Source organism: Streptomyces sp. NPDC031418, from assembly GCF_055581605.1.
On the sequence record NZ_JBVIJC010000013.1, the window covers coordinates 55,414 to 111,421 of the forward strand.

Annotated in this window: 46 protein-coding genes and 2 pseudogenes (1 of these 48 cut by a window edge); 22 read left to right on the forward strand and 26 right to left on the reverse strand. The window is 73.5% G+C overall.

Annotated features, from left to right (window positions below; all coding sequences use genetic code 11):
• Positions 1-145 carry the 5' portion of an FAD-dependent monooxygenase gene (locus ACZ5CZ_RS20800; protein ID WP_385841063.1) on the reverse strand. 1,061 nt of this gene lie to the left of the window's left edge, so 145 of the gene's 1,206 nt are visible here — the first part of the coding sequence; the start codon lies at positions 143-145; the stop codon falls past the left edge of the window.
• 335 nt (positions 146-480) lie between these two features.
• Here ACZ5CZ_RS20800 and melC1 point away from each other — a divergent pair, with 335 nt between their 5' ends.
• Complete coding sequence (gene melC1 / locus ACZ5CZ_RS20805) at positions 481-873, forward strand: apotyrosinase chaperone MelC1 (protein ID WP_385841064.1); 393 nt, start codon at positions 481-483, stop codon at positions 871-873.
• A 35-nt stretch (positions 874-908) separates the two neighbouring features.
• On the forward strand, positions 909-1,730 hold the full coding sequence (gene melC2 / locus ACZ5CZ_RS20810) for a tyrosinase MelC2 (RefSeq protein WP_385841065.1): 822 nt from the start codon (positions 909-911) through the stop codon (positions 1,728-1,730).
• Between the two features lie 16 nt (positions 1,731-1,746).
• On the opposite strand, the gene ACZ5CZ_RS20815 is transcribed toward melC2, so the two are convergent.
• Positions 1,747-2,442, reverse strand: coding sequence for a ribonuclease H family protein (locus ACZ5CZ_RS20815; RefSeq protein ID WP_468944749.1), 696 nt, complete (start codon positions 2,440-2,442; stop codon positions 1,747-1,749).
• 34 nt (positions 2,443-2,476) lie between these two features.
• Positions 2,477-3,271: a VOC family protein gene (locus tag ACZ5CZ_RS20820; RefSeq protein WP_468944752.1), complete on the reverse strand. Its 795-nt coding sequence runs from the start codon at positions 3,269-3,271 to the stop codon at positions 2,477-2,479.
• Between the two features lie 377 nt (positions 3,272-3,648).
• On the opposite strand from ACZ5CZ_RS20820, the gene ACZ5CZ_RS20825 reads away from it, so the two are divergent.
• Genes ACZ5CZ_RS20825 through ACZ5CZ_RS20835 form a run of 3 tightly spaced genes read left to right on the forward strand, consistent with a single transcriptional unit; the run spans position 3,649 to position 7,102 of the window.
• Positions 3,649-5,091, forward strand: a complete 1,443-nt coding sequence (locus ACZ5CZ_RS20825; protein ID WP_385841068.1) for a family 2B encapsulin nanocompartment shell protein — start codon at positions 3,649-3,651, stop codon at positions 5,089-5,091.
• A gap of 40 nt (positions 5,092-5,131) precedes the next feature.
• On the forward strand, positions 5,132-6,181 hold the full coding sequence (locus ACZ5CZ_RS20830) for a family 2 encapsulin nanocompartment cargo protein terpene cyclase (RefSeq protein WP_468944755.1): 1,050 nt from the start codon (positions 5,132-5,134) through the stop codon (positions 6,179-6,181).
• Positions 6,182-6,223: 42 nt separating this feature from the next.
• Positions 6,224-7,102 (forward strand): geranyl diphosphate 2-C-methyltransferase, encoded by an 879-nt coding sequence (locus ACZ5CZ_RS20835; RefSeq protein WP_385841070.1) that lies wholly within the window; start codon positions 6,224-6,226, stop codon positions 7,100-7,102.
• An 88-nt stretch (positions 7,103-7,190) separates the two neighbouring features.
• Here the strand turns inward: ACZ5CZ_RS20835 and ACZ5CZ_RS20840 are convergent, their stop codons facing one another.
• Together ACZ5CZ_RS20840 and ACZ5CZ_RS20845 are read right to left on the reverse strand one after the other, a co-directional pair.
• On the reverse strand, positions 7,191-7,673 hold the full coding sequence (locus tag ACZ5CZ_RS20840; protein ID WP_385841071.1) for a VOC family protein: 483 nt from the start codon (positions 7,671-7,673) through the stop codon (positions 7,191-7,193).
• Between the two features lie 108 nt (positions 7,674-7,781).
• Positions 7,782-8,165: a helix-turn-helix domain-containing protein gene (locus ACZ5CZ_RS20845; protein ID WP_468944760.1), complete on the reverse strand. Its 384-nt coding sequence runs from the start codon at positions 8,163-8,165 to the stop codon at positions 7,782-7,784.
• A gap of 204 nt (positions 8,166-8,369) precedes the next feature.
• Here ACZ5CZ_RS20845 and ACZ5CZ_RS20850 point away from each other — a divergent pair, with 204 nt between their 5' ends.
• Positions 8,370-9,257, forward strand: a complete 888-nt coding sequence (locus tag ACZ5CZ_RS20850; protein ID WP_385841073.1) for an RNA polymerase sigma factor SigF — start codon at positions 8,370-8,372, stop codon at positions 9,255-9,257.
• Between the two features lie 113 nt (positions 9,258-9,370).
• On the opposite strand, the gene ACZ5CZ_RS20855 is transcribed toward ACZ5CZ_RS20850, so the two are convergent.
• On the reverse strand, positions 9,371-9,823 hold the full coding sequence (locus tag ACZ5CZ_RS20855) for an ATP-binding protein (RefSeq protein WP_385841074.1): 453 nt from the start codon (positions 9,821-9,823) through the stop codon (positions 9,371-9,373).
• A gap of 434 nt (positions 9,824-10,257) precedes the next feature.
• Positions 10,258-11,484, reverse strand: a pseudogene (locus ACZ5CZ_RS20860) (DUF6777 domain-containing protein); the annotation flags it as partial.
• 177 nt (positions 11,485-11,661) lie between these two features.
• On the opposite strand from ACZ5CZ_RS20860, the gene ACZ5CZ_RS20865 reads away from it, so the two are divergent.
• A complete protein-coding gene (locus tag ACZ5CZ_RS20865; RefSeq protein WP_468944763.1) occupies positions 11,662-12,939 on the forward strand; it encodes a streptophobe family protein in 1,278 nt (425 codons plus the stop codon).
• Positions 12,940-12,970: 31 nt separating this feature from the next.
• Here the strand turns inward: ACZ5CZ_RS20865 and ACZ5CZ_RS20870 are convergent, their stop codons facing one another.
• The 4 genes from ACZ5CZ_RS20870 to ACZ5CZ_RS20885 all read right to left on the reverse strand — a co-directional run bounded on the left by ACZ5CZ_RS20870 (position 12,971) and on the right by ACZ5CZ_RS20885 (position 17,328).
• Positions 12,971-13,957 carry a serine/threonine-protein kinase gene (locus ACZ5CZ_RS20870; RefSeq protein WP_385841076.1) on the reverse strand — a complete coding sequence of 329 codons (987 nt, stop codon included), beginning with the start codon at positions 13,955-13,957 and terminating at the stop codon, positions 12,971-12,973.
• On the reverse strand, positions 13,957-14,499 hold the full coding sequence (locus tag ACZ5CZ_RS20875) for a hypothetical protein (RefSeq protein ID WP_468944767.1): 543 nt from the start codon (positions 14,497-14,499) through the stop codon (positions 13,957-13,959). Before ACZ5CZ_RS20875 ends, ACZ5CZ_RS20870 begins: the two co-directional genes overlap by 1 nt.
• Before the next feature lie 6 nt (positions 14,500-14,505).
• A complete protein-coding gene (locus ACZ5CZ_RS20880; protein ID WP_468944770.1) occupies positions 14,506-16,848 on the reverse strand; it encodes an FHA domain-containing protein in 2,343 nt (780 codons plus the stop codon).
• 72 nt (positions 16,849-16,920) lie between these two features.
• The gene (locus ACZ5CZ_RS20885) at positions 16,921-17,328 is read right to left on the reverse strand and encodes a hypothetical protein (RefSeq protein WP_385841079.1); all 408 of its coding nucleotides are present in this window, start codon (positions 17,326-17,328) and stop codon (positions 16,921-16,923) included.
• A gap of 314 nt (positions 17,329-17,642) precedes the next feature.
• On the opposite strand from ACZ5CZ_RS20885, the gene ACZ5CZ_RS20890 reads away from it, so the two are divergent.
• On the forward strand, positions 17,643-18,026 hold the full coding sequence (locus ACZ5CZ_RS20890; protein WP_385841080.1) for a nuclear transport factor 2 family protein: 384 nt from the start codon (positions 17,643-17,645) through the stop codon (positions 18,024-18,026).
• A 10-nt stretch (positions 18,027-18,036) separates the two neighbouring features.
• Here ACZ5CZ_RS20890 and ACZ5CZ_RS20895 read toward each other — a convergent pair whose 3' ends face one another.
• Positions 18,037-18,474, reverse strand: coding sequence for a PPOX class F420-dependent oxidoreductase (locus ACZ5CZ_RS20895; protein ID WP_468944774.1), 438 nt, complete (start codon positions 18,472-18,474; stop codon positions 18,037-18,039).
• Positions 18,475-18,657: 183 nt separating this feature from the next.
• On the opposite strand from ACZ5CZ_RS20895, the gene ACZ5CZ_RS20900 reads away from it, so the two are divergent.
• The 10 genes from ACZ5CZ_RS20900 to ACZ5CZ_RS20945 all read left to right on the forward strand — a co-directional run bounded on the left by ACZ5CZ_RS20900 (position 18,658) and on the right by ACZ5CZ_RS20945 (position 34,987).
• Positions 18,658-25,875 (forward strand): amino acid adenylation domain-containing protein, encoded by a 7,218-nt coding sequence (locus ACZ5CZ_RS20900; protein WP_468944777.1) that lies wholly within the window; start codon positions 18,658-18,660, stop codon positions 25,873-25,875.
• The gene (locus tag ACZ5CZ_RS20905; RefSeq protein ID WP_468944779.1) at positions 25,872-27,074 is read left to right on the forward strand and encodes an FAD-dependent monooxygenase; all 1,203 of its coding nucleotides are present in this window, start codon (positions 25,872-25,874) and stop codon (positions 27,072-27,074) included. The genes ACZ5CZ_RS20900 and ACZ5CZ_RS20905 overlap by 4 nt, the downstream gene beginning before the upstream one ends.
• A gap of 124 nt (positions 27,075-27,198) precedes the next feature.
• Positions 27,199-28,227: a 3-oxoacyl-ACP synthase III family protein gene (locus ACZ5CZ_RS20910; RefSeq protein ID WP_468944781.1), complete on the forward strand. Its 1,029-nt coding sequence runs from the start codon at positions 27,199-27,201 to the stop codon at positions 28,225-28,227.
• Positions 28,224-28,964 (forward strand): glycosyltransferase family A protein, encoded by a 741-nt coding sequence (locus tag ACZ5CZ_RS20915; RefSeq protein WP_385841086.1) that lies wholly within the window; start codon positions 28,224-28,226, stop codon positions 28,962-28,964. The genes ACZ5CZ_RS20910 and ACZ5CZ_RS20915 overlap by 4 nt, the downstream gene beginning before the upstream one ends.
• Positions 28,964-30,460 carry a class I adenylate-forming enzyme family protein gene (locus ACZ5CZ_RS20920; protein WP_385841087.1) on the forward strand — a complete coding sequence of 499 codons (1,497 nt, stop codon included), beginning with the start codon at positions 28,964-28,966 and terminating at the stop codon, positions 30,458-30,460. The genes ACZ5CZ_RS20915 and ACZ5CZ_RS20920 overlap by 1 nt, the downstream gene beginning before the upstream one ends.
• A 140-nt stretch (positions 30,461-30,600) precedes the next feature.
• Positions 30,601-31,698 (forward strand): cytochrome P450 family protein, encoded by a 1,098-nt coding sequence (locus tag ACZ5CZ_RS20925; RefSeq protein WP_468944785.1) that lies wholly within the window; start codon positions 30,601-30,603, stop codon positions 31,696-31,698.
• Entirely contained in the window at positions 31,695-32,585 is an 891-nt protein-coding gene (locus tag ACZ5CZ_RS20930; RefSeq protein WP_468944788.1) for an NAD-dependent epimerase/dehydratase family protein, read from the forward strand. Before ACZ5CZ_RS20925 ends, ACZ5CZ_RS20930 begins: the two co-directional genes overlap by 4 nt.
• Positions 32,586-32,698: 113 nt before the next feature.
• A complete protein-coding gene (locus ACZ5CZ_RS20935; RefSeq protein ID WP_468944790.1) occupies positions 32,699-33,682 on the forward strand; it encodes an urea transporter in 984 nt (327 codons plus the stop codon).
• 45 nt (positions 33,683-33,727) lie between these two features.
• Complete coding sequence (locus ACZ5CZ_RS20940) at positions 33,728-34,156, forward strand: hypothetical protein (RefSeq protein ID WP_467540122.1); 429 nt, start codon at positions 33,728-33,730, stop codon at positions 34,154-34,156.
• Positions 34,157-34,189: 33 nt separating this feature from the next.
• Positions 34,190-34,987: an IclR family transcriptional regulator gene (locus ACZ5CZ_RS20945; protein ID WP_468944793.1), complete on the forward strand. Its 798-nt coding sequence runs from the start codon at positions 34,190-34,192 to the stop codon at positions 34,985-34,987.
• A gap of 22 nt (positions 34,988-35,009) precedes the next feature.
• On the opposite strand, the gene ACZ5CZ_RS20950 is transcribed toward ACZ5CZ_RS20945, so the two are convergent.
• The 6 genes from ACZ5CZ_RS20950 to betA form a co-directional block, all read right to left on the reverse strand.
• A complete protein-coding gene (locus ACZ5CZ_RS20950) occupies positions 35,010-37,448 on the reverse strand; it encodes a GcvT family protein (protein ID WP_468944796.1) in 2,439 nt (812 codons plus the stop codon).
• A gap of 212 nt (positions 37,449-37,660) precedes the next feature.
• Positions 37,661-38,626 (reverse strand): ABC transporter substrate-binding protein, encoded by a 966-nt coding sequence (locus tag ACZ5CZ_RS20955; protein ID WP_468944799.1) that lies wholly within the window; start codon positions 38,624-38,626, stop codon positions 37,661-37,663.
• A 13-nt stretch (positions 38,627-38,639) separates the two neighbouring features.
• Positions 38,640-40,640 carry an ABC transporter permease subunit gene (locus ACZ5CZ_RS20960; RefSeq protein ID WP_468944801.1) on the reverse strand — a complete coding sequence of 667 codons (2,001 nt, stop codon included), beginning with the start codon at positions 40,638-40,640 and terminating at the stop codon, positions 38,640-38,642.
• Positions 40,637-41,731 carry a quaternary amine ABC transporter ATP-binding protein gene (locus tag ACZ5CZ_RS20965; protein ID WP_468944803.1) on the reverse strand — a complete coding sequence of 365 codons (1,095 nt, stop codon included), beginning with the start codon at positions 41,729-41,731 and terminating at the stop codon, positions 40,637-40,639. Before ACZ5CZ_RS20965 ends, ACZ5CZ_RS20960 begins: the two co-directional genes overlap by 4 nt.
• Positions 41,732-41,751: 20 nt before the next feature.
• The gene (locus ACZ5CZ_RS20970) at positions 41,752-43,221 is read right to left on the reverse strand and encodes an aldehyde dehydrogenase family protein (RefSeq protein ID WP_468944805.1); all 1,470 of its coding nucleotides are present in this window, start codon (positions 43,219-43,221) and stop codon (positions 41,752-41,754) included.
• An 86-nt stretch (positions 43,222-43,307) separates the two neighbouring features.
• On the reverse strand, positions 43,308-44,999 hold the full coding sequence (gene betA / locus ACZ5CZ_RS20975; protein WP_468944808.1) for a choline dehydrogenase: 1,692 nt from the start codon (positions 44,997-44,999) through the stop codon (positions 43,308-43,310).
• A 150-nt stretch (positions 45,000-45,149) separates the two neighbouring features.
• On the opposite strand from betA, the gene ACZ5CZ_RS20980 reads away from it, so the two are divergent.
• A complete protein-coding gene (locus ACZ5CZ_RS20980) occupies positions 45,150-45,947 on the forward strand; it encodes an IclR family transcriptional regulator (RefSeq protein ID WP_385841099.1) in 798 nt (265 codons plus the stop codon).
• A 58-nt stretch (positions 45,948-46,005) separates the two neighbouring features.
• Here the strand turns inward: ACZ5CZ_RS20980 and ACZ5CZ_RS20985 are convergent, their stop codons facing one another.
• The 4 genes from ACZ5CZ_RS20985 to ACZ5CZ_RS21000 all read right to left on the reverse strand — a co-directional run bounded on the left by ACZ5CZ_RS20985 (position 46,006) and on the right by ACZ5CZ_RS21000 (position 50,064).
• Positions 46,006-47,139, reverse strand: a complete 1,134-nt coding sequence (locus tag ACZ5CZ_RS20985; RefSeq protein ID WP_468944812.1) for an aromatic ring-hydroxylating oxygenase subunit alpha — start codon at positions 47,137-47,139, stop codon at positions 46,006-46,008.
• Positions 47,140-47,174: 35 nt separating this feature from the next.
• The gene (locus ACZ5CZ_RS20990) at positions 47,175-48,353 is read right to left on the reverse strand and encodes an NAD(P)/FAD-dependent oxidoreductase (RefSeq protein WP_468944815.1); all 1,179 of its coding nucleotides are present in this window, start codon (positions 48,351-48,353) and stop codon (positions 47,175-47,177) included.
• Entirely contained in the window at positions 48,350-48,712 is a 363-nt protein-coding gene (locus ACZ5CZ_RS20995) for a bifunctional 3-phenylpropionate/cinnamic acid dioxygenase ferredoxin subunit (protein WP_385841102.1), read from the reverse strand. Before ACZ5CZ_RS20995 ends, ACZ5CZ_RS20990 begins: the two co-directional genes overlap by 4 nt.
• Before the next feature lie 266 nt (positions 48,713-48,978).
• Positions 48,979-50,064, reverse strand: a complete 1,086-nt coding sequence (locus ACZ5CZ_RS21000) for an S-(hydroxymethyl)mycothiol dehydrogenase (protein WP_468944818.1) — start codon at positions 50,062-50,064, stop codon at positions 48,979-48,981.
• A gap of 147 nt (positions 50,065-50,211) precedes the next feature.
• Here ACZ5CZ_RS21000 and ACZ5CZ_RS21005 point away from each other — a divergent pair, with 147 nt between their 5' ends.
• Complete coding sequence (locus ACZ5CZ_RS21005) at positions 50,212-51,117, forward strand: hypothetical protein (protein WP_468944820.1); 906 nt, start codon at positions 50,212-50,214, stop codon at positions 51,115-51,117.
• A gap of 218 nt (positions 51,118-51,335) precedes the next feature.
• Here the strand turns inward: ACZ5CZ_RS21005 and mgrA are convergent, their stop codons facing one another.
• Positions 51,336-52,328, reverse strand: coding sequence for an L-glyceraldehyde 3-phosphate reductase (gene mgrA / locus ACZ5CZ_RS21010; protein ID WP_467540145.1), 993 nt, complete (start codon positions 52,326-52,328; stop codon positions 51,336-51,338).
• A gap of 143 nt (positions 52,329-52,471) precedes the next feature.
• Here mgrA and ACZ5CZ_RS21015 point away from each other — a divergent pair, with 143 nt between their 5' ends.
• Complete coding sequence (locus ACZ5CZ_RS21015) at positions 52,472-53,419, forward strand: LysR family transcriptional regulator (RefSeq protein WP_468944823.1); 948 nt, start codon at positions 52,472-52,474, stop codon at positions 53,417-53,419.
• Positions 53,420-53,483: 64 nt separating this feature from the next.
• A complete protein-coding gene (locus tag ACZ5CZ_RS21020; protein WP_385841107.1) occupies positions 53,484-53,999 on the forward strand; it encodes a mycothiol transferase in 516 nt (171 codons plus the stop codon).
• On the opposite strand, the gene ACZ5CZ_RS21025 is transcribed toward ACZ5CZ_RS21020, so the two are convergent.
• From ACZ5CZ_RS21025 to ACZ5CZ_RS21035, 3 genes and pseudogenes are all read right to left on the reverse strand, one after another.
• The gene (locus ACZ5CZ_RS21025) at positions 53,981-55,051 is read right to left on the reverse strand and encodes an adenosine deaminase (RefSeq protein WP_468944828.1); all 1,071 of its coding nucleotides are present in this window, start codon (positions 55,049-55,051) and stop codon (positions 53,981-53,983) included. The genes ACZ5CZ_RS21020 and ACZ5CZ_RS21025 overlap by 19 nt on opposite strands.
• 31 nt (positions 55,052-55,082) lie before the next feature.
• Positions 55,083-55,475, reverse strand: a complete 393-nt coding sequence (locus ACZ5CZ_RS21030) for a VOC family protein (protein ID WP_385841109.1) — start codon at positions 55,473-55,475, stop codon at positions 55,083-55,085.
• 260 nt (positions 55,476-55,735) lie between these two features.
• Positions 55,736-56,008 (reverse strand): annotated as a pseudogene (locus tag ACZ5CZ_RS21035) (M56 family peptidase); the annotation flags it as partial.

The window sequence follows — 56,008 nt, forward strand, 5'->3', positions numbered from 1 at the left end:
AGTAGGTGACGCCCCAGCCGTAGGTCGAACCCTCCGGGTCGCGCTCGTGGACGGTGATGTCCCGGGACGGGTCCTGCCGTTTCAGCAGGATGGCGAGATACAGGCCCGCGGGCCCGCCTCCGACGCAGACGACCTTCACGTGCACACCCCTGACAGTCACTCGATGTGGTCGATCGGCACCGCACAGTAGCAGGGGAAGGAGGGTCGTCCGATCGCGCCAGTTTGACGTCGTGAGCCACGCCACTCGGACGGGCCGTCCGCGCGAAAGATCACCGGAAAGCCGGGCGGACGGGCAAGGAATTCCCCGTTCCGGAGCAGATCGGCAGATCGGCACAGCAAGATCAACTTGGTTCAACACTGTACGACATGTGGTTAATTGTCCGGATCACAGCCAACCCGTTCCGGGGGATTTCTCCGTTTCGCCGACCTCCCGATAGGCATGCGACGTCACCACCGCACCACCCGTTGAGGAGGATCCGCATGCCACAGATCACCCGCCGCCGCGCGCTCACCGCCGCGGCCGCACTCGCCGCGACGGCCTCGGCCGCCGCCGTCCTCGCCCCCGCCGCCACGGCCGCGGCCGGCCACGAGCACCCCCGCTCGGACACGTTCGACGAGGTCTACCGGGGCCGCCGGATACAGGGCCGGCCGATGGCGATGGACGGCGGCCACCACCACGAACACGGCGGCGGATACGAGGTGTTGATCGACGGCATGCCGCTGCACGTGATGCGCAACGCCGACGGCACCTGGATCAGTGTCGTCAGCCACTACGACCCGGTGCCCACCCCGCGCGCCGCCGCCCGCGCCGCGGTGGACGAGCTCCAGGGTGCCCCGCTGGTGCCCATGCAGATGTCGATGCCCACCAACTGACCGCCCCCGCAAGGACTTCCGGAGCACCACGCACCATGACCGTACGCAAGAACCAGGCCGCCCTGACCGCCGACGAGAAGCGCCGGTTCGTCGCCGCCGTCCTCGAGCTCAAGCGCAGCGGACGCTACGACGAGTTCGTCCGCACGCACAACGCCTTCATCATGTCGGACACCGACTCCGGGGAGCGCACCGGCCACCGCTCCCCCTCCTTCCTGCCCTGGCACCGCAGATTCCTGCTCGACTTCGAGCAGGCCCTTCAGTCGGTGGACTCCTCGGTGGCGCTGCCGTACTGGGACTGGAGCACCGACCGCACGGTGCGTGCCTCGCTGTGGGCGCCGGACTTCCTGGGCGGCACCGGGCGCAGCACGGACGGCCGGGTGATGGACGGCCCGTTCGCCGCGACCTCCGGGAACTGGCCGATGAACATACGCGTCGACGGCCGTACGTTCCTGCGCCGCTCGCTCGGCACGGCCGTGCGCGAGCTGCCGACGCCCGCCGAGGTGGAGTCGGTGCTGTCGATGGCGACGTACGACATGGCGCCGTACAACAGTGCCTCGGACGGCTTCCGCAACCATCTCGAGGGCTGGCGCGGGGTCAATCTGCACAACCGGGTGCATGTCTGGGTCGGCGGGCAGATGGCCACCGGGGTCTCCCCCAACGACCCGGTGTTCTGGCTGCACCACGCCTTCATCGACAAGCTGTGGGCCGAGTGGCAGCGGCGGCACCCGGACGCGGGCTATGTGCCCACGGGCGGCACACCGGACGTGGTGGACCTGGAGGACACCATGAAGCCGTGGAACGACGTGCGCCCGGCGGACCTGCTGGACCACACGAAGTTCTACACCTTCGACCGCTGACCGGTCCCCGGGCCGGTCAGGCCTGCGCGGTACGGCACTCCGGGTGACCCCAGCCCTGCGCATTCTTGGCGATCTTCTCGCCCGCCGCGTAGGAGCGGCCGCACGGACAGCGGCCGGGGAACTTCGCCTTGATGGTGCGCGAGGAGGCCGCGCCGCCGGTGCGCCGGGGCGCCTTCGCCCGCGGGGCGGACGCCTTCGGGGTGTCGGGCGAGGGCGGCGGCACCGCCGAGCCGAGCGCGCTGCCGGCCGCCTCCTGCACGGAGGCGGCCTGGCTGGCCGCGCGGTCGGCGAAGTCGTTCAGCGGGTCGCCGTCGACCTGGTGGGCCGGGACATAGCGGAACTCGACCGAGCGGCCGTCGAGCAGGGTGTCGATGCGGACCACCAGGTCCTGGTTGGCGACCGGCTTGCCGGCGGACGTCTTCCAGCCGTTGCGCTTCCAGCCGGGCAGCCAGGTGGTGACGGCCTTCATCGCGTACTGGGAGTCCATCCGGATCTCCAGCGGCACATCCGGGTCGACGGCGGCGAGCAGCCGCTCCAGGGCGGTCAGCTCGGCGACGTTGTTGGTGGCCCGGCCGAGCGGGCCGGACTCCCAGCGGGCGGGGGTCCGCTCGTCGGAGTCCGCGACCACCCACGCCCATCCGGCCGGTCCCGGGTTTCCCTTCGAAGCCCCGTCGCACGCGGCCACCACACGTTCACGCATACGCCCGATCATGCCATGACCGCGCCGCCCGCCGGTCCGGGCCCGGTCAGACCTCCACGACCTCGGGCCGCTCGCCCTCGGTGGTGGTGATGTCGATCACCGAGAAGTTCGCGCCCTGCGGGTCGGTGAGCGCGGCGAACCGGCCGAACGGGCTGCTCATCGGGCCGAAGCGGAGAATGCCGCCCAGCTCGCGGGCGCGCGCCACGGCCGCGTCGCAGTCGGCCACGGTGAAGTAGACGTTGATGTACGACGGCACCTCGGGCGGGAAGTCGTCGGTCATCCGCATCCGGCCGAGGACGGTGTCCTCGCCGACGTCGAAGAGGCGGAAGTCGACCGTCTCGTCGCGCATGTCCTTCATCCGGTAGCGGAAGACGCCGGCCAGGAAGCCGTCGGTCTTCTCGGGTTCCCGGGTGAAGACCTCCGCCCAGCAGTAGGCCCCCGGTGTCCCGGTCGCCTCGAAGCCCTCGTGGGTGCCCGCCTGCCACACGCCGAAGACGGCTCCGCTGGGCTCCCGGGCCAGGCACATGGTGCCGAAGTCGCCGACCTTCATCGGCTCCATCAGCACCTCGCCGCCGTTGTCCCGGATCTTCGCGGCGGTGGCGGCCGCGTCCGGCGAGGCGAAGTACAGGCACCACGCCGACTGGCCCTCCTGGCCGGGCATGGGCGGGACGACCGCGGCGACCGCCTTGCCGTCGGCGTAGGCCTGTGTGTAGTTGCCGTACTCCGACGAGGACTCGCCGAAGGTCCAGCCGAGGACGTCGCCGTAGAACCGCTTGGCTCCCTCGACGTCGCTGAACATCGCATCCGCCCAGCAGGGCGTTCCTTCGGGTGGTACGGCCATGCTCCCGGCCCTCCTGGTCGGTCCCGGGCGGAAGACCCGCCGACGGCGCGGATCGTCCCCCCTGAGGCGTTTCATCCCGCTCTTCACGCTAGTCACCCCTCGGACGGGGCGCTCGGCGAACGTGTGCGCGAGGGGGTGGCCGGGGTCCTGAGGCGGCCCGAAACCCGGGTCCGAGGGCCGCGGACCGGCGCATGGCGGCACCCGGCCGGACCCGGTGCCACCGTCGGTGGTTCTGCGCCGTCCGGAAGCGAAAGCGCCCCTTTCGCGCCGTACCGGGAGATCATCGGGCCTGTTTGGCTGATCCCGGAGCGCACACCGCCATCCGGCATCCCATCGACCGATCCAGTCACGCCTCTTCCTTCACTGCTGGAGGGAATGTGTCCACACCGGACAGCGCCATCGGGTCCACCGTCGACGAACCCGCCCCCGGCCCGCCCGGCGCCGAGCGGGCCACGAGTCTGAGCACCCATGCGGCACGCCAGCTCGCCACGACCACCAAGTCCGCACCGCAGATGCAGGCCATCACCTCCCGTTGGCTGCTGAAGAGCCTGCCCTGGGTGGACGTCAGGGGCGGCACCTACCGGGTCAACCGGCGGCTGCAACTGCGCACCGGCCGCGGCCGGGTGCACTTCGAGCAGAACGGCGCCGACGACATCCGGGTCATCCCGGAGACGCTGACCGAACTGCCGATCCTTCGCGGCTATCCCGACACCGACGTGCTGCGGGAGCTGGCCGGCCGGTTCCAGCCCCGTGAGGTGCGCGCCGGGCAGGTGCTCTTCGAGGCCGGGCAGCCGGTCACCGAGGCCTACCTGGTCGTGCACGGCCGGTTCACCCGCTACACCACCGGCAAGTACGGCGACGAGGAGATCACCGGGGTCGTCACCGACGGCGACCAGATGGGCGACGAGGCGGTCGGCCAGCCCGACCCGCTGTGGCTCGGCTCGGTGCGGGCCGAGACGGCGGGCGTGGTGCTCGCCCTGCCCTGGGGCGTGGTCCAGGAGTTCATCGAGCGGGTGCCGTCGCTGGCCGCGCATCTGCGGGCCTATGTCGAGCAGCAGCGCCGGCCCATGAACCGCAAGGGTGAGGCCGAGGTGCCGGTGCAGGCCGGCCATGTCGGCGAGCAGACCCTGCCCGGCGGCTTCGTGGACTACGAACTCGCCCCGCGCGAGTACGAGTTGTCCCTCACCCAGACCGTGCTGCGGGTGCACACCCGGGTCGCCGACCTCTACAACGACCCCATGGACCAGACCGCGCAGCAGCTGCGGCTGACGGTCGAGGAGATCCGCGAGCGCCAGGAGTGGGAGCTGGTCAACAACCGGGAGTTCGGGCTGCTGCACAACGTCGACTACGGGCAGCGGATCAGCACCTTCACCGGGCCGCCGACCCCGGACGACATGGACGAGCTGCTGTCCATGCGGCGCAAGACCAAGGTGTTCCTCGCCCATCCCAAGGCGATCGCCGCGTTCTTCCGGCAGTGCAACCGGCGCGGGCTGGTGCCCGGCACGGCGAGCGTCGACGGGCACGAGGTGCCGGCCTGGCGCGGTGTGCCGATCTTCCCGTGCAGCAAGATCCCGGTCAGCGACGACCACACCAGCAGCATCATCGCGCTGCGCACCGGCGAGGCCGACCAGGGCGTGATCGGCCTGTACCAGACGGGCATCCCGGAGGAGTACCAGCCGGGGCTGAACGTGCGGTTCATGGGCATCGACACGGCCGCGATCATCAACTACCTGGTGACGGCGTACTACTCGCTGGCCATCCTCGTGCCCGACGCGGCCGGGATCCTGGAGAACGTCCAGATCGGCAGGGTGCCCGAGTGACGATTCCGACCACTTCCCGCGTGACGGCACGGAGCACCGTATGAGCACTTCTGTCACCGCCTCCGCACTGCCGGGACCGCCCAACCTCGCCCGCAGTCTGCGCTCCCGGCGCGGGGGCGCGATCCCCGGGCTGCTGTACCGGCCCCCGGTCCCCGCCGACCCGGAGAAGGTGCGCGAGATCGACCGGCGGCTGGAGGCCTGGGCCCGCGCGGAGGACCTGTTCCCGGCGGCCTGGCAGGGGGACTTCAGCGGCTTCCAGTTCGGCCGGGCGGTGGTGCTCCAGCATCCGGGCGCCGCCGACCTCGAGCGCCTCACCGTGGCGGGCAAGCTGCTGCTCGCCGAGAACATCGTGGACAACTGCTACTGCGAGGAGGACGAGGACCGCGGGGGGTCGCACCGTGGGCTCGGTGCCCGGCTGATCATGGCCCAGTCGGCGCTCGATCCGTATCACGGCATCCCCGAACTGGAGGAGGAATGGCGCCGCGGGGTGCGGGCGGACGGTCCGCTGCGCTCGTACCACCTCGCCCTGCGGGACTTCGCGGTGTTCGCCACGCCCAGCCAGACGGACCGGTTCGTGCACGACATCGCCCGGCTGCACCTGGGCTATCTGGCCGAGGCCGCCTGGGCGGAGACCCGGTACGCGCCGCGCGTCTGGGAGTACCTGGTGATGCGGCAGTTCAACAACTTCCGTCCGTGTCTGTCGATCGTCGACGCCGTGGACGGCTACGAGCTGCCCGAGCAGGTCTACGCCCGCCCGGAGATCCAGCGGATCACCGCCCTGGCCTGCAACGCGACGACGATCGTCAACGACCTGTACTCCTTCACCAAGGAACTCGCGAGCGACCCGACGCATCTGAACCTGCCGCAGGTCGTCGCCGCCGCCGAGCGGTGCGGGCTGAAGGCCGCCTATCTGCGGTCGGTCGAGATCCACAACCGGATCATGTCGGCCTTCGAGGAGGAGTCGGCCCTGCTGTCGGCGACCTCACCGCTCGTGGAGCGCTATGTCCAGGGGCTCGCGGCCTGGGTGGCGGGCAACCACGAGTGGCACGCGACCAACACCCACCGCTACCACCTGCCCGACTACTGGTAACCGCCGCCGGAACGCCGTCACATGTGCGAGAAGGAGCCACCCTTGACCACCGTCCCCGCCGCCCGGACCACGCCGGTTCCGGTCCCCGCCCAGTCCACCTACCAGAGCCGGGTCGCCGAGTACTGGAACGCCGAGGAGAACCCGGTCAACCTGGAACTCGGCAGGATCGACGACCTGTACCACCATCACTACGGCATCGGCGAGGCCGACCTCTCGGTGCTCGACGAGCCCGATCCCGACCGGCGCAGCCGGCGCATCACCGCCGAGCTGCACCGCCTGGAACACGCCCAGGCCGAGCTGCTCGCCTCCCATCTCGGACCGCTCTCCGCCGCCGACCGGGTCTTCGACGCCGGCTGCGGCCGGGGCGGCGGCAGTGTCGTGGCGCATCTGCGGTACGGCTGTCATGCCGACGGCGTGACGATCTCCGCCAAGCAGGCCGGGTTCGCCAATGACCAGGCGCGTGCGCGCGGCATCGACGACAAGGTGCGCTACCACCACCGCAACATGCTCGACACCGGCCTGCCGACGGGCGCCTACGCGGCCTCCTGGAACAACGAGTCGACCATGTACGTCGAGCTGGACCTGCTCTTCGCCGAGCATGCGCGGCTGCTGCGCCGGGGCGGCCGGTATGTGGTGATCACCGGGTGCTACAACGACACCTACGGGCAGGCCTCCCGCGAGGTGTCCCTGATCAACGCCCACTACATCTGCGACATCCACCCGCGCTCGGCGTACTTCCGGGCGCTGGCCGCCAACCGTCTGGTGCCGGTCCACGTGGAGGACCTGACCGCAGCCGCCATCCCCTACTGGGAGCTGCGCAAAAAGGCCGACCATCTGGTCACGGGCATCGAGGACACCTTCCTCGACGCCTATCGCAACGGCAGCTTCCAGTACCTGCTGATCGCGGCCGACCGGGTCTGAGCCGGGGCCGGCCGCCGGCGCGGGTGCCGGGGCAGGAGCGCGAGGCTCGGGATGGAGCCGCACCCCGCGGGGTGCGGCTCCATCCGTCCTACTCGCCCGCGTACGCCCGCTCCAGGGCGGCCACGTCGAGCTTCCCCATGGCCATCATGGCGCGCATGGTGCGGGCGGCCTTCTCCTGGTCCGGGTCGCTGATGAGGTCGATCAGACGGCCGTAGACGACCTGCCAGGAGACGCCGTAGCGGTCCTTGAGCCAGCCGCACGGGCCGCCCTCGCCGCCGTTCTCGGTGAGCCTGTTCCAGTAGTGGTCGATCTCCTGCTGGTCGGCGCAGTGGATCTGGAACGAGATCGACTCGTTGAAGGTGAACTGCGGGCCGCCGTTGAGGGCCACGAACTTCTGGCCGTTGGCGGTGAACTCCACGGCGAGCACGGAGCCGGCCGGGCCGGGGCCGGCCTCCGTGTGGCGGCCCACCCGTTCGATGCGGGAGTTCTTGAAGACCGACACGTAGTAGTGCGCGGCCTCCTCCGCCTGGCCGTCGAACCAGAGACATGTGGTGAAACCGTCGGTGGTCATGAGCGCTCCCGGATGTCGTCGTACGGTCACCAGTGTCGACCGGTCCTCGCCGGGAAACTCATCGGCCGGGCCGCCGGACAGTCCGTCCGGGTGACCCGGCCGGGCCGGTCAGGCGGCCAGGCAGAGTCCCTGGTACGACCGCTGCGGGGCCCTCGTGGCACGGCGGGCCGGCGTCGTGCGCCGGGTCAGCTCGCCCTGCGTGAGCGACAGCAGGTCACCGAGGCCCAGGCCGAGGGCCTGCGCGGCGGCCGCGAGGACCTCGGACGAGGCCTCCTTGCGGCCGCGCTCCACCTCGGACAGATAGGGCAGCGAGATCCGGGCGGCGTCCGCCACCTCCTTGAGCGTGCGCTGCTGCGCCAGCCGCTCGCGGCGCAGCACCTCGCCGACAAGATCACGCCACAGGGGCTCGCGGGGCGCGGGCGCCGGCTCCTCCGGGCGGGCGGCCGGGCGCAGGGGGACCACTCGGGCTGAGGTGCTCGTCTGGTTGCTCACCCGGTCAGCGTAGGAGCCGGGCCGGGCGCGGTGCAGACGTACGGATTGCGCCGTGAGGGAAATCCACCCGCATGCGGACCGTCACAGCGGGTACCCGCCCTGTGCGAGAGCCCGCGGACCGGCGTGAATCGCCGGGTTGCGGGTACTCGGGGTAATCGCCGAACCATGACTTTCGTGGGAAACGTGACTTTTGTGGGAGAGGTAATGAACACCGCCGCGATCCGGCCGGCAGCAGAGGTCGTCGAGGAGACCGAGCGGGACGGGACGGGTGCGGGGTCACTGCCTGGCATCGCCGACCCCGCTTCCGTGGCCCCCCGTGACGCCCGCGAGCTGTCCCGCCAGTTCTTCCGCCGTCTGACCGAGCTGGAGGAGGGGACGCCGGAGTACCAGTACGCGCGCAACACCCTCATCGAGATGAACATGTCGCTGGTGCGGTTCGCCGCCGGGCGGTTCCGGGGCCGGGGCGACGACATGGAGGACATCGTCCAGACCGGCATGATCGGTCTGATCAAGGCCATCGACCGGTTCGAGCTGGCCCGCGAGGTCGAGTTCACCTCTTTCGCGCTGCCGTACATCGTCGGCGAGATCAAGCGGTTCTTCCGGGACACCACCTGGGCGGTGCACGTCCCGCGCCGGCTCCAGGAACTGCGGGTGGAGCTGGCCAAGGCCCGCGAGGAGCTGTCCAGCCGGCTGGACCGGGACCCGACGGTCACCGAGCTGGCCACGCTGATGAACCTCTCCGAGAAGGAGGTCGTCGAGGCCCAGCTCGCCTCCAACGGCTACCACTCCGCCTCCCTGGACGCCGCGCTCACCGGTGACGGACCCGAGGGCGGCGAGGCCGTGCTCGCCGACTTCATCGGCGTGGAGGAGGAGGGGCTGCGGCTGGTCGAGGACTTCCACGCACTGGCGCCGCTGATGGCCGAGCTGAGCGAACGGGACCGGCAGATCATCCATATGCGGTTCGTCGAGGAGGCCACCCAGGCGGAGATCGGCGAACGGCTGGGCTGCTCCCAGATGCATGTGTCGCGGCTGATCAAGCGGATCATCACACGGCTGCGCGAGGGCATGCTCGGCGAACTCGGCTGCGCCTGACGGGCCGGCTGGATCTGACTGGATTTGATGTGAGGGGCCCGCTGCGCCTGACGGGGCGGCGGGCCCTGAGAGGCGCGGGCCGCGGCGGCGCCCCGCAGCCGGCGGCCGGGCGCTCAGCGCGTCAGCTCGAAGCGGGCGCGCACGCGCTTGCCCACGGGGACCCGCTCCACGGTGACCTCGGAGGCGAGCGCGTGCACGATCTCCAGACCGTGCCGCCCGACGCGCCGGGGGTCCTTGGGGTAGCGGCGGGGCAGGGTGCTGCTGCTGTCGTACACGTACACCGTGACGGCGCGGTCGGTGCCTTCCAGCTCCAGGATGTACGGGCCGTTGCTGTGCCGGTCGGCGTTGGTCACCAGCTCGCTCACGACCAGGAGCAGCTCGCCGTCGGCCCGTGAGCCGACGTGGGCACACCATTCGGTGCGCAGCTGCTCCAGAAACCGGGCGGCGAAGGCCCGGGCCTCGGCGATGCAACCGGGTTCACCGGTGTAATGCGCCGCTCGCCGCAGCGGCTCCACGGGTACGTCGAAACCAGTCGGTATCACTGTCCCGCCCAGGTCCTTGGTCATGCTGTCTCTCTCGGAACTCCCGGTACGGCCGATCGCCATTGCAGCAGTCCTTGTACCCCGAGCCGGGCCCGGCAGTCCCCTGAGGCGTTCGCCCACCGCGCACAGTGCGGCGGCTCACACCGCCGGACCGCTCAGCCGCCCGGCGCCGAGCCGCCCTGGGACTCGCCGGGTGCCTCGCCGCCGGGCGAAGCGGGGGCCTGCTCCGACCCCGGCGCGCTCTGCGACTCCGGCGCGCTCTCCGAGGCCGGCAGGCTCCGCGAGGCCGGTGCGCCCGACGAGGTCTCCGCACTGGAGGAGGGCGCGGGCGCGGAGCCCGAGCCGGAGCTGGAGGACTCCTTCGACGGGGATTCCTTCGACGGCGAACCGGACGAGGGTGCGGACGACGACTCCGACGGCGACGTCAGCCCCTCGTGCGACTTCGGCTTCGAGGACGAGGGCGACGGCGAAGAGGACGACGACGAGGACGACGGCGACGTCAGCTCCTGGGGCGGCTTCTTCGAGGCGGAGGACGAAGAGGACGAAGGGGATGAAGAGGACGACGACGAGGAGGACGAGGAAGAGGAAGAGGAAGAGGAAGACGACGAGGACGGGCGGGACGAGGAGGAGGACGAGGGAGACGAACCCGACGGGCGGGGCTTGCCCGACGAGGGCCTCGGGACGCACGGCGTCGACGGGACGCCCGGCGCCCCGGTCGCACCCGGCGAGGGCGGACACGGCACCCGCGGGATCCACGGGTGCGGGATCACCGGCGGCTTGGCGTGCTGGTCGTGCCGGCAGTGCTGGTCGGCGCGGCGCCGGTGGATCCAGTCGTGGTGGTGGGAGTCGTACAGCACGAAGACATTGACGACGACCGGTGCGGGGGTCACGACCACCACGTTCGAGGGCCGGTACGTCGGCCAGCGCTGCCCCACGAAGTGGGGGGCGGTGCGCTGCGGGACCGGCGAGGTCAGCGGGTTGCCGCAGGCGCAGCGCACCCGGGGCACGCCGTGCGCGTCCACCAGTACGGCGGTGCCCGCCTGGAGGACGGACTGATAGCTGGTCGCGGCGCCGTCGCGGAAGCCGTGGTTGGTGACGCGGGTGTCGACGCGCAGCTGGACCGGGGTGAGCGAGCGCAGGAAGGCGGGCACGCCGGACGGCTGGACGCCGGCCACGGAGGCGAACGCGCGGTTCTTGGCGGGGTCGGCCCTAAGGGCCTTGATCTGGGCCTCCACATCGCAGGAGGCGACCTTCTCGGTGCCGCCGTACAGGCCCGGCGCGCCGCCCTCCACTCCCTGGACCGCGTTCGCCGCGCCGGACGGCGCGGCGGAGGCGGGTGCGGAGGGTGCGGGCGGTGCGGAACTCTGCTTCGCGGTCGACGTGGTGAACGGGTCCTGGCCGGTGCTGCCGGCGGGCTGGAGGAAGACCTCGCCGCCCTTGGCGGAGGAACCGCCGCCGCCCGGACGGGTGAAGACCAGACCGAGAACGACGGCGGCGACGAGGGCGGCGGTGAGCGCCGCGACGCGCGGTACGGACTTCCACCACGGCCGGCGCGGTCCGTGCGGACCGGTGGCGCCGCTCGGCGGTCCGGCGGGCGGCGGTCCGGCGGGCGGCCGGGAAGAGCCCGACAGCGGGCCGGAGGGCGGCCCGGTGGGGCGGCCGGAGGACGGAGGTTCGACGCTCACGAGCACTTCTTCCCGTCGCGATCGTCCCGATGCGCGGCTTTTCCCAGTCACGTTCGGATTAGTTCTAATAGCTGCACGTTGCTCCCATTGTGTGCCGCAGAGCCGTCCGGCTCGCAAGCCGACGCGGACGGCCCACCCGGCGGGCGCGGGGCCGCGGGTCTGTCTAGCGTGGCTGGCGTGAGCCCTCCGACCGTCTCCGCGCGGCCCGTCGCCCCTCATGGCTGGGTGCAGGGCGTGGCCGTGGTGCTGACCGGACTGGCCGTCATGGTGCTGGTGGCGGCGCTGGGGCTGTGGGCGGCCGGTGCGGCGGATCTGCCGGACGGCGCGTTTCCGCGGGTGGTGGCCGCGACGGTGGTGGCCGCGGTCGGCGGCAGCGTGGAACTCTCGGGCAACGCCGGGGCGCTCGCCGAGAGCCGGGCCGGGCTGAGCGTGATGCCGCTGTCGGTGACGCTCGCCGGTGCCCTGGTGGTCGGCGCGGGCTTTCTGCGCCCGCTGCGGCACCGGGCGGTCGCCTCGGCCGCGGAGCTGGCCGGCTGGGCCGCCCGGATCGCGGTGCCGTGGCTGGCGGCGCTGATCGGGCTGGCCTTCGCCGCCCGGCAGACCTTCGCGGTCGATCTGGGCAGCGGCACCCTCAGCGACCTGGCGGGCCTGTTCGGCGCCGCGCCGACGGTCGGGTTCACCACGGACGTGCCGCTGACGGTGCTGTTCGGGCTGCTCTGGCTGGCGGGGGTGCTGCTGCTGGCGCTGCTCGTCGCGTGCGGGGCCCCGCTGCCGGGCCGGCTGCTGCGGCTCCAGGAGTCGGTGCGCCCGCCGGCCCACGCGATGGTGGTGCTGCTGCTCGCCGTCGTCGGCGTGGGTCTCGTCGCCTCGCTGATCACGGCGGCCGTCCACGGGCGGCTCCGCGCGATCCTCGCGCTGATCCTGCTGGGCCTGCCGAATCTGTCCTGGCTGGGCCTGACGGTGGGTCTCGGGGCGACCTGGAACGGCCGGGTGGACGGCCCGTTCGGGCTGCCGATGCCGCATGTACTGGACGCGATCCTGCGCACGCCCGACGTCTCGGCGCTCAATCTGCGCTCGCTCACCGCCCACGACGGCCGGTGGTGGTGGCTCGTGGCCGTGGACGCGGTGCTGCTGCTCGCCGTGGCCTTCCGGGCAGCGGTCCGCTCCCCGGCCGTCCCGCCGTGGCGGCATGCGGTGCAGCTGGCGGTGGCGCTGGCACTGACGGTGCTGATGATCTGTCTGACCGGGCGGATCTCGGCGCACTACGGGCTGTCCCTGCTGGGCATCGGGGACCTGGGCGGCAGCCTGTCCGGCGAGGTGTTCCTGGAGCCGCAGCTGTGGCAGGCGGTGGGGCTGGGCGCGCTGTGGGGTCTGGTGACCGGCTTCCTGGGCGCGCTGCCGGCCCGGCTGGTGCGCCGCGGGCGCGGGACGAGCACCCCGCCGCCCGCCGACTAGGTCTCCTGGCTGCCTTGTCCGGGCAGTCTCTCTAGGCCGCCGTGTCCCGGGCGCGGAACACCGGTGCGGCCCAGTGCGGCGGCCGGGGCGGCGCGGTGACCGTGCGGTCCACCTCGGTCGCCGGGTGGTCGGCGGCGGGCGCGGGGGCCAGGGTCGCGCGGAGCGCGGCGACGAAGGCCAGGCAGGTGTCGTAGCGGGCGTCCGGGCTCTTGGCGAGGGCCGTGGCGAAGACCGGGTCGACGGTGCCGGGCAGGCCGGGGCGGATCCCGCTGGGCGGGGGCGGCTCGTCGTACTGGTGGGCCCACAGCAGCGCCATGTCGTCCTCGCGTTCGAAGGGCGGGTGGCCGGTGAGCATCTCGTGGACGACGCAGGCCAGGCCGTAGACGTCGCAGCGGCCGTCGACCGGGCGGCCCGAGATCTGCTCGGGGGCCACATAGTCGAGGGTGCCGACGAACTGGCCGACGCTGGTGAAGCCGGTCAGCGACAGCGACTTCTTGGTGAGCCCGAAGTCGGTGAGGTAGACGTGCTCGGGGTGGTCGCTGTCGGTGCCCTCGGCGACCAGGATGTTGCCGGGTTTGACGTCCCGGTGGACCAGTCCGTGCTCATGGGCGGCGTCGAGGGCGGAGGCGACCTGCGCGGCCATCCGCACCGTGTCCGGCAGCGGCAGGGGCCCGCGCAGGTCGAGCAGATGGCGCAGGTCGCTGCCGGAGACGTACCGCATGGCGATGTAGAGCACACCGTCGGTCTCGCCGGCCTCGAAGACCGGCACGATGTGCGGGTGGTCGATCGCGGCGGCGACGCGGGACTCGTGGGTGAAGCGCTGCCGGAAGGTGTCGTTGCGGGCGAGTTCGGGGGCGAGGAGTTTGAGCGCGACCGTGCGCTCCAGGCGCAGGTCGCGGGCGCGGTAGACGACGGCCATGCCGCCGCGCCCGATCTCGCTCTCGATCAGGTAACCCGCCACCTGCCGGCCGATCAGCTCCGAGGGACGGCCGGAGAACAGGCTGGTCCGGCCGGCCATCAGGGTTCACCCTCGGAGGCGACGAGCCGGGTCGGGGCGTGCCCGGTGGCGTCCTCCCCGGCGACGGAACGGTCGGTGGCGTAGGTGGTGAGGCGCCGTCCGTCGGCGTACTCCCAGCGGCCCTCCTCGGCGTCGTAGAGCCACATGGACGTGCCGTCGAGCACGATGCCGAGCCGCAGTCCGCGGGTGCGCTCCTCGAAGGCCTCGCCGTCCAGGGTGCCGGCGGCCAGCTCCGCGACGGCCGCCCGGTAGCCGGCCAGGGCCTCGGCGGCGCGGTCCAGCAGGGGGCGGGGGTCGGCGGTGCCCGCGGTGCCGTCGGCGGCGGGCGGGTCCTCCGGTACGGCGACCAGCCGGCGGCCGTCGACCCAGGCGGCCCAGCCGTTGGCGCAGCGGATGTGTCCCCAGTCGCCGCGCCACTCCACCAGCTGGACGGGGAGCAGCGGGTCGAGGGGCATGGTGGGGCGGGCCGGGTCGGGGGCCTCCCAGGCGGGCAGGCCGCGCGCCGGGACGACGTGCGTGGGCCGGAATCCGGGGGTCGTCATCGCCGCCTACCTCCGCATCACGGCCGGCTCCTGCCGGCGCAGCAGCCGGGCCACCACCAGTCCGTAGACGGCGGAGAGCACGAGCAGCATGGCCAGGTCGAGCAGCCAGACGCCCGGCGCGTGCCGGAACAGCGGGTCGGCGGTCAGCCGGTCGGGCATGATCCGGGAGAGTCCGACGGTGCCGGCCATGGCGCCGAGCGCCCAGCGGGCGGGCACCAGCCAGGAGAGCTGGTCGAGGCCGGGGACGCCGTGCAGTTTCAGCAGGGCGCCGCAGAAGACCACCTGGACGATGGCGAGCAGCACCAGCAGCGGCATCGTCACCTCCTCCTTGCGCACCAGCGCGGAGACCAGCAGCCCGAGCATCATCGCGGTGAACGCCAGCAGGGCGACCGCGAGGGTGAGTTCGGCGAGCGGCGGCAGCAGGACGCCGCGGCCGCCGGGGGCGTTCAGGTGGACGCCGAGGAGGCCGACCAGGGTGAGGACGACGGCCTGGGCGACCGTGACCGTGCCGAGCACCACCACCTTGGAGAGCAGATAGCTGGATCTGGGCAGGCCGACGGCGCGTTCTCGCCGGTAGAGGGCGCGTTCCTTGACCAGTTCGCGCACCGCGTTGGCGGCGCCGGTCAGTACGGCACCGACGCAGAGGATGAGCAGCGCGTTCATCGCGGTGTCCCGGGCGAGCCGACCGCTCGCCAGGGCGCGGGCCATGGCGCCCATCACGAAGGGCAGGGCGACCATGACGAGCAGGAAGGTGCGGTCGGCGCTCAGGACGGCGGTGTAGCGGCGGATCAGGGTGCCGAGCTGGGCCCGGGCGGAGCGCGGGCGGGGCGGGGGCGCGGGGCCGACCGGGGCCGGGCCGGGGTGGTGGGGCCGGCCGGTGGATCCGGTGACGTAGTGCCGGTGGAACGGCGACTCGCGGTACTGCCGGGCCCAGTCGCGGTCCGCGTCGCGGTCGAAGGCCTCGAAGGCCTCGGGCCACTGCTCGCAGCCGAAGAAGGCGAGGGCGTCGCCGGGCGGGCCGTAGTAGGCCACGGTGCCGCCGGGGGCGAGGACGAGGAGGCGGTCGCAGACGCCGAGGCTGAGGACGCTGTGCGTGACCACGACGACGGTACGGCCGTCGTCGGCGAGCCCGCGCAGCATGTGCATGACGGAGCGGTCCATGCCGGGGTCCAGGCCGGAGGTCGGCTCGTCCAGGAAGAGCAGCGAGGGCTTGGTCAGCAGTTCCAGGGCGACGCTGACGCGTTTGCGCTGGCCGCCGGAGAGGCTGTGCACGGGCTGGCCGGCGCGCTGCTCCAGGCCCAGTTCGCGGATGACCTCGTCGACCCGGGCGCGCCGCTCGGCCGGGTCGGTGTCCTCGGGGAAGCGCAGCTCGGCGGCGTAGGTGAGGGCGGCGCGCACGGTGAGCTGCGGGTGCAGGATGTCGTCCTGCGGGACGAGACCGATGCGCCGGCGCAGCTCGGCGTAGTCGCGGTAGAGGTCGCGGCCGTCGTACAGGACGGTGCCGCGGTCGGCGGGGCGCTGGCCGGTCAGGGCGTTGAGCAGGGTGGACTTGCCGGCGCCGCTGGGGCCGACCACCGCGAGCAGGCACTTCTCCCCCACCGGGAAGGACACGTGGTCCAGCAGGACCGTGCGGTCCTTGCCGACGGTGACGGTGAGGTCCTGGACGTCGAGGGAGACCTGGCCGGTGTCGACGTACTCCTGGAGCTGGTCGCCGGCCGGGCAGAAGGCGGAGTGGCCGATGCCGATGATGTCGCCGGGGGCGACCCGGGCGCGGGTGACGGGGCGGCCGTTGAGGTAGGTGCCGTTGTGGCTGCCGAGGTCGATGATCTCGTGGCCGCCGTCGGGGTGGGCGCGCAGTTCGGCGTGGTGGCGGGAGACGGTGAGGTCGTCCACGACGACGTCGTTGCCGGGGGCGCGGCCGATGCGGACGGCGGTCAGGGCGGGCAGCGGGCGGACGCTGCTGGGCCGGCGGAAGGTGCCGGTCCGCTCGGGCAGGGACACCGCCGAGGGGCGGCCGGGGGCGGGTTCGGGGACGGGCAGGAGCAGGGCGCGGGGGCCGTCGACGGGGTTGCCGAAGCGGATCTCGCTGCCGGGTGCGAGCCGCCATTCGCGGACCCTGTGGCCGTGGGCGTAGGTGCCGTTGGTGCTCCCGGTGTCGGCCAGGGTCCAGTGGTCGTGGTCGCAGCGCAGCACCGCGTGGTGCCACGAGACCCGGGCATCGTCGAGGACGATGTCGCTCAACGGGTCGCGTCCGACGTGGTAGTCGTGGCCCGGACTCATCACCGTGGACCCGGTGTCGGTCTCCAGGACGAACTCGGGCACAGCCGGGGCGACCGACCGCTCCGCCATGGCCAGAATTCTACCGATCCGCTCAGATGTGCGCCTGCTCGTCCCGGTCCGTCTGAGCGGAATGGACACGTGTCACGCGAGCTCGACCAGCGCGGGGCCGACGCGTTGCATCCGGAGCGCGTCCACGGACTCGGCGAGCAGTTCGTACTCGGTGGTGTCGTCGCTGGCGGCGATCCGCACCAGCCGCCCGGCCGCCAGCTCGTCGGCGGTCCGCTCCTGCCGGGCGTCGTCGGCGCACCAGGCGCGCAGCAGGGCGGGGACGTCGGCGACCGTGTCCGCGACCGGCACCAGCGCCCCGGCCGGGATGGCGGGGTCCGCCGGGCTCGGGTCGAGCCGCTCCGCGATCCAGGACGCCCGGTCCCGCAGCCACCACAGGGCCAGGGCGAGCGTCGGCGCGCGATAGGTGCCGAGCGGTACGCCGATGCGCCTGCCGTCGCACATGCCGTACGCCGTGACATGGCACAGGAACTCGTCGTGCACGTCTCACTCCCCCGTCGCCTCGCTTGGTACCGGGCGGGCCTCGCTCTTCGTGCGGCTCCTGTGGGGTGATGTGTCCCTGACGTTCGAGTATCGCCACTTCCGACACACTGTCACCATGACTTTTTGGCCAGTCTGTTGACATATTCGCCGTCCGTTGTGGCCGGAACGAGGCTGGTCGCACGAGCCGCCCGGGCATGACCCCGGAGGTAATCGACCGGCCGCCGAGGTGCCGGGCATGGTGGTCACACCGGATCGGCGAAGCCCCGACCCGGGCCCCGACCAGGAGAGACGACCTCGATGGAGGCTGATTCACCATGTCCGTGAACACCGATCGCTACGCGACCGCCGCCGCCCGTTACTTCGAGGCGTGGAACGCCACCGAGCCCGAGGCCCTGAGGAAGGCGGTCGCCGCCGCGTGGACCCCGGACGGCGGTTACACCGACCCCCTCGCCGACGTCCGTGGCCATGAGGGGATCGCGGCCGTGATCGCGGCGGTCCACGAGCAGTTCCCGGGGTTCGTCTTCCGCCCGCTGGGCGCGGTGGACGGGCACCACGACACCGCGCGCTTCGGCTGGGAGCTGGTGAACGAGGCCGACCGGTCTGCGCCGGTGGCCGGGTTCGACGTGGTCACGCTGGACGAGGAGGGCCGGATCCGGCAGGTGCTGGGCTTCCTGGACCGGGTGCCGGCCGAATCCTGACCCCGCCCGGTCAGGAGGGGATGACCCCGGGCCGGAACGGTTCGACGCCGACGATGTGGCGTACCCGTTCCGGCTCGACCAGGACGTGTACGCGCTGCTCGCCCTCGATCAGCCAGGGGTAGCGGTCCAGGCCCAGGTACTTCTGGGTCAGCCGGTCCATCCCGCGCTCGGCCGCCTCGCCGGTCACCAGCCGCACCGCGCGGCCGGAAATCTGCACCCGGTCGTAGGGGTTGTCGGGGTCGGCGTGCGAGAGGTGGACGCGGGCGTCGTGGCGGAGGTTCTCCTCCTTGATCCGGCCGACCGAGGTGTTGAAGACGATCAGCCCGTCCTCCAGGCCGACCCACATCGGTGTGACATGCGGAGCGCCGTCCGGTGTCACCGTGGCGACGTACCAGAAGTGGGGTCCTTCCAGCCGCGCCCGCACCCGCTCGTCCAGCCGAACCGCCATGCCCGCTCCTCCTGTTGATCACCGTCTGGCACAACCACTGTGTCATATACATGGATTGACGAGGCGTCACCGCTGTCCGAAAGGCCGTACCCGCCACGGCGGAAGGGACACAGCACCGGCAGTCGACGGCCACTAGCTGCCGCCGGACGCTTTCCCGGCCAGGTCCGCACCTATGGTCTGATCATGAACTTACCGAGCCATACGGATCAGCCCCGCCTCCCGCTGACCGCCTATCAGCGGGACGTGTGGGCCTCCGCCGTACTGCACCCGGACGATCCCCAGTTCAACTGCTGTGTGACCGAACGTCTCACCGGTCCGGTGGACCGGCGGCTGCTGGCCGAGAGCGCCGAGGCGGTGCTGGCCCGGCACGAGACGTTCCGGCTCTGTTTCGACGACCCGGACGGTACGCCGGTGCAGTGGGTCGGCGCCGCGGCACCCGAGGTGGGCCGGCTCGACCTGGAGCGGGAGGCGGACCCGGCCGCGGCCCGCGCCGCCTGGCTGGAGGCCGACCTGCTGCGCCCCCTGCCGCTGCGCGGCGCCCCGCCGGTGCGGGTCACGCTGCTGACCGAGGGGCCCGACACGGTGGTGCTGCGGCTGACGGCGCACCATCTGGTCGCGGACGGCTGGACCTGCGACCGGGTGACCCAGGAGATCCTGGAGGAGTACGCGCACCGGCACGCCGGGGCACCGGCGCCCGCCGCGGACCCCGTTCCGGTCGCCGGCTTCCTCGCGGAGGAGGCCCGCTACCGGGCCGGTGACGCCTTCGGCGAGGATCTGGCCCACCACCGGGCCGCGCTCGCTGACACCGGCACCGCGTTGTTCACCCGCCGGGCCCCGAGCGGCGCCCGGCGCCGGGGCATCCGCACCGTGCCCGTCGACGGCGCGCTGGTGCGGCGGATCCGGGAAGCCGGTTACTCCCCCTTCGCCTATGTGGCGGCCGTCCTCGGCGGGCTGCTCACCCGGCTGCACGGCAGCGAGGACGTCGTCCTCGGCATCCCGCTGCTGAACCGCGCCGGCTGGACGGCGACGCCGTACGGCCAGCTCGCCAACACCCTGCCGCTGCCGCTGCGGCGCCCCGGGGCGCGCCCGGTCGGCGAGCTGGTGCGCGAGACCCGCGAGGCGGTCCGGGGGCTCCAGCGGCACGAGCGGATCGCGCTCGGCGACCTGCTGACCGGGCTGGCCGCGGACGGCGCGGGCGGTTCCCGGCAGCTGTTCGACGTGACGTTGTCCTATCTGCGCTACGAGCGGCCCGCCGTCCTCGACGGGGTGCGGCGCGAGACCGGCATGCAGGCCCCCGGGTACGACCAGTCCGCGCTCAACGTCTTCGTACGGGACTTCGGCGACGCCCCCGGCATGGAGATCGACCTGGTCCACGCGCTCGACGTGTTCGACGAGGACCTGCCGATCGACGCGGTGGCCCGCCAGTTGGAGCGGCTGCTCGCGGGCTGCCTGGACGACCCGGCGGCGGAGCTGTCCGCCGTACCGGTGACCGGCCCGGCGGAACGGGACGCCCTGCTCGCCCTGGGCCGGGGCCCCGCCGCGCCGGAGCGGGAACCCGGCACCCTGCACGGCCTGTTCGAGCTCCAGTGCGCCCGGCGGCCGGACGCCGTCGCGGTGACGGACGCCGCCACCGGCCGCTCGCTGACCTACGCGGAGCTGGAGCGCCGCGCCAACCGCGTGGCCAGGGGCCTGCGGGCGGCCGGCGTCGGCGACGGGGACCGGGTGGCGGTGGCGCTGCGCCGCGGCCCGGACCTGCTCCCGGCGCTGTTCGGGGTGCTCAAGGCGGGCGCCGCGTATGTGCCGGTGGACCCGGACTACCCCGCCGGGCGGATCACGCACATGCTCGACGACTGCCGGGCCGCGGCGGTCGTGCTGGACGACGAGGGGGCCCGGGCGCCGTGGGCCGCCGGCCGGGAGCACGCCCGCCGGGTGGCCGAGCTGGAGGCGGGGCAGGACGACGCCCCGCCGGAGACCGGCGCCGGTCCGGGCTCCCTCGCCTATGTGATCTACACGTCCGGGTCGACCGGCCGGCCCAAGGGCGTGATGGTCGAACACCGGTCGGCCGTCAACCGGCTGACCTGGATGCAGCGGCTGTACCCGGTGGGCGCGGACGACGTCCTGTTGCAGAAGACCCCCGTCTCCTTCGACGTCTCCGTGTGGGAGCTGTTCTGGTGGGCCGCCGAGGGGTCCCGGCTGGTGCTGCTGCCGCCCGGCGCCGAGAAGGACCCGCGGGAGGTGGCCCGCACGGTCCGCGACCACGGGGTCAGTGTCCTGCACTTCGTCCCCTCCATGCTCGGCCCCTTCCTCGACCTCGACGAGCCGCCGGTCTCCTCGCTGCGGTACGTCTTCTGCAGCGGCGAGGCGCTGCCGCCCGGGCCTGTCGAACGCTTCGCACGGACCTTCCGCACGGGCCCGGACGGGCCGCCCCGCCTGGTGAACCTGTACGGCCCCACCGAGGCCGCGGTGGACGTCACGGCGTACGACTGCCCCGGCGACCCGGCGCTTCCCGTACGCCGGGTGCCGATCGGACGGCCGGTGGACAACACGCTGCTGTACGTCCTCGACGCCCACGGAAACCTTCAGCCGGCCGGTGTGCCGGGCGAGTTGTGCATCGGCGGCGTCCAGGTCGCCCGGGGCTATCTCGGGCTGCCCCGGCTCACCGCGGAACGGTTCACCGCCGACCCGTTCGTGCCCGGCGGACGGATCTACCGCACCGGGGACATCGCCCGCTGGCTCGCCGACGGCACCCTGGAGTACCTGGGCCGGGCGGACGGCCAGGTCAAGATCCGGGGCAACCGGGTGGAGACCGGCGAGGTCGCCGCCGCGCTGCGCGAGCTGCCCGGGGTGCGCGACGCGGTGGTGGCCGCCACCACCGCCGGGGGCGGCGGCACCCGGCTGGCCGCCTGGTACGTGGCCGGCGACGGCGACCCGGGCCCGGACCGGCTGCGCGCGGCGCTCGTCGCCCGGCTGCCCGCGTTCATGGTGCCCGCCCTGCTGTGCCGGATCGACCGGGTGCCGCTGACCCCGAGCGGCAAGACCGATGTGCGGGCGCTGCCCGACCCGCGCGGCGCAGCGGAGCCGTCCGGCGACGCCGCGCCGGCCGACGGGGTGCAGGCCGCGCTCGCCCGGATCTGGGCGGAGGTGCTGGGCGTCGAACGGGTCGGCGTGCACGACGACTTCTACGCCCTCGGCGGCGACTCCATCCGGCTGCTCACCGTCCGGGCCCGGGCCGAGCGGGAGGGCCTGCGCTTCTCCCTCGACGATCTCGTGGCCGCACCGACCGTGGCGGCGCTCGCCGCCGTCACCGTCGCCGACGCGCCGCCCGGCCCGGCCGCGACGGAGGGGCCGCGTCCGTTCGCGCTGGTGTCCCGCGTCGACCGGGCGGCGCTCGGGGACGCCGACGACGCCCACCCGCTCTCCCGGCTCCAGCTGGGCCTGATCTTCCACTCCCGGCGCCGGCCCGGCACCGCCGTGTACAAGGACGTCTTCCGTTATGTGCTGCGGATGCCGTGGGACGAGGCGGCGTTCCGTACCGCCGCCGCGCGGCTGACCGCCCGGCACCCCGTGCTGCGGTCCACGTTCGCGCTCGCCCGCGTCTCCGAGCCGCTCCAGGTGATCCACCCGCAGGCACCGGCCGGTGCGGACTGCGTGGACCTGCGCGGCCGTACCGAGGCGGAGGCGGAGGCGGAGATCCTGCGCCACGTGGGCGAACGCCGGGTGCACGACTACGACTTCGAACACGGCCCGCTCTACTTCCTGCGCGCGTATGTGCGCCCCGACACCGTGGAACTGGTGCTCGGCTTCCACCACGCGCTGCTCGACGGCGCCAGCGTCGCCAACCTGCTGCGGGACCTGCTCCAGACGTACGCGCACACCCTGGGGCTCGGCGCCGCTCCGGTGCCCGGCGGGCCGCTGCCGCCGCCCGCGGCGCACGTGGCCGCCGAGCGGGCCGCGCTGGACTCCGTGGCGAGCCGCGCCTACTGGGGCGAGGTCGTGCGCGGGGTCGACGTGCCGGCGCTCGCCGGGGCCCGAGCGCACCGGCCGCCGACCGACGGCGAGCAGATCGTGTGCCGGCGGGAGCTGCCGGCCGACCTCGCGGACGCGCTGCGGGACGCCGCCCGGGCGCACGGGACGCCGGTCAAGTCGGTGCTGCTGGCGGCGCACTGCCTGACACTAGGGCTGTTCACCGGCGCCCCCGAGGTGCTCACCGGGCTGGTCACGCACGGCCGGACCGAGGGGGAGGGCGAACAGGCCCTCGGGCTCTTCCTGAACACCGTCCCCCTGCGGCTGCCCACCTCCGGTGCGAGCTGGTCCGCGCTGGCCCGGCAGGCGCTGCACCGCGAGCGCGAGGGGTTCCCGCACCGCCGCTACCCGCTCAGCGCCATCCAGGAGGAGCACCCCGGCAGCGAGCTGGAGACGGCGTTCAACTACGTCCACTTCCGGCAGCTCACCGAGGTGCTGACGCTTCCGGGCATCCGGCTGCTGGACTTCCGGACCTGGGAGGAGACCAACTTCACCCTGCTGGTCAACGCGGTGCACGACCCGGTGGACGGCCGGATCGGGCTGCGCGTCGACTGCGACGGGCGGGTGTTCAGCCGGGACCAGGCCGAGCTGCTCGCCGACACGCTCGTCGCCGTGGTGCGCCGGATGGCCGAACACCCGCTGGAACAGGCCGGGTTCGGCTTCCTCGCGGCGGAGCCCGCCCGCCCGGTACCGGCACCCATGAGCCAGGAGTGCGTCACGGACCTCTTCCTGCGCCAGGCCGCCCGCACCCCCGACGCCCCGGCCCTGGACCACGCCGGCGACATCTGGAGCTATGCGCGGCTGGCCGGCACCGCACGGGCCGTGGCGCACCGGCTGCGCGCCGAGGGCACCGGCCGCGGCGACCGGATCGGCGTCGCCATGGACCGGGGCCCGCAGGCGGTCGCCGTGCTCCTCGGTGTCCTGCTCACCGGGGCCGCCGTGGTGCCGCTGGACCCGGCCTATCCGCCGGCCCGGCTGGCGCTCATGGCCGACACCGCCCGGCCCCGCCGTATCGTCGCCGCCGCCCGGCACGCGCACCTGGTGGCGGACTGCGCGCCGCTGCTGTCCCCCGAGTCGCTGACCGCGCCCGGCACACCGGGCGCGGCCGGCGGCCTCCCGGGGCCCGGGCCCGCGGACACCGCGTATGTGCTGTTCACCTCCGGCTCGACCGGCGTCCCCAAGGGCGTGGCGATGCCGCACCGGGCGCTGGCGAACCTGGTCGGCTGGCAGAACCGGGTGCCGAGCGGTGCCGTCGGCGGCCGCACCCTGCACTTCGCGCCGATCGGCTTCGACGTCGCCTTCCAGGAGATCTTCTCCACGCTGTGCGGCGGTGGCACCCTGGTCCTGGCGGACGAGGAGCAGCGCCGCGACATGCCGGCGCTGCTGCGGCTGCTGGACGAGGCGGGCGTGGAGCGGGTGTTCCTGCCGTTCGTGGCGCTCCAGCAGCTGGCGGAGACGGCCGACGCGCTCGGCCCGGTGCCGCGGCGGCTGCGGGTGGTGGTCTCCTCCGGCGAGCAGCTGCGGGTGACCGCCGCCCTGCGCCGGTTCCTCGCCGCCCTGCCGGGTGTGCTGCTGGAGAACCAGTACGGCCCGACCGAGTCACATGTGGTCACGCGGCACAGCATGACCGGCGATCCGTCCTCCTTCCCCGAACTGCCCCCGGTGGGACGCCCCGTGGACGGCGCGCAGGTGCTGGTCCTCGACGCGCGGATGCGTCCGGTGCCACCCGGTGTGCAGGGCGAGATATACCTGGGCGGGGTCTGTCTCGCCGAGGGGTACGTGGGCCGCAAGGACCTCACCGAGGAGCGGTTCGTCCCCCATCCGTACGGCGCCCCGGGCGAGGTCCTGTACCGCACGGGCGATCTCGCGGTGGTCCTGCCGGGCGGGGACATCGTGTGCACCGGCAGGGCCGACGGCCAGGTCAAGATACGCGGCTACCGGGTGGAGCCGGCCGAAGTGGAGGCCGCCGTCCTCGACTTCGCCGCGGACCGGCCCGGCATCCGGGAGGTGGCGGTCGTACCGCGCCGCCGGGCCGACGGCGAGAACACCCTGGCCGCCTTCCTCGTCGGCGACCGGGACCGCACGGACACCGGGGAGCTGCGCCGTCATCTGCGCACCGTGCTGCCCGCGTATCTGGTGCCCGCCTCGCTGACCTGGATACCCGCGCTGCCGCTGACCCCCTCCGGCAAGCGCGACGACCGGGCGCTGGCCGCCACCGTCCCCGCGCAGGAGGCGAAGCCGCGGGGCGCCCGGCCCGTTCCCGGCAGTCACGAGGCGGTCCTGGCGGACACCCTGGCCGATCTGCTGGAGCTGCCCGCCGACGCGATCGGCGTCGACGACGACCTCTTCGACCTGGGCGGCACCTCGCTGACGGCGATGCGGCTGACGGTGGTCATCGAGCAGCGCTACGGCGTCACCGTCCCGCTGGCCGAGTTCATCGCCACCCCCACCGTCGCCGGGCTGGCGCGGCGGCTGCGCGAGCGGAACGCGTCGGTCACCTTCGACCCGCTGGTGCCGATCCGCCCCGAAGGGGACCGCCGCCCGCTGTTCATGGTGCACCCCATGGGCGGCAACGTGCTGTGCTACGTGCAGCTCGCCCGCCATCTGCCCGCCGGCCGGCCGCTGTACGGGCTCCAGGCGGCGGGCGCGGTCCCCGGCACCGAGCCCCGCCGCTCGGTGCCCGAGCTGGCCGCCGACTACATCGCCGCCCTGCGGCGGGTGCAGCCGCACGGCCCCTACGCGATCGGCGGCTGGTCCTTCGGCGGCTTCGTGGCCTTCGAAATGGCCGTCCAGCTGACCCGGGCCGGCGAGGAGGTCGCCGACCTGGTGCTGCTGGACACCACGGCCCTGGACCCCGGGCCGCGGGCCCGCCATGACGAGGACGCGCTGCTCGGCTGGTTCTGCTGGGAGTTGCTGTGGCTGGGCCGCGGCGGGGCCTCGCCGCAGGAGCGGATGCCGGCCGAACTGACCACGCCGGACGAGAAGTTCGACTTCATCGCCCAGCTCGCCGTACGCGCCGGGGTGCTGCCCCCGGGGAGTTCGGGGGCCGTGGTCCGCCGGCTTTTCCGGGTGTACGAGGCGAACTGGAACGCCACCCTGGCCTACCGGCCCGAGGTGCCCGAGCAGGACATCACCCTGCTGCTGGCCGCCGAGCCGCTGCCCGAGGTGCTGCTCGCCATGCACAGCGCGGGCGGCAGCCGGCACGCGGACCCGCTGAACGGCTGGCAGCACATGACCCGCGGCCGGCTGCGCGCCGTCACGGTCCCCGGAAACCACCTGTCCATCGTCGAACACCCCCATGTCACCCACACGGCCGAGATCATCGGCCGCATCCTCGACGGCCGTCCCGTCCCGTCCTCCACCGGAGTCGCCGTATGACGCACCACACCTCCCCCGAGCCGTCGTCCACCCGGCTGCCGGTGATCATCGCCGGGGCCGGCATCGGCGGGCTGACCGCCGCCGTCGCCCTGCGCCGGGCGGGCATCCCCGTCGAGATCTACGAGCGGGCCACCCGGCTGCGCGCGGCGGGCTCGGGCCTGTCCGTGATGAGCAACGCCGTCGCCGCGCTGGCGTCGCTCGGCATCGACCTGGGACTGTCCAAGCGCGGCCAGGACGTCGAGACGTTCCGGGTCCTCGACGAGAGGGGGGAACTGATCCGCGAGCAGCCGCTCAAGGCCGTCACGGACGCGCTCGGTGTGCCGTCGGTGTGCGTGACCCGGGCCGACCTCCAGGAAGCCCTGCTCGCCGAGCTGGACGGGGCGCCGCCGGTCCTCGGGCACGCGGTCGCGGACCACGAGACGGGACCGGCCGGGGTGACCGTGCGCTTCGAGAACGGCACCACCGTCCGGGGCAGCGCCCTGGTCGGCGCGGACGGCTTCCACTCCGCCGTCCGCCGCGGCCTGGTGGGGGCCGAGCCGAGCCAGGACAGCGGCTACATCTGCTGGCTGGCCGTCACCCCCTTCGCCCGGCCGCACCTCCCGGCGGGTTACGTGGGCCACTACTGGGGGGCCGGCCGCAGGTTCGGCCTGATCGACGTCGGCCATGGGCGCTACTACTGGTGGGGCACGAAGAACATGCCCGCCGAGCGGTCCCGCGCCTGGGACGGCGACAAGGCCGAGATCCTCGACACCTACGCCGGCTGGGCCGACGAGGTCTGCGACATCATCCGCGCGACCCCGATGGAGTCGGTGCTCGCGGTGCCCTCGCAGGACCGGCCGTTCCTGGAGCGCTGGGGCGAGGGCCCGGTCACCCTCCTCGGTGACGCCGCGCACCCGATGCTGACGAGTCTCGGACAGGGCTCGGCGATGGCCATCGAGGACGCGGTCGTCCTGGCCGGCTGCCTCGGCGCGTCCCCCGACGACCCGGCCGGCGCCTTCCGCCGCTACGAGGACCTGCGGCGGGACCGGGTCCGGGCGGTGGTGGCGGCCTCCCGGTCGGTCAGCGAGACCGAGCAGCTGGAGGACCCGGCGGCCCGCCGCGCCCGGGACGAGGCCCTGCGCGAGGCCGACGAGCAGGCGCTGCGCGAGCAGTTCCGCGCCCTGCTGCACTGGCCCCCGCTGCCGCTGCCCTCGGCCTGACCCCGCCGGGGCACGGGTCCGGCCGTCCTGGGGGACGGCCGGACCCGCAGGGGGCGGGTACCCAGGCGGGATTGAGTACGGGTGCTCAGGAAAGGTGTTCGGGCCGGCTCGTAGCGTCCAGGCCATGCACACAGACCACGCTGCTCGTAAGCCGGTGCGCCGGGTGGGGATCACCTCGGTGGCGTCCTGCCTGCCGGGGCAAGAGGTGACGTCCCAGCAGTTACAGGAGCGGATCTCCGCGGCGGCCGGGCTGCGGCTGCCGCCGCGGCTGCTCGAACGGGTCACCGGGATCACCGCACGCCGGGCCGTCGCGGAGGGCGAGTACGCCTCGACGCTCGCGGTGCGGGCGGCCCGCACCGCGCTGGCCCGCGCCGGGCTGACCCCGTACGACGTGGACCTGCTGGTCTTCGCCTCCGCCACCCGGGACGTGGTCGAGCCGGCGACGGCCCATGTCGTCCAGGCCGAACTGGGCTCCCGGGCCCATGCCCTGGATGTGACGAACGCCTGCAACAGCTTCGTCAACGGGATCGACACGGCACGGGCGATGCTGCTCGCCGGCCGGGCCCGCCGGGCTCTGGTGGTGACCGGGGAGACCCCGAGCCGGGCGGTACGGCACCACCCCTCCGGTCCCGGGCAGCTGCGGGACGGCTTCGCCGGCTACACCTTCGGGGACGCGGGGGCGGCCGTCGTCCTGGAGGCGGTGGACCGGGGCGGCATCCTCGACGTGGACACCGAGACGCACTCCGAGCACTGGCAGGTCGGCGGGATCTTCGGCGGCGGCTCCCGCCACCCCCGCGGGGACGAGCACACCTACTTCAGCGGTGACGGCGGCGAGCTGCGCGAGGTGTTCGAGAAGGTCGGCACCTCGGTGCTGGACCGGATGCGGCAGCGCACCGGCCTGGGCTGGACCGACTTCCGGCACGTCCTGGTGCACCAGGTCACCGTGCCGTACCTGGAACGGTTCGTGGAGGTCACCGGGGTGCCCCGGGACCGGCTGGTCGTCACCGTCCCCACGCTCGGGAACATGGCCAGCGCCACGCTGGGCGTGCAGCTCGACCGCGTCCATGCGCGGCTGCGCCCCGGCGACCGGGTGCTGTTCGTCGGCCTGGGCGGCGGCGTGAGCATCATGACGATGGTGTGGGAGCACGCGTGAGCGCCCTGTGGGTGGTGGTGCCCGCTCACCAGGAGGCCCGACGGATCGGCGCGACGCTGGAGGCGCTCGCGGCGCAGCGGGACCGTGACTTCACCCTCGTCGTCGTGGACAACGCCTCCAGCGACGGCACCGCGACGATCGTCCACGACTTCGCCCGCCGGGCGCCGTTCCCGGTGCATGTGCTCCGCGAACCGGAGAAGGGCGTCGGCTGCGCGGTGGACACCGGGTTCCGGTACGCGATCCGCAACGGCGCGACGATGCTGGCCCGCACCGACGCCGACTGTCTGCCGCACCCCGGCTGGACCGCCGCCGCCCGGGACGCGCTGCGGCACGGCGCGGGCCTGGTGTGCGGCCGGATCGACGCCCGGCGCGACGAGCACGGGCCGCTCGGGCGTGCCGCGTTCCGCGCCCTGGTGCGCGGCGCCGCGTTCTTCGGCCGGATCCGCCCCGCGCACCGGCGCCGGCACGGCTATCTCACCCCGTACCGGATGCACGCCGGGAACAACATGGCCATCACGGCCGCCCTGTACGAGGCCGTCGGGGGCATGCCGCGCCGCCCCTCCCCCACCGACCGCCTCTTCCTCAACCGGGTCCGCCGCCGTACCACCGCCATCGTCCACGCCCGGGCCATGGTCGTGGAGAACTCCACGCGGCGGCTGCGCAGTTACGGCCTGGTGGGCACCGCCCGCTGGTATCTCGACAAGGGCCCGGGCCGGCACACGGAGGATCCCCGCTGATGCTCGACACACTCGCCCGCGCCCTGCGCACCGACGCCCCCGAGCGGCCGGCCGTGCTCGGCGCCGGCCCGACGGGCGCCGTACGCACCCGGGCCACCCGCGGGGACCTGGCCGACCTCGCCGACCGGTACGCCGCCGCGCTGCACGCCCGCGGTGTGGCGCGGGGCGGCACCGTGGGCGTCGCGGTCCGGCCCGGGCCCCGGGCGCTGGCGGTGCTGCTCGCCGTGCACCGGCTCGGGGCGCGGGCCGCGGTGCTCGACCCCGGCGCCGGTCCGGACGTGCTGCGCGCCCGGCTGGCCCTGGCCCGGCCCGACCTCGTGCTCGCCGACGCCGCCGCGCAGGCGGTCGCCGGGTGGGCGCGGCCGCTCGCCCGGCGGGCGCGGCTGGCCCTGCCGGACCTCGCGGAGCTGGGGCCGGTGGCCACCATCGGGCCCCGGCTGCCGGGCTGCGCCCCCGCGGTGGACTCCGGGGTCCGCAGGGTGGTCCCGCCGCGGCCCGTGGACGAGGACGGCGACGCGGTCATCGTGTTCACCTCCGGCACCACGTCACGGCCCCGCGCGGTGGTGCACACCCGTTCCTCGCTCGCCGCCGGTATGGCCACGGTGGCCGACCTGGTCGGGGTGGTGGCCGGCCGGCCCGTCCTCGGCGGGACGTTCTTCGTCCTGGTGCCGTCCCTGGCGGGCGGCGCGCCGGTGGCGCTGCCCGCCCGCTCGCCGCGCGTGCTGGCCCGGCAGCTCGGCCGGCTGGCCCCGCAGGCCACCTATCTGACGCCGCCGCAGCTACGGCGGGTGCTGGCGGAGGGGGGCCGGTTCGCCGGGCGGGTGTGGACCGGGTCGGCGCCGGCCGGTGCCGAGCTGCTCACCCGGGTCAAGCGGGCGGGCGCCACCGAGGCCTGGGGCGTGTACGCGCTGACCGAGCTGTTCCCGGCCGCCGCGGTGGAGGAGGCGGAGAAGGCCGCGTTCACCGGCGCGGGCGATCTGGTGGGGGCTCCGCTGCCGGGGGTGGCGGCCGAGGTGGACGCCTCCGGCGAGCTGCTGCTGTCCGGCCGCGCCGCCCGGGACCGCTATCTGGGCGAGGACCCCGACCCGTGGGTCGCCACCGGTGACCGCGCGTGTCTCGACGGCGGCCGGATCGTGTTGCAGGGCCGGCTCAAGGACATGGTGCTCAGGCGGGCGGAGAACATCTATCCGGGCCTGTACGAGCCCGCGTTGCACGTGCCCGGTGTCGAGCTGGCGCTGCTGGTCGGGGTACCGGCCGGGGACGGGGACGAGCGGCTGGTCGCCGTCGTGCAGCCGCGCCCGGGGGCCGACCCCGGGGCGCTGCGGGCCGCGCTGGCCGCCCCGCTGGAGCGGATGGGGTCCGCACGGCCGGACGCGGTGGTGTGGGCCGACATCCCGCTCTCCGGCCGCTCCCGCAAACCGGACCGCACCGCGACGGCCCACCTGGCCGCGGCCCGCCTCGGCCTGCCGTCCCGGGCGGCCGGAGGCCGGCGATGAACGCGCGGACCGGCGAACCACCGTGTGGCGAACTGCCGTTGGGGACCGACGGTCCGCCACGGGCTGACGAACCGGCCCGTCCCCTGGCCGTCCCGCCCACCGCGTCCGGGGTCCGGGCGGCACGCCGCCGTGACCGGCGCGTGTACACCCGTTCCCACCCCGTGCTGTTCACCCTGCTCGCGGCCACCCGCCGCCGGGCGGTGACCCGTGTCGGCGGCACCCTGCTGGTGCACGGCACCGACGCCTACCGGCACGCCCTCACCCGCGTGCCGCTGGACCGCACCGCGGCCGGCACCACCGGCGGCGCCGCTCGCGAACTGTCCACCGGAGGCGCCCTGTTCGACCAGGCGGGCGCCGGCCACCGGGACACCCGCCGGACGATCGCCGACGGGCTCGGCGCGCCGGGGGTACGGCGGCTGCGCCCGGTCTGGGAGGAGGTGCTGGCCCGCCGGCTGGCCCCGCTCGCGGCGGGCCGTACCGTCGATCTCGTGCCGCTGGCGCGGGAGTTGGCGGGAGCGACCGTGTGCGCGCTGCTCGCGGTGGACGCCGGCCCGGAGGATGTCGCCGAGGCGGCCGCGCGCGCCGCGGCCACCGCCGTACGCGACCATCTGCCCGGCCCCCGGCTCCCCGGCACCGCCCGCAGGGCCGCGGCGGCGACGGCGCGTCTTCAGGCCCTGCTCGGCGCCGGACCGGCCACCGCTCCGGGCGGTGCGGGCGAGAGCCCGGCGCTGCGGGCGATGCTGGCGGTCGCCGCCGTCAACACCACCGTGGCGGCCCTGCCCCGCGCCGCCGCCTGGTGCGCGGACGCGGCGCTTTGGGACCAGGCGGCCGACGAGCGGCTGCGGCCGGTCCTGGCGGGCGAACTGCTGCGGGCGCTCGCCCCCTCCCCGCTGCTGCCGCGCGCGGCGGCGGCCGACGCGGACCTCGACGGCTGCCCGGTACGGCGCGGGGACCGGCTGATCCTGGTCGCACGGCACGCCGCCCGGGCCCACACCGATCCCCCGGACGCCCTCGACCCCGCACCGCCCGCCGTGGCCCGGCTCGTGTTCGGCGCCGGCGGCCACGCCTGTCCCGGCGCCCGGCCGGCCCGGGCCCAGCTCGAGGACGCGCTCGCCGCGCTGGCGCCGTACCGCCCCGCCGTCGTACGGGCCGTGGCCGACCGCTCGTCGGCGCTGCCCGCCTGGCGTTCCCTCACCGTCCGGGCCACCACCACGAGTCCCGCGGAGGACGACCGATGACCACGATCGCCGTCACCGGCGCGAGCGGCTTCTGCGGCTCCCATGTCGCCGCCACGGCCGCCGCGCGGGGCGCCCGGGTGCTGTGTGTGGGGCGCCGCCCCGGCCCGGTCGGGCGGCACGTCCCCTGGGACGCCGCCCGCGAGGTGCCGGACCTGTCCGGGGCGGACCTCGTGGTGCACTGCGCGGCGGCGGTCGGCGATCCGCCGCCCGGCTCCCCCGCCGAGGCCGTGATGCGCGCCGTCAACGTCGACGGCACGGCGCGGCTGCTGGCGGCAGCCGCCGGCCGGCCGGTGGTGTGGGTGAGCAGTGCCAGCGTCTACGCGCCCGGACCCGGCCGGGCCCGGATCACCGAGGACCATCCGGTGCGCGGCCAGTTGAACGCGTACGGCCGTACCAAGGCGGCCGGTGAGGCGCTGGCGCTCGCGGCCGGCGCGGTGGTGCTGCGGCCCCGGGCGGTCTACGGCAGCGGGGATCCGCACCTGGTGCCGAGGCTGCTGTCCCGCGTCCGCGCCGGGCGCCTGCTGCTGCCGGGCCCGAGCGTCCGCCTCAGCCTGACGGCCGTGCAGAACCTGACCGACGCCTGCCTCGACGCGGCGGGGTGGCCGCCGGGCGCCTACAACATCGCCGATCCGGTGCCGTACGACCGGGACGGGGCGATGCTGGCCGTCCTCCAAGCGCACGGGGTACGGGCGCGGATCCACCGCGTTCCACCGGTGCTCGCCCATGCCGCGGCGCGCGCCGCCCGGCTGTGTCCGGGCGGGGAGCCGTCGCTCACCCGCTACGCGGTCGACCAGCTCGCCCGCTCGGTGGTGCTGGACGTGTCCAAGGCCGAGGCGCAGGGATGGAGGGCGGCCCGCTCCCTCGCCGACTACACGCACACGGTCTGACGGCACCGGCAGCCACGCGCGCCGACCGCCCCGGCTCCTGGGTCTCCCCCGCTCCCACCCCTGGCGATATCGTATTGCGGAAACTAAATGTCGCTTGATGGAAGAAGGGTCGAGTGGGGGGCTTGAGAACGGGGCGCCGGGAGAGACGGAACGCGGTCGGCAAAGAGGGCGCGGAGTTCCCGGCCCGGGTGCTGCGCGGCCTCGCCCAGGTCTTGTTCCTGGACAACGCCCGGGCGGGCGCCGTCTTCGGGCTGGCGCTGCTGGCCGCGGACTGGCGGTACGCCGCCTACGCCGTGGGCGGCGCCGCCCTCGGCACCGCCGCCGCGGACCTGCTGGGGGTGGCCCGCGACCGGGTGCGGGCCGGGCTGGAGGGCTTCAACTCCGCGCTGACCGCGCTCTGTCTGGCGGTGTTCCTCGACGCGGGCAGGCCGGCCACGGCGCTGCTCGCCGCCGCGGCCTGCCTCGTCGTCACGGTCGTCACGGCCGCCGTCGTACGGCTGCTGCACACCTGGGAGCTGCCGCCGCTGACCATGCCGTACTGCCTGCTGGCGGGCGCCGTCACCCTGGCCGCGCCCGGGTTCCGGCGGGTCTGGCCGCACGGCGGCAGCGGGGCCGCGCCGCCCCGCACCGCCTCCGGGCCGGCGCTCCTCGGACCGGACGCCGTGGGGGCGGCGTTCTTCCGCAACCTCTCCCAGGTCTTCTTCCTGGACCAGTGGTACGCCGGGGCCCTGCTGCTCGCCGGCCTGTTCCTGGCGAGCCGGACGGCGGGATGGGTGGCCAGTTCCGGCAGCGCCACGGGCCTTCTGACGGCCTGGGCGCTCGGGACACCGGCCGCACGCATCGCCGACGGCACGATGGGCTGCAACGCGGTGCTCGTCGCGCTGGCGCTGTGCGGGGTGTTCCTGGCCGCCACCCGGGCGACCCTGCTCTACGCGCTGCTCGGCGCGGCCACCGCGACCGCGCTCACCCCGGCCGTCGCCGGTCTGCTCGCCCCCTCCGGCGGGCATCCGTTCACCTGGCCGTTCGTGCTGACGACCCTCTGCTTCCTGGCCGCCGCCCGGTCCTTCCCGCGGATCCGGCACCGGCGACCGGCGTGACCACCGGCGCCGTCGGCTCCCCGGGCACCACCTATGATCATGACCATGTCCGAACTGCGCGAGCGCTCCGCACATCACCAGCTGGCCCCCGGGGAACGGCTCCTGGGCTACGGCACCGTCGTCCCCGCCAAGAGCGCGAAGGGCATCGGCGTGAACGCCGGAAGCTTCCTCGGGAACGAGCTGGTGAACAGCGTCGGCGCGCAGTCCGGCAGGGCCGGCAGCATCGCCTCGGGTCTGCCGCAGACCTCCGGCGCGCTGCTGCTGCGCGTGACCGACCAGCGCGTCGGACTGGTCAAGCCCCTGGACGGCACCCCGGTGTGGGAGGTGCCGCGGTCCTGGGTGACCCGGGTCGAACGCCGGCCCCGGCTCCAGCTGATGGCCCGGTTCCGGCTGCACTGCGCCGACGGCTCCTGGATCGCCTTCCTCACCATGCGGCGCCGCACCATCGAGCAGTTCCGCTCGCTCATCGGCTGACGGCGGCGATCGCCGTCACCCTATAGTTGCGCCATGAGCAACCGAGTCTCGGACGGCGACCCAGCGGGCGCCGCGGCGGGCGGGGTGCAGTCCGTCGACCGTGCGATCAGCGTCCTGGAGATCCTGGCGCGGCGCGGCGAGGCCGGCGTCACCGAGGTCGCCGCCGAGCTCGACGTCCACAAGTCGACCGCGTTCCGGCTGCTCGGGGCGCTGGAGGCGCGCGGCCTGGTCGAGCAGTCGGCCGAGCGGGGCAAGTACCGGCTGGGCTTCGGGATCGTACGCCTCGCGGGCGCGGTGACGGGCCGACTGGACGTCACCCAGCAGGGCCGGGCGGTGTGCGAGCGGCTCGCGGCGGAGATCGGCGAGACCATCAACATCGCGGTGCTCCAGGAGCACTACGCGGTCAACCTCCACCAGGAGCGCGGTCCCGGCGCGGTGGGGGCGCACAACTGGGTCGGCCAGCTCACCCCGGTGCACGCCACGTCCAGCGGCAAGATCCTGCTGGCCCACCTGCCGGAGCGGGAGCGCGCCCGGATCCTGGCGGCGGCGGGGCTGCGCAGGCTGACGCCGCACACCCTGACTTCGAGGACGCGGCTCGAGAAGGACCTCGCCGAGGCGCGGACGCGCGGCTACGCGGTGACGCTGGAGGAGCTGGAGCTGGGCCTGCACGCGATGGCGGCCCCGATCCGCTCCCATGACGGCGAGGTCGTCGCCGCCCTCAGCGCGTCGGGGCCGGGCTACCGCTTCACCGAGGACCGCATCCACACCCTGGCGCCCGCGCTGCTCAAGGGCGCGGAGGAGATCAGCCACCGCATGGGCCATCTGGGCTGAGCCGCGGGCGCCCGGCGGACCCTCACCCGCGCAGCCGGGACATGGCCGGGTCGAACAGCGGCTCCTGCGCCACCACCGCCGCCACGCGCCGTCCGAAGTACCCGATGTGCACGGTCCGGCCGGGCACCGCCAGCTCCGCCGGGAGCCACGCGTACGCGATCCCGGTGCCGACCGTGTAGCCGTAGGCGGCGCTGGTGACATGGCCGACGGCGCGCTCACCGTCGTACACCGGCTCCTTGCCGAGGACGGCGGAGCGCGGGTCGGCGAGGGTGAGGCAGGTCAGCTTCCGCCGTACGTCCGCCGCGCGGCGCTCCAGTGCGGCCTTGCCGACGAAGTCGTCCTTGTCGAGCCGGACGGCGAAGCCGAGGCCGGCCTCGTAGGGGTCGTGCTCGTAGGTCATGTCGGTGCCGAAGGAGCGGTAACCCTTCTCCAGTCGCAGGCTGTTGAAGGCGCCGCGGCCGGCGATGACGCCGCCGAGCGGCTCGGCCGCCCGCCACAGCGTGTCCCACAGTTTCAGGCCCTGGTCGGCGGTGGTGTACAGCTCCCAGCCGAGTTCGCCGACGTAGGAGAGGCGCAGCGCGGTGACGGGCACCGAGCCGATGTAGGCGTGCCGGGCGCGGAAGTACCGCAGGCCCTCGGCGGAGAAGTCGTCGTCCGTCAGCGGTTGCAGCACCTCGCGGGCGAGCGGCCCCCACAGGCCGATGCAGCAGGTGCCGGCGGTGATGTCGCGGACCTGGACCGTGCCGTCGGCGGGCAGGTGGCGGGAGAACCAGTCGAGGTCGAGGTTGCCGTTGGCGCCGACCTGGAAGCGGTCGGGGGCGAGGCGGGCGACGGTGATGTCGCTGCGGATGCGGCCGCCCTGGTCGAGCAGCAGGGTGTACGTCACCGAGCCGACCGACTTGGCGACCCGGCCGGTGCACAGCCGCTCCAGGAAGCCGGCCGCACCGGGGCCGGTGACCTCCAGGCGCTTGAGCGCGGTCATGTCGTACAGGGCGGCCGTCTCGCGGGTGACCTGCGCCTCGGCGCCGACGATCGGTGACCAGTACCGGGCGGCCCACTCGTCCGGGGTGGGGATCGAACGGCCTTCGACCAGGCCCGCGTTGGCCTCGTACCACTGCGGGCGCTCCCAGCCGTTCGCCTCCAGGAAGAACGCGCCGTGTTCCTGCTGGCGGGTGTAGAAGGGGCTGGTCCGGATCGGGCGGGGCGCGCCGGAGGGCTGGAGGGGGTGGAGGATGTCGTACACCTCCTCGAAGTTCCGGCAGTCGCGGGCCAGCACGTACTCCGGGGCGAGCTGGTGCGGCTCGAAGCGGTTGACGTCGCACTCGTGCAGGTCGAAGGAGGAGCAGTAGCCGTCGACCAGCCACTCGGCCATGGCCCGGCCGACGCCCGCGGAGTGGGTGACCCAGACGGCCTCGGCGACCCAGAAGCCCTGGACGTCCGGGGAGGGGCCGAGCAGCGGGAAGTTGTCGGTGGTGAAGGAGAAAAGGCCGTTGATGCCCTGCTCGATCGCGGCCTCCTTCGTCGCGGGCAGCAGGGACTGGGTCTCGGTCCAGGCGTCCGCGAAGTCCTCCTCGGTGAACGCGAGCACGGACGGCATCGACTCGGCCTCGTCCACGGAGAGGATGTCGTCCGCGGAGACGGGCATGGGGCGGTGCCCGTAGTAACCGATGCCGAGGCGGTCGAAGCGGTCCCGGTAGTAGAGGTCTGCGTCCTGGTGGCGCAGGATCGGCCGCACCGCCTCCTGACTCTGGCCGGCGAGGGCGGGGACGGGACCGGTCCAGGCGAGCTGGTGGGCGAGCGGGGTGAGGGGGAGGTTCATCCCGGCCATGCGGGCGATGCGCGGGCCCCAGATGCCGGCGCAGCAGACGACGATGTCGGCGGGGATCTCGCCGCGGTCGGTCAGCACGCCGGTCACCGCGCCGTCTGCCGTCAGCACGTCGAGGACCTCGTGACGGGCCAGGACGCGCACGCCGCGCGCGGTGGCCCGGCGCAGCTGCGCCTCGACGGCGAGCACGGCCCTGGCGAGGCCGTCGGTCGGCACCAGCAGGCCGCCGAGGACCCTGTCCCGGTCGACGAGCGGATGCCGCCGCACACACTCGTCCGGGGTCAGCAGGTGCGCCTCCACCCCCCAGGCGGTGACCCAGCCGTGCCGGCGGTGCAGTTCCGCGAGGCGCTCGGGGGTGGTGGCCACCTCCAGCCCGCCGACCTGGAGGAAGCAGGGCTCACCGTCGACGTCGAGGGAGCAGAACTTCTCGACGGTGTAGCGGGCCAGTTCGGTCATGGTCCGGGCGGAGTTGGTCTGGAAGACCAGGCCGGGGGCGTGCGAGCTGGAGCCGCCGGTGGCGGGGACGTCGCCCTGGTCGACCACGGTCACCTCGGTCCAGCCGCGGGCGGAGATCTCGTCCGCCAGGGCCGCTCCCACGACGCCCGCTCCGATGATGACCACTCGGGGTCCCGCCATCGCTCAACCTCCGCACCTTGAGGCCGACAAAGTTGCTTTCTACGCAACTTGGTTCAGGCTGCGCAACTCAATGTGCCCGTCGCCGCGGAGGGGTGTCAAGGGGGGCGGTGACGGCGCGAAAACGGCACGTAAAAGCGGCAACGCCCGGCAGGCGGCGCGCCGTTGTGCGCACCGCCCGCCGGGCGTGGTGGACCGGCCTTCCCGGGACCCGGTCACTTCAGCCAGGCGGCCACCTTGTCCCGGTTCGCCTCGACCCATTTCTTCGCCGCCGCGTCGTCCGACATCTTGTCCACGGCGATGTACCGGGCCACCGTGTTCTGGTCGTCGTTCGTCCAGGTGAAGTTCTTCACCAGCCGGTACGCCGGGCTGCCCGACCGGGCGAAGCCCGCACTGACGATCTTGTCGAGGTCGTACACGGGGTAGTCGCAGGCGACCTTCGCCGGGTCGGCGTCGCATCCCTTCGTGTAGGCGGGCAGGCCGACCTTCACCAGCGGCACCTCCGACATGAACCACTGGGGTTCGTAGAAGTAGCCGATCACCCACTGCTTGTTCTTCTCGGCGGTGCGGAAGGCCTGGATGAGCGCGGTCTCGCTGCCCGCGTACACCACCTTGAAGTCCAGTTTCAGATTCTTGACCAGGGCGGCGTCGTTGGTGACGTACGACGGGTCGCCGTCGAGCAGCTGGCCCTTGCCGCCCGACTCGGAGGTGCGGAACCGGTCGGCGTACCTGTCGAGGTTCTTCCAGTCGGTGATGTCCGGGTGGGCCTTGGCCAGCCACGGCGGCACGAACCAGCCGATGACGCCCTTGTTGCCGGTGGGGCCCGCCTCCACGGCCGTCTTCTGCTCGGTGACGTACTTCTTCTTCAGATCGTCGTGGCCCCAGTTCTCCAGGACGGCGTCCACCTCACCGGTCCCGAAGCCCTGCCAGGCGATCTCCTCCTTCAGGTCCTTCTTCTTCACGGTGCAGCCCAGGTCGTGCTGCGCCACGTACGCGACGACCGCCGCGTCCGCCTGGTAGCCGACCCAGGGGTTGACGGCCAGGTTGAAGGTGCCGCAGGCGCCGTGGGGGGCCTTCGCGCCCGCGGAGCCGGTGTCGCCGACCTTCGCCCCGCCGCAGGCCGTGAGGGTGAGGGCGAGGACGGCCAGGCCGGCCGCGCCGGCGTGCCAGTGGTGTGCCATGGTGTCGTGCTCCTTATGCCCGGGTGCGTCGCGCCGCAGCCTGAGTGATCCGGTCGAACATGACTCCGAGCAGGACGATGGCGAGTCCCGCCGCCAGCCCCTTGCCGTACAGCTCGCCCCGCGAGAATCCGGCCACGACGTCGTAGCCGAGGGCGCCCGCCCCTACCAGGCCGCCCACCACCACCATCGACAGCACATAGATCAGGCCCTGGTTGACCGCGAGGGTCAGGGCGCCGCGTGCCATCGGCAGCTGGACCTTGGTGATGATCTGCCAGGTGGTGCACCCGGCCGAGGTGGCCGCCTCCACGGTGGACCGGGGCACGGTGCGCACCCCGTCCGCGATGATCTTGATGGCGACGGGCGCCGCGTAGACGACGGCCGCGACGATCGCGGTGAACCGGGTGGCGCCGAACAGTGCCAGGAACGGCACGAGATACACGAACGGCGGCATGACCTGCGCCGCGTCCAGGGTGGGCCGCACCAGCCGGTCCGCGAGCCGGCTGCGCCCCATCCAGACGCCGACGACCACGCCGAGGACCATGACCAGCGCCGTCGCGACGACCGTCGACGCCAGCGTGGTCATGCCGTCCGACCAGACGCCCGTGCCGACCAGCAGGCCGACGCACACCGCCGTGGTGAGGCCGGCGCGCCGGCCGCCCAGCACCAGGGCGGCTGCGACCAGGACGGCGCCGACGAGCCACCACGGGGAGTCGGTGAGCAGCGACTGGAAGGGGTTGAGCAGGCCGTTGGTGAGGCCGTCGCGGACGGCGTTGGTGAGGCCCGACAGGTGGTCCTGCAACCAGGTGGTCGCGGTGTCCGCCGCGCTCGCGATACGGCTTCCGGCGCTGCCGCCGCCGGGGAACTCCGCCGCCCACACATAGGTGTGCGAGAGGTAGACCAGCACCGCCGTGAGGACCGCGCCCGCGCCCAGCAGCGGCCGGCGCCACCTCGCGAAGCGGCCGCCCGATCGCCGTGCGGTCTCCTCGCGTGCGCCGGCCGCGGTCGTGACCCGGTCCAGCACGATCGCCATGACGACGATGGCGAGGCCCGCGTTGAAGGCCGTACCGACGTCGAGGGACTGGAGCGCCTGCATGACGGTCTTCCCGAGGCCGGGGGCGTCGATCAGGGCCGCGACGGTCACCATCGCCAGGGCGGCCATGATGGTCTGGTTGACGCCCATCACCACGGTCCGTCGGGACATCGGCAGCAGCACCTTCAGCAGCGTCTGCCGGCGCGTGGCGCCCATCGACTCGGCCGCCTCGACCGTCGTACGGGGCACCGTGCGCAGGGCGTGTGCCGTGATGCGGATCGCCGGCGGGGCCGCGTAGACGACGGTGGCGATGGTGGCGGAGGCCCCGCCGATGAGGAAGACCAGGGTGAGCGGCGCCAGGTAGACGAAGGTGGGCATCGTCTGCATGAAGTCGAGGAAGGGGGTGACGACCCGGTCGAAGCGGTCGGACAGCCCGGCCCCGACGCCCAGCGGGATCGCGAACAGCAGCGCCACGAGCACGGCGCACAGGATGAGCGCCAGGGTGTCCATGCTCTCCTGCCACAGGCCCTGCACCCCGAAGAAGGTGAAGCCGGCCACGGCCAGCAGCGCGACCCGCCAGTTCCCCACGGCCCAGGAGACATAGCCGGCCAGCCCGACGACACCGAGCCAGCCGATCTGCGGGACCGGGCGGGTGCCGGACGGCTGGGAGATCAGATGCTGGACGAAGGTCACCAGGGTGTCGATGACCAGCCGGATCTCGTTGAAGAAGTACAGGAAGAGCGGGTTGGAGTTGCGGTGGGCTCCGACGGTGTCGTCGAGGTCGTTGATCCACCGGTGCAGCCCTGTGAGGTCCGCCGCCGCGAGCGACAGGGTCTGCCGTCCGCGCAGTACGGCGAAGAGCACCAGCCAGACCACGAGGATCGCGCCGACCAGCACGGACCGGCGGACCCTGGGCCCGTCCGTGCCCCGCGGGGGCTCTTCGGCGGCCGCCGTCCGCTCCGGTTTCTCCAGGACGACGGTCATCGGGCGTCGCCTTCCCGCCCCGCGACCACCGCGAGGATCTCCTCGTCGCCGACGATGCCGAGCAACGTGCCGTTCTCCACGACCTTCACGGGCTTCTCGGCGGCGAGCACAGCCCGGGTCGCCTCGCGAACGACGACGTCGGGACCCAGCTCCGGGCCGTCCAGGGCGTCTTCGTCGGCGGGCGGGCGCATGATCCAGCGCAGGGTGAGGACGTCGCCGCGCGGCACGTCCCGCACGAAGTCCCGGACGTAGTCGTCGGCGGGGGCGCCGACCAGCTCGTCACCGGTACCGCACTGGACCGTCCGGCCGTCACGCATGATCAGGATGCGGTCGCCGAGCTTCAGCGCCTCGGAGAGGTCGTGGGTGATGAACACCATGGTCTTGCCGACCTCGCGGTGCAGGCGGACGACCTCGCTCTGCATGTCGCGGCGGATCAGCGGGTCGAGCGCGGAGAACGGCTCGTCGAAGAAGAGGACGTCGGGATCGCCGGCCAGGGCGCGGGCGAGTCCGACGCGCTGCTGCATACCGCCGGAGAGCTGGTCGGGGTAGGAGTTCTCGTATCCGGCGAGGCCCACCAGTTCGACGGTCTCCAGCGCACGCCGCGTCCGCTCGGCCCGGCCCATGCCCCGGATCTCCAGCCCGAACGCCACGTTGTCCACGACCCTGCGGTGCGGCAGCAGGCCGAAGTGCTGGAACACCATGGAGAACTTGCTGCGCCGCAGTTCGCGCAGGCGCCTGGCGTCGGCGCCGCGGATGTCCTCACCCTCGAAGACGATGTCCCCGGCGGTGGGTTCGATCAGCCGGGTCAGGCATCGCACCAGGGTGGACTTGCCGGAACCGGACAGCCCCATGACGACGAAGACCTCGCCGGGCGACACCTCGAAGTCCACGTCCCGGACGGCGGCGGTGCACCCGGTGCGCTCCATCAGCTCCCGGCGGGTGAGCCCGCACAACTCCGCGGAGCCCGGCACCTCGTCGGCCTTCGGCCCGAACACCTTCCACAGCCGGCGCACGGAGATGACCGGGGTGCGCGCAGTCGAGTCCTGGGACGTGCCGCGCCGCTGCGACACCTCGGTCTGGGCTGGGGTCATGACCAACCTCTCTTCGCCGTTCAGCCGCGGAACCAGTGCTGCGGCCGGGGTTGGATGTTCTGCCAGACGTGCTTGGGCTCCCGGTACTCGTCGAGGCCGGCAGGCCCCAGTTCGCGGCCCACGCCCGAGCGCCCGAAACCGCCCCACTCCGCCTGCGGCACATAGGGGTGGTAGTCGTTGATCCACACGGTCCCGTGGCGCAGCCGGCGCGCGACCCGCTGGGCCCGGCCCGCGTCCTGCGTCCAGACGGCTCCGGCCAGGCCGTACTCCGTGTCGTTGGCGATGCGGACGGCGTCGTCCTCGTCGTGGAAGCGCTCCACGGTGAGCACGGGCCCGAAGGACTCCTCGTGCACCACGCGCATGTCCTGCCGGCACTCGTCCAGCACGGTGGGCGGGTAGTAGAAGCCGCCGGCGAGCGCGGGGTCCGCGGGGCGGGCGCCGCCGCAGCGCAGTACGGCGCCCTCGGCGAGGCCCGCGGCGACGTACGCCTCGACCTTCTCGCGGTGCGGCGCGGAGATCAGCGGCCCGGTCTCGGCGCCGGGGTCGAAGGGGCCGCCGAGGCGGATGAGCCGGGCGCGGCGCACCACCTCGTCGACGAAGGCGTCGTGCAGGCAGTCCTCGACGATCAGCCGGGCGCCGGCCGAGCAGACCTGCCCGGAGTGCAGGAAGACGGCGGTGAGCGCGAAGTCGACGGCGGTGTCGAAGTCGGCGTCGGCGAAGACGACGTTCGGGTTCTTGCCGCCCAGTTCCAGCGCGACCTTCTTCACCGTCGCCGCGGCGGCGGCCATGACGCGCCGCCCGGTCTCCAGCCCGCCGGTGAAGGACACCAGGTCCACGTCCGGGTGTTCGGCCAGCAGTGCGCCGGCCTCGGCGCCGGCGCCCAGCACGAGGTTGGCGGCGCCGGCCGGGAGCCCCGCCTCCGCCAGGGCCCGCATCAGCAGGACGGAGGTGGAGGGCGTCAGCTCACTGGGCTTGAGGACCACGGTGTTTCCCGCGAGCAGGGCCGGTGCGACCTTCCAGGAGGCCTGGAGCAGCGGGTAGTTCCAGGGGGTGATGAGTCCGCAGACGCCGACCGGCTCGTACTCGACCCGGCTGAGCGCGTCGGCGCGGCCGGTGTCCACCACCCGGCCGGCGCCGGTGCCGGCGATGCCGCCGTAGTAGCGGAAGCAGGCGACGACGTCGGCGAGGTCGTACTCGCTCTCCACCAGGCGCTTGCCGGTGTCCAGGGACTCGGCGCGGGCGATCTCCTTGGCGTCGCGCTCCAGGATGTCGGCGGCGCGCAGCAGCAGCGTGCCGCGCTCCCGCTCGGGGGTGTGCGGCCAGGGGCCCTGGTCGAAGGCGCGCCGGGCCGCCGCGATGGCCGCCTCGGTGTCGGCGCGGGTCGCCTCCGGGACCGTCGCCACGAGCGTGCCGTCCGCCGGACAGCGGATCTCCCTGCGGCCGCCGGCCAGCGCGGCGCGCCATTCCCCGTCCACGTACAGATCTGCCACGGCCGCGCCCTTCGAGGAGAAGCGGTTGCGCATGGTGCATCGGATTGCTCGTGGTGGAACACCCTCGCGGAAGGGGCCGACACCCGTCAAGGGGTCGGCGCCCCCGCCTGTCCCGCCTGCTTCCGGGCGTCGGGATGGCGGTAGTAGGCGACGTCGGACGGCGGCAGCGGCTTCCTGCCGAGGATGAGGTCGGCCGCCTTCTCGGCGATCATCATCACCGGGGCGTAGATGTTGCCGTTGGTGACGTAGGGCATCACGGACGCGTCCACCACGCGCAGCCCGTCCAGCCCGTGCACCCGCATGCTCAGCGGGTCGACGACGGACATCTCGCCGGTGCCCATCGCGCAGGTGCACGAGGGATGCAGCGCGGTCTCGCCCTCCTTCGCCACCCAGGCGAGGATCTCCTCGTCGGTGTCGACCGAGGGGCCGGGCGAGATCTCGCCGCCGTTGTAGGGGGCGAGGGCCGGCTGGCCGAGAATGCGGCGGGCGACCCGGATCGCCTCGACCCACTCCCGCCGGTCCTGCTCCGTGGAGAGGTAGTTGAAGCGCAGCGCGGGCTTCACCCGCGGGTCCCGGCTCCTGATCTTCACCGAGCCGCGGGCGTCGGAGTACATGGGGCCCACGTGCACCTGGTAGCCGTGGCCGCCGGCCGGTGCGGAGCCGTCGTAGCGGACGGCGACCGGCAGGAAGTGGAACATCAGGTTGGGGTACTCCACGTCCTCGTTGCTGCGCGCGAAGCCGCCGGCCTCGAAGTGGTTCGTGGCCGCGGGCCCGGTCCGCAGCAGCCACTGGAGCCCGATGAAGGGGGCCCGCCACTTCGCCATGTACGGCTGCACGGAGACGGGTTGCCGGCAGGCGTACTGGACGTACACCTCCAGGTGGTCCTGGAGGTTCTCGCCGACGCCCGGCAGGTGGTGTACGACGTCGACGCCGAGGGCGGACAGCTCGGCGGCGTTGCCGACGCCGGAGAGCTGGAGCAGCTGCGGGGTGTTGACGGCGCCGCCGCACAGGACGACCTCGCCGGCCCGGACCTGCTGGGGCGCGCCGCGGCCGCGCCGGTACTCGACGCCGACGGCGCGCTTGCCCTCGAACAGCACCCGGGTGACGAGGGCACGGGTGCGGACCGTGAGGTTGGGCCGCCTGCGCACGGGCTTGAGATACGCCTTGGAGGCCGACAGGCGCCGCCCGCGGTGGACGTTGCGGTCGAACGGGGCGAAACCTTCCTGCCGGTAGCCGTTGACGTCGTCCGTGGGGGCGTACCCCGCCTGCCGGGTGGCCTGGAGGAAGGCGGTGAAGAGCGGGTTGACGGCCGGGCCGCGCTCCAGGACCAGGGGGCCGTCATGGCCGCGGAACGCGTCGTCCGGGTCGGCCGCCAGGCAGTTCTCCATCCGGCGGAAGTAGGGCAGGCAGTGGGCGTAGTCCCAGGACTCCATGCCGGGTCCGGCGGCCCAGCGCTCGTAGTCCATGGGGTTGCCGCGCTGGAAGATCATGCCGTTGATGCTGCTGGAGCCGCCGAGCACCTTGCCGCGGGCGTGGTAGATGCGCCGGCCGCCCATGTGCGGCTCGGGCTCGGACTCGTACTGCCAGTCGTAGAAGCGGCTGCCGATGGGGTAGGTGAGGGCCGCGGGCATGTGGATGAACACGTCCCACGGGTAGTCGGGGCGGCCCGCCTCCAGGACGAGCACGCGGTTGCCGGGATCGGCCGAGAGGCGGTTCGCCAGTGCGCTGCCGGCCGATCCGCCGCCGACGATGACGAAGTCGTAGTGCAGGAGGGCCATGGTGCCTCGTCTCACTCGCGCCGTCGATTGCCGCGCATGCTAGTACGGGTATCTCAATGCGCACCAGGTTGCGAACAACGCAACTTGTAAGGGCTGGGTAGCAAGCGTGTTACTTGCGTCCGCGTTGTTTACCGCGCGTATAGTTTCGTTATGAGCAACATGAGTCCGGACATCGAAACGAACGGCTCGCCGTCCGGCGGGGTGCAGTCCGTCGACCGCGCCATCAGCGTGCTGGAGATCCTGGCGCGGCGCGGCGAGGCGGGTGTGAGCGAGGTGGCCGCCGAGATCGAGGTGCACAAGTCGACCGCGTTCCGGCTGCTCGGCGCCCTGGAGGCGCGGGGTCTCGTGGAGCAGACCGGCGAGCGGGGCAAGTACCGGCTCGGCTTCGGCATCGTCCGGCTGGCGGGGGCCGTCACCGCCCGGATCGACCTCACCCAGCAGGGGCGGCCGGTGTGCGAGCGGCTGGCCGAGGAGATCGGCGAGACGGTCAATATCGCCGTACGTCAGGAGCAGTACGCGATCAACCTCTACCAGGTGCGCGGCACCGCCGCCGTCACCGCGCACAACTGGGTCGGCCAGCTGACCCCGCTGCACGCCACCTCCAGCGGCAAGATCATGCTGGCCCATCTGCCCGCCGGGGAACGCGCGGAGCTGCTGGCCCGGGCCGGCCTGAAGAAGCTGACCCCGCACACGATCTCGGCGAAGACGAAGCTGGAGAAGAACCTCGCCGCGGCCCGGGAGCGCGGTTACGCCTGGACGCTGGAGGAACTGGAGATCGGGCTGCACGCCATGGCCGCCCCGATCCGTGACCGGGAGGGCCGGGTCATCGCGTCGATCAGCGCCTCCGGGCCCTCCTACCGGTTCACCGAGGAGCGTCTGCACGAGCTGGCTCCGGTGCTGGTCAAGGGCGCGGAGGAGATCAGCCACCGGATGGGGTACCTGGGCTGATCCCGGAGGCCGACCGCCGCACGGCCCGCCGACGCCCCCGGCGGGCCGGGGGCATCCCTCACTCCGGACGGCGGGTACCGAGACGCGCGTTCACCCAGGCGCGGAAGGCACCGATGTGGTGCTCGCTGGGCACGAGCACCCCGCCCTTGGCGTACAGCCGTGACCCCATCCCCGGCTGGGTGCGCTCGCAGGCCTCGAAGTCCTGGCGGTTGACCCGGTCGAACAGCTCCACCGACCGGCTGACGTCCCGGCCGCTCTCCACCACCCCGGGCAGATAGAGCCAGTCGCACTCCACGACGGTGCGGTCGGCGGCGGCCGGGTACATCCGGTGGAAGATCACATGGTCGGGCACCAGGTTGATGAAGACCTGCGGTTTGACGGTGATGGCGTAGTAGCGGCGGTCCTGTTCCTCGGACACCCCCGGGATGCGGTCCAGCCCCGCCGAGCCGTCGACGGTGAAGCCCTGGATGTCCGCTCCGAACTCCGCGCCGTGGCCCACGTAGTACTGGGCGGCATAGCCGTCGGCGAACTCCGGGAGCACCTCGGTGAGTTCGGGATGGATCGTGGCGCAGTGGTAGCACTCCATGAAGTTCTCGACGATGAGCTTCCAGTTCGCCCTGACGTCGTAGACGATCCGGCGGCCCACCGAGAGCCGGTCGACGGCGTAGTGCTCGATCGACTCGATGTCGCCGAGCCGGGCGGCCACCGCGCCGACGACGTCCTCCTCGAAGGAGGGCGGGTCCTCGGCCAGGCACACCCAGACATAGCCGAGCCATTCGCGTACGGCGACGCCCACCAGGCCGTACTCGGTACGGCCGACGTCCGGCATCCTGGTGAGGTTGGGGGCCGCGACGAGCCTGCCGTCGAGGTCGTAGGTCCAGGCGTGGTAGGGGCACTGGAAGGCGCGCCTGACCTCGCCGGCGTCCTCCGTGCGGAGCCTGGCGCCGCGGTGCCGGCACACGTTGAAGTAGGCGCGGACCGAGTGGTCCCGGGCGCGGGTGACCAGGATGCTCTCGCGGCCCACGTCAACGGTGCGGAAGGCGCCGGGTTTCGGCAGGTCGGCGGCGCGGGCGACGCAGAACCACATCGTCTCGAAGATGTGCTCCTGCTCCTGGGCGAAGACCGCGGGGTCCGTGTAGGCGGCGCCGGGCAGCGTGGCGATCAGGCTGTCCGGCAGGCTGGTCGGGGTCACGGTGCACTCCTCGGGAGACGTCGAGGGTCGGTGGGTCACGCCGGGGCGCCGTGGGGCGCGGCGGCGCCGAGCTGCTTGCGCCAACGGGTGAAGAGCCGCGGCCGGTTCATCCCGAGCACGGCGACCGGGCGGCCCGCCCGCCGGTAGACCGCCAGGAAACTGCGGTCGTCGGTCGAGCCCTCCTCGACCGTCACGCTGTCGGCGCCGGCCGCGTGGCCGGCGAACTGGATCCGCACTCCGTACTGATCGGACCAGAAGTACGGCGGCCGGGGCGGCACCGGTTGCGTCGCACCGCCCCCGAGCAGCGCGGCGACCGCCGCGTCCGGCCGTTCCAGCGCGCCGGTCCAGTGCTCGACCCTGTGGTGGCCGCCGGTGTGCGGGTCGTACCAGTTGGCGCAGTCGCCGACGGCGACCACCCCGGCCACCTCGGTGCGCCCGTCGGCGCCGCACCGCACGCCGTCGTCGAGCGGCACGCCGGAGCCTTCCAGCCAGTCGACGCAGGGGCGCGCACCCACCCCGACGACGACGGTGTCGGCGGGCACGGTCCGGCCGTCCGCCAGCAGGACGGCGGACACCCGGCGCCCGCCGCTCAGCCCCTTGACCCCGACCCCGCACCACAGCCGTACGCCGTGGTCGTGGTGGAGAGCGGAGACGACCCCGCCCATGGTCGCGCCGAGCGGTCCGGAGAGCGGGACCGGCGCCGCCTCCATCACGGTCACGTCCAGACCGAGGGTGTACGCCGTGGCGGCGACCTCGGCACCGACGAACCCGGCGCCGATCACCACCAGCCGGCCGCCGCGGGCGAGGTCGTCCCGCAGGGCGCGGGCGTCGTCGAGGGTGCGCAGCACATGCACCCCGGCGAGCCCCTCGGTGCCGGGCAGGGTGCGGGCGGCGGCTCCGGTGGCGACGACCACGCCGTCGGCGCGTATCTCCCGGCCGTCGGCGAGCCGGATCGCGCGTCCGGCGCGGTCGAGTCCGGTGGCGCGGACGCCGAGCAGCCACTCCGCCCCGAGCTCCTCGTCGTCCCGCTCCAGCGCGAGATCCGCCGCGTCGAGGGTGCCGGCCAGGAACTCCTTGGACAGCGGCGGCCGGTCGTAGGGGCGATGGGGCTCGTCCCCGACGACGACCAGCCGGCCGTCATACCCCCGCTGGCGCAGGGCGCGCGCGGCCGACAGTCCGGCCAGGGAGGCCCCGACCACGGCCACCGTCCTCACGCGGGGCCTTGGGCCGCGCGGGCGGCGATGCACGGCGGCAGGTTGGGCGCCTGCGTGGAGAGCCGGACATGGATCACGCCGTCCTCGACCACCACCTCGTGGGTGCGGACGGGGAGCCTGGCCGGGGGCGCGTCCACGGCTCCGGTCCTCAGGTCGAAGGTCGAGGCGTGCAGCGGGCATTCGACCGCGCAGCCCTCCAGCCAGCCGTCGGCGAGCGAGGCGTCCTGGTGGGTGCACGTGTCGTCGATGGCGAACAGCTCGCCGTCTTCCGTGTGGAACACCGACACGGGCGGGTCGGTGTCGAGCCGGTAGGCCTCGCCTCGCGGCAGATCCGCGAGGCGGCACGCGGGAATCATCATGACACCTCGGTGCGTATAGCGAAACGGATTGCGATGAGCGCAACGTCAGTCTGGGGGCGCTTCTGAAGCCTTGTCAAGGCGCGCACCGGCCTGGGTGCGCAGGGGCCGGCGCCGGTTTCCCGGGCAGCCCGAAGCCCCCGCGAAAGCGCAGGTGAGCAAGGGGGAAAGCGATCTCCCGCGGTATGCCGACGGCCCTGCCTGCGGTGCCGTCCACGGGGTCGTCACCGGAGGCAGGGCCGCGCGTGCGCGGGGTGTCGCCCCGGACCTCAGAGGAGCACCACCGAGCGCAGGACGTCGCCCTGGTGCATACACTCGAAGGCCTTCTCCACCTCGTCCAGGGCGATGGTCTCGGTGACGAAGGCGTCCAGGTCGAGCCGGCCCTGGAGGTAGAGGTCGATGAGCAGCGGGAAGTCCCGGGAGGGCAGGCAGTCGCCGTACCAGGACGACTTCAGCGCCCCGCCCCGGCCGAAGACGTCCAGCAGCGGCAGTTCCAGCTTCATCTCCGGAGTGGGCACGCCGACCAGCACGACCGTCCCGGCGAGATCGCGGGCGTAGAAGGCCTGCCGGTACGTCTCCGGGCGGCCCACCGCCTCGATCACCACGTCGGCGCCGAACCCTCCGGTCAGCTCGCGCACCGCCTCGACCGCGTCGGTTTCCAGGGAGTTGACCGTGTGGGTCGCGCCCAGGGTGCGGGCCGTGGCCAGCTTGCGGTCGTCGATGTCCACCGCGACGATCCGCGCCGCGCCCGCCAGCCGTGCCCCGGCGATCGCCGCGGCGCCCACGCCCCCGCAGCCGATGACCGCGACGCTGTCGCCGCGTCCGACACCACCGGTGTTGAGGGCGGCGCCGAGGCCGGCCATCACCCCGCAGCCCAGCAGCCCCGCGGCGGCCGGCGACGCCGCCGGGTCCACCTTGGTGCACTGGCCGGCCGCCACCAGCGTCTTCTCGGCGAAGGCGCCGATCCCCAGGGCCGGCGAGAGTTCCGTGCCGTCGGCCAGGGTCATCTTCTGCCGGGCGTTGTGCGTGCTGAAGCAGTACCAGGGCCGGCCACGCAGACAGGCTCGGCAACTCCCGCACACCGCACGCCAGTTGAGGATCACGAAGTCCCCGGGCACCACGTCGGTGACGCCCGCGCCGACCGACTCGACCACGCCCGCCGCCTCGTGCCCCAGCAGGAACGGGAAGTCGTCGCTGATGCCGCCCTCCCGGTAGTGCAGATCGGTGTGGCAGACGCCGCAGGCCTGGATCCTGACCACGGCCTCACCCGGGCCGGGGTCGGGCACGGTGACCGTCTCCAGACTGACGGGGGCGCCCTTGCTGCGCGCGACGACGGCGCGGACCTGCTGAGCCATGGCCACTCCTCGGCTGACAGAGCTGACACAGGGGCGAGATGTCGACTGCGTTGCCTATTGCGGCACGCATCTCATGTTCCGCAACGAAGCATCGCGGAGGCCGGGGTGGTGGTCAAGGAGTGCGCTCGGCCGGGCATGATGATCACCATGACCTTCATCGCCCAGACCCCGATCACCGGCCTGGACCTCACCGGGTTCACCGAGCGTGAGCCCGGTCTGTGGACCGACGGGACGGGTGTCATCCTGTCGGTTCACTTCTTCCCCCTCGTCCCGGACCTGCCGGCCCCGCTGCACGAACTGGACCGGCTGCGCTTCGAGAACGCGCACGGCATCGCGCGGTCCGGGGGCGGCCTCATCGAAGCGGTGACCGGGAGCGTGGACGGGGTCCCGGCGCTCCGTCAGCTGATCAAGATGCCCTTGCAGAGCAAGTCCGGGCAGGCCTTCATCGGCAGCTGGACGCTGCCGAAGGACCGGTGCAGCGTGGTGGTGAAGGTGCAGGCCGGCGAGGCCGGGGTGAGCGGCGTGCGGGAAGCCGTGGTGGCGGACCGGGTGGGGTTCACCGACTACTTCCGGCCGCACCCGTACGGCGGCGGCGGACAGCTGGGCGGACTGCCGTACCACGTGGCCGACTTGGAGCAGTGGGACCCCGAGTTCCCGGACCACCCGCTGACCCTGGTCCGTGCGGCGCTGCACCGCATCACGCCGACCGTCACGCTCCACGACCAGTTCAAAGCACTGCCGCCGTTCCCCGGCCCGACACCGCCCCCGCAGAGCGGCCAGGCCCCGCCCCCGTTCCCGCAGGGAGGCCAGGCCCCGCCGCCGTTCCCGCAGGGAGGCCAGGCCCCGCCGCCGTTCCCGCAGGGAGGCCAGGCCCCGCCGCCGTTCCCGCAGGGAGGCCAGGTCCCGCCGCCGTTCCCCGCCCCCGCGCAGTACCCGGGGCCGCACGCCCCCGCCACGGGACCCGGCGCCCCGCCGCACCCGGGCACACCGCACCCGGGCCCGGTGCCTCCGCCCGAGCCCCGGCGCGGCTGGTTCCGCCGCAAGGGCGTCTAGGGGCCTCTCTTTCGGATCTTGCCGGCGTCGCGGGCCCTGGCACGCACATCTGCCGCGTTGTCGTCCCTCGCCGACGCTCCGCGTCGACTCGGTCCTCCGCCTTGCATCTGCACGCACCAGACCCCGCTCGGGTCGACCAGAAAGGCGCCGGTACCGCAGCCGACCTGATCCGAAAGATAGGCCCCTAGAGTCCGCGGCGCGGCGGCCGGGACACCGGGTTACTGCCGTACGATCGCGTCGATCCGCGCCAGTTCCTCCGCGTCGAAGTCCAGGTTCCGGATCGCTCCGACGCTGTCCTCGATCTGCTGGGCGCTGCTCGCGCCGACCAGCGCGGAGGTGACCCGTTCGCCGCGCAGCACCCAGGCGAGGGCCAGCTGCGCCAGCGTCTGGCCGCGGGACTTGGCGATCTCGTCCAGGGCGCGCAGCCGGCCGACCAACTCCTCGGTCACCGCGTCCGAGTTGAGGAACGGGCTGTCGCTCGCGGCACGGGAGTCCTCGGGGATCCCGTCGAGGTAGCGGCCGGTGAGCAGGCCCTGCTCCAGCGGGGAGAAGACGATGGAGCCGACCTGGAGGTCGTCCAGGGCGTCGAGCAGGCCCCCGTCCTCGGGGCGCCGGTCGAGCATCGAGTAGCGCGGCTGGTGGATGAGGAGCGGGGTGCCGAGCCCGGCGAGGATACGGGCGGCCTCCCGGGTCTGCTCGGCGGAGTAGTTGGAGATGCCGACGTAGAGCGCCTTGCCCTGCTGCACGGCCGAGTGCAGCGCGCCCATCGTCTCCTCCAGCGGAGTCTCCGGGTCGGGGCGGTGCGAGTAGAAGATGTCGACGTAGTCCAGGCCCATCCGCTTCAGGCTCTGGTCCAGCGAGGACAGCAGGTACTTGCGCGAGCCCCATTCGCCGTAGGGGCCGGGCCACATCAGATAGCCGGCCTTGGTGGAGATGACCAGCTCGTCGCGGTACGGCGCGAAGTCGGCCTTCAGCGCCTCGCCGAACGCGGACTCGGCGGCGCCGGGCGGCGGGCCGTAGTTGTTGGCCAGGTCGAAGTGGGTGACGCCGAGGTCGAAGGCGCGGCGCAGGATGGCACGCTGGGTCTCGACGGACCGGTCCGGTCCGAAGTTGTGCCACAGGCCGAGGGACAGCGCGGGGAGTTTCAGGCCGCTGCGTCCGGTGCGCCGGTAGGGCATGTCGGCGTAACGGTCGGGGTGTGCGGTGTACAACGCGACTCCAGAGGGGTTGGCACACGGTATCCCGGTTCCGGTGAGCCCTGCGGCTCCCCGTCACCGGTACCACTCTCGCCCGGGCGGTGTGCAGCGGTCCAACAGAAGAATCCGATGGGATTCAGCGACTAGGCTGCTCAATCATGGAACTGCGCCAGCTCGAGCACTTCGTGGCGGTGGCCGAGGACCGGCATTTCACCCGGGCCGCCGAACGCCTGATGGTGTCGCAGTCGGGTCTGTCCGCGTCCATCCGGGCGTTGGAGCGGGAGCTGCGGGCGCCGCTGTTCGTGCGGACGACCCGGCGGGTGACGCTGACCGAGGCGGGCCGCGCCCTGCTGGTGGAGGCCGAGCGGGTGCTGGCGCAGGTGCGCTCCGCGCACGAGGCGGTGGCCGCGGTGCAGGGCGTGCTGCGCGGCACGCTGGCGCTCGGCACCGAGCAGTGCATCGCCGGGGTGCAGGTGGCGCGGCTGCTGGCCGCGTTCCGCGGGCGCCATCCGGACGTGGAGATCCGGCTGCGCCAGGCGGGTTCGGGCGCACTGGCCGAGGAGGTCGCGGCGGGGCGGCTCGATCTGGCCTTCGCCTACCGCACCCAGGCGGACACCGACCAGCTGCGTTCGGTGTCGCTGACGAGCGAGCCGATGACCGTGCTGTGCCATCCGCGGCACCGGCTCGCCGCCGCGGCGGCCCCGGCCGTGCTCGGCCCGGACGACCTCGCCGGGGAGGTGTTCGTGGACTTCCACCCGGACTGGGGTCCGCGCCGTACCACCGATGCCGCGTTCGCCGCGGCGGGTGTCCGGCGCACGGTCGCGCTGGAGGTCAACGACGTGCACAGCCTGCTGGACCTGGTGGACGAGAACCTCGGGATCGCGGTCGTACCCCGGCACTTCCGGCACAAGCGGCCCGCGCTCACCGCGCTGCCGCTGAAGGGCGCCGGGGCGGCGGAGTACGAGACGGTCGCGCTGCTGCCGCCCGAGCGGTCCACGAGTCCCGCGGCCCGCGCGCTCGTCACCCTGCTGGGAACCCTGGACACCCTGCGCACGCCGGAGGCAGCACAGAGCGGGGCACCGGCGCCGTCCCGGCCGGGCTGCTGACCCCGCCGGCCGGGTCACCGGATTCCGGGCGCGAACGGGACGGCACTTTGCGATGGTGGACGGTATGCATGCCAAGGACATCCTCATCGACGGCTACGGCCGCATCCGGGAAGAAGTCCATGCCGCCCTCGACGGCATCGGCCCCGAGGCGCTGCACCACCGCCCGGCGCCCGACGCCAACTCCGTCGCCTGGCTCGTCTGGCATCTCACCCGGGTGCAGGACGACCACGTCGCCGCCGCCTTCGGCCTCGACCAGGTGTGGCTCTCCCAGGGCTGGGAGAAACGCTTCGGCCTCGATCTGCCCCGGCAGGACACCGGCTACGGGCACAGCCCCGCCAAGGTGGCCAAGGTACGGGTCGAGTCGGCCGACCTGCTGACCGGGTACTACGACGCCGTCCACGAGCAGACCCTGGGCGCCCTGCGCGCCCTGGCCGCCAAGGATCTGGAACGGATCGTGGACGAGCGCTGGGACCCCCCGGTCACCCTGGGGGTCCGCCTGGTGAGCGTCCTGTCCGACGACCTTCAGCACATCGGACAGGCCGCCTACCTCAGGGGGCTGGTTCAGAGCGCGGCCGCGTAGCCGGGCAGCACCACGTCCTCGATGAGGGCCTTGCGCTCGTCGAACGGGATGAAGGCGCTCTTGAGGGCGTTCACCGTGACCGTGCGCAGGTCCTCGACGGTCCAGCCGGCCTCGTCGACCAGCAGGGACATCTCCCGGGTCATCGTCGTGCCCGAGACCAGCCGGTTGTCGGTGTTGAGGGTGACCCGGAAGCCCAGGTCCTTCAGGGCCGTGATCGGGTGCTCGGCGATCGAGGTGGCGCAGCCGGTCTGGAGGTTGGAGGTGGGGCACATCTCCAGGGCGATGCGGCGGTCGCGCACCCAGGAGGCGAGCCGGCCCAGCTTGCCGTCCACGATGTCCTCGGTGAGGCGTACGCCGTGGCCGATGCGCTGGGCGCCGCACACCTGGAGGGCCTGGTGGATGCTGGGCAGGCCGTGCGCCTCGCCGGCGTGGATGGTGAACGGCACGCTCTCGCGGCGCAGGTGCTCGAAGGCGGCCAGGTGGTCGGCGGGCGGAAAGCCGTCCTCGGCGCCGGCGATGTCGAAGCCGACGACGCCCGCGTCCCGGTAGGCGACGGCCAGGTCGGCGGCCTCGCGGACCCGGTCGAACATGCGCATGCCGCACAGCAGGGTGCCGACGCGGACCGGCGTGCCGGCGGCGGCCGCCTTGGCCATACCGGCGGCCAGGCCCTGCTGCACGGTCTCCACGACCTCGCTCATGGTCAGCCCGCCCCGGGTGTTCAGCTCCGGCGCGTAGCGCACCTCGGCGTAGACGACGCCGTCGGCGGCCAGGTCGAGGACGTACTCCTCGGCGGTGCGCAGCAGGCCCTCGCGGCTCTGCATGACGGCGAGGGTGTGCTCGAAGGTGGCTATGTAGCGGACCAGGTCGCCGGAGTTGGCGGCCTCGAAGTACCAGGCGGCCAGCTCGTCGGGGTCGGTGGTCGGCAGGGTGTGGCCGATCTCGGCGGCGAGTTCCACGACGGTGGCGGGGCGCAGGCCGCCGTCGAGGTGGTCGTGCAGGACGGCCTTGGGCAGCCGGCGGAGGGTCTCGGAGTCGATGCGGTGCGCGGTCATGGCAGCGTTCCTCGGGTGGTGCGGTGGGATCTCAGTGGGTGGCGGGCTGGAGCAGGTCCCAGCGGTTGCCGTACAGGTCCTGGAAGACGGCGACGGTGCCGTACGGCTCGTGCCGCGGCTCCTCCAGGAAGGTCACGCCGGCGGCGGTCATCCGGGCGTGGTCACGGGCGAAGTCGTCGGTGTGCAGGAAGAAGCCGACGCGGCCGCCGGTCTGGTCGCCGGTGCGGGCGCGCTGCGCCTCGCCCTTGGCGCGGGCCAGGAGCAGACCGGTGCCGGGTCCGTCGCCCGGCTCCACGACGACCCAGCGGGAGCCGTCGGGTCGCGGGGCGTCCTCGGCCAGGCGGAAGCCGAGGGCCTCGGTGTAGAAGCGGATCGCCTCGTCGTAGTCGTCGACGACAAGGGTGACCAGGGCGACGCGTCGCATCGGAACCTTCCGGTGGGGGTGGTTAGCCGAGGAGGTTATACGTAAAACCCGACGGATGCCAGTCCCTTTTCTACGCGCGTCGCTACGCCGGTTCGGCGGGCCTGGGCGAGGGCCACGGGAGCGGGCGGAGCAGGCCGGCAGCGACGCGGCCGGCACGGAGTGTGAGGGGGCCGGCGAGCAGGACCTGGACACGCTGGGGGACCGGGCCGCCGGACGCCGCGTCCGTCGCACGCTCGGCGGGCCCGCGTGAGGAGTCGCGGTCAGGGCCGCTCTTCGCCCTGGGCGACCTCGATGCGGTGGTGGAAGTCGGCCATACCGGTGACCGAGGCCACGCAGGAGCCGGCGGCGCAGACGAGCAGCAACGCGGCGACGGCGCGGCCGGCACGGGGCGCGAGCGGAGCTGCCAGCAGGGCCTGGACGCGCTGCGGAACCGGGCCACCGGACGCCGCGTCCGTCGCACGCTCGGCGGGCCCGCGTGAGGAGTCGCGGTCAGGGCCGCTCTTCGCCCTGGGCGACCTCGATGCGGTGGTGGA

Coding starts and splice junctions, on each gene's coding strand:
- ACZ5CZ_RS20950 (WP_468944796.1), bottom strand. CDS start 37,448: ATGGCGGGACCCCGAGTGGTCATCATCGGAGCGGGCGTCGTGGGAGCG.
- ACZ5CZ_RS21015 (WP_468944823.1), top strand. CDS start 52,472: ATGGAACTGCGCCAGCTCGAGCACTTCGTGGCGGTGGCCGAGGACCGG.
- ACZ5CZ_RS21020 (WP_385841107.1), top strand. CDS start 53,484: ATGCATGCCAAGGACATCCTCATCGACGGCTACGGCCGCATCCGGGAA.
- ACZ5CZ_RS20955 (WP_468944799.1), bottom strand. CDS start 38,626: ATGGCACACCACTGGCACGCCGGCGCGGCCGGCCTGGCCGTCCTCGCC.
- ACZ5CZ_RS20815 (WP_468944749.1), bottom strand. CDS start 2,442: ATGATCGGGCGTATGCGTGAACGTGTGGTGGCCGCGTGCGACGGGGCT.
- ACZ5CZ_RS20875 (WP_468944767.1), bottom strand. CDS start 14,499: ATGACGACCCCCGGATTCCGGCCCACGCACGTCGTCCCGGCGCGCGGC.
- melC1 (WP_385841064.1), top strand. CDS start 481: ATGCCACAGATCACCCGCCGCCGCGCGCTCACCGCCGCGGCCGCACTC.
- ACZ5CZ_RS20905 (WP_468944779.1), top strand. CDS start 25,872: ATGACGCACCACACCTCCCCCGAGCCGTCGTCCACCCGGCTGCCGGTG.
- ACZ5CZ_RS21025 (WP_468944828.1), bottom strand. CDS start 55,051: ATGACCGCGCACCGCATCGACTCCGAGACCCTCCGCCGGCTGCCCAAG.
- ACZ5CZ_RS20945 (WP_468944793.1), top strand. CDS start 34,190: ATGAGCAACCGAGTCTCGGACGGCGACCCAGCGGGCGCCGCGGCGGGC.
- ACZ5CZ_RS21030 (WP_385841109.1), bottom strand. CDS start 55,475: ATGCGACGCGTCGCCCTGGTCACCCTTGTCGTCGACGACTACGACGAG.
- ACZ5CZ_RS20830 (WP_468944755.1), top strand. CDS start 5,132: ATGAGCACTTCTGTCACCGCCTCCGCACTGCCGGGACCGCCCAACCTC.
- ACZ5CZ_RS20855 (WP_385841074.1), bottom strand. CDS start 9,823: ATGACCAAGGACCTGGGCGGGACAGTGATACCGACTGGTTTCGACGTA.
- ACZ5CZ_RS20940 (WP_467540122.1), top strand. CDS start 33,728: ATGTCCGAACTGCGCGAGCGCTCCGCACATCACCAGCTGGCCCCCGGG.
- ACZ5CZ_RS21005 (WP_468944820.1), top strand. CDS start 50,212: ATGACCTTCATCGCCCAGACCCCGATCACCGGCCTGGACCTCACCGGG.
- ACZ5CZ_RS20980 (WP_385841099.1), top strand. CDS start 45,150: ATGAGCAACATGAGTCCGGACATCGAAACGAACGGCTCGCCGTCCGGC.
- ACZ5CZ_RS20960 (WP_468944801.1), bottom strand. CDS start 40,640: ATGACCGTCGTCCTGGAGAAACCGGAGCGGACGGCGGCCGCCGAAGAG.
- melC2 (WP_385841065.1), top strand. CDS start 909: ATGACCGTACGCAAGAACCAGGCCGCCCTGACCGCCGACGAGAAGCGC.
- ACZ5CZ_RS20880 (WP_468944770.1), bottom strand. CDS start 16,848: ATGGCGGAGCGGTCGGTCGCCCCGGCTGTGCCCGAGTTCGTCCTGGAG.
- betA (WP_468944808.1), bottom strand. CDS start 44,999: ATGGCCCTCCTGCACTACGACTTCGTCATCGTCGGCGGCGGATCGGCC.
- ACZ5CZ_RS20920 (WP_385841087.1), top strand. CDS start 28,964: ATGCTCGACACACTCGCCCGCGCCCTGCGCACCGACGCCCCCGAGCGG.
- ACZ5CZ_RS20995 (WP_385841102.1), bottom strand. CDS start 48,712: ATGATGATTCCCGCGTGCCGCCTCGCGGATCTGCCGCGAGGCGAGGCC.
- ACZ5CZ_RS20840 (WP_385841071.1), bottom strand. CDS start 7,673: ATGACCACCGACGGTTTCACCACATGTCTCTGGTTCGACGGCCAGGCG.
- ACZ5CZ_RS20965 (WP_468944803.1), bottom strand. CDS start 41,731: ATGACCCCAGCCCAGACCGAGGTGTCGCAGCGGCGCGGCACGTCCCAG.
- ACZ5CZ_RS20900 (WP_468944777.1), top strand. CDS start 18,658: ATGAACTTACCGAGCCATACGGATCAGCCCCGCCTCCCGCTGACCGCC.
- ACZ5CZ_RS20850 (WP_385841073.1), top strand. CDS start 8,370: ATGAACACCGCCGCGATCCGGCCGGCAGCAGAGGTCGTCGAGGAGACC.
- ACZ5CZ_RS20890 (WP_385841080.1), top strand. CDS start 17,643: ATGTCCGTGAACACCGATCGCTACGCGACCGCCGCCGCCCGTTACTTC.
- ACZ5CZ_RS20930 (WP_468944788.1), top strand. CDS start 31,695: ATGACCACGATCGCCGTCACCGGCGCGAGCGGCTTCTGCGGCTCCCAT.
- ACZ5CZ_RS20870 (WP_385841076.1), bottom strand. CDS start 13,957: ATGGCCGGCCGGACCAGCCTGTTCTCCGGCCGTCCCTCGGAGCTGATC.
- ACZ5CZ_RS20895 (WP_468944774.1), bottom strand. CDS start 18,474: ATGGCGGTTCGGCTGGACGAGCGGGTGCGGGCGCGGCTGGAAGGACCC.
- ACZ5CZ_RS20910 (WP_468944781.1), top strand. CDS start 27,199: ATGCACACAGACCACGCTGCTCGTAAGCCGGTGCGCCGGGTGGGGATC.
- ACZ5CZ_RS20820 (WP_468944752.1), bottom strand. CDS start 3,271: ATGGCCGTACCACCCGAAGGAACGCCCTGCTGGGCGGATGCGATGTTC.
- ACZ5CZ_RS21000 (WP_468944818.1), bottom strand. CDS start 50,064: ATGGCTCAGCAGGTCCGCGCCGTCGTCGCGCGCAGCAAGGGCGCCCCC.